At 70.5% G+C, this 56,064-nt stretch carries 52 protein-coding genes, 1 tRNA gene, 1 pseudogene and 1 riboswitch (1 of these 55 running past the window's edge); of the genes and pseudogenes, 26 read left to right on the top strand and 28 right to left on the bottom strand.

Annotated features, from left to right (window positions below; genetic code table 11):
• Together FV218_RS01800 and FV218_RS01805 are read right to left on the bottom strand one after the other, a co-directional pair.
• A protein-coding gene (locus tag FV218_RS01800; protein ID WP_147708491.1) for a sigma-54 dependent transcriptional regulator crosses the window boundary here: on the bottom strand, positions 1 to 433 show its start. The gene continues 938 nt to the left of window position 1, outside the view; only the first 433 of its 1,371 coding nucleotides appear in the window; its start codon is at positions 431 to 433; its stop codon lies off the left edge, out of view.
• On the bottom strand, positions 430 to 2,730 hold the full coding sequence (locus tag FV218_RS01805; RefSeq protein ID WP_147708492.1) for a PAS domain-containing sensor histidine kinase: 2,301 nt from the start codon (positions 2,728 to 2,730) through the stop codon (positions 430 to 432). Before FV218_RS01805 ends, FV218_RS01800 begins: the two co-directional genes overlap by 4 nt.
• 578 nt (positions 2,731 to 3,308) lie before the next feature.
• Here FV218_RS01805 and FV218_RS23480 point away from each other — a divergent pair.
• From FV218_RS23480 to oxlT, 4 genes are all read left to right on the top strand, one after another.
• Complete coding sequence (locus FV218_RS23480) at positions 3,309 to 3,503, top strand: hypothetical protein (protein ID WP_187272941.1); 195 nt, start codon at positions 3,309 to 3,311, stop codon at positions 3,501 to 3,503.
• Positions 3,504 to 3,687: 184 nt separating this feature from the next.
• Entirely contained in the window at positions 3,688 to 5,286 is a 1,599-nt protein-coding gene (locus FV218_RS01815; RefSeq protein ID WP_147708493.1) for a gamma-glutamyltransferase family protein, read from the top strand.
• A gap of 39 nt (positions 5,287 to 5,325) precedes the next feature.
• The gene (locus tag FV218_RS01820) at positions 5,326 to 6,198 is read left to right on the top strand and encodes a methyltransferase domain-containing protein (RefSeq protein WP_147708494.1); all 873 of its coding nucleotides are present in this window, start codon (positions 5,326 to 5,328) and stop codon (positions 6,196 to 6,198) included.
• Positions 6,199 to 6,245: 47 nt separating this feature from the next.
• Positions 6,246 to 7,520 (top strand): oxalate/formate MFS antiporter, encoded by a 1,275-nt coding sequence (oxlT, locus tag FV218_RS01825; protein ID WP_147708495.1) that lies wholly within the window; start codon positions 6,246 to 6,248, stop codon positions 7,518 to 7,520.
• A gap of 100 nt (positions 7,521 to 7,620) precedes the next feature.
• Here oxlT and FV218_RS23365 read toward each other — a convergent pair whose 3' ends face one another.
• The 3 genes from FV218_RS23365 to FV218_RS01835 all read right to left on the bottom strand — a co-directional run bounded on the left by FV218_RS23365 (position 7,621) and on the right by FV218_RS01835 (position 9,483).
• A complete protein-coding gene (locus tag FV218_RS23365) occupies positions 7,621 to 7,749 on the bottom strand; it encodes a hypothetical protein (RefSeq protein WP_274533130.1) in 129 nt (42 codons plus the stop codon).
• Positions 7,743 to 8,000, bottom strand: coding sequence for a hypothetical protein (locus FV218_RS01830; protein WP_147708496.1), 258 nt, complete (start codon positions 7,998 to 8,000; stop codon positions 7,743 to 7,745). Before FV218_RS01830 ends, FV218_RS23365 begins: the two co-directional genes overlap by 7 nt.
• A 130-nt stretch (positions 8,001 to 8,130) precedes the next feature.
• The gene (locus FV218_RS01835) at positions 8,131 to 9,483 is read right to left on the bottom strand and encodes an adenylate/guanylate cyclase domain-containing protein (protein ID WP_147708497.1); all 1,353 of its coding nucleotides are present in this window, start codon (positions 9,481 to 9,483) and stop codon (positions 8,131 to 8,133) included.
• A 296-nt stretch (positions 9,484 to 9,779) separates the two neighbouring features.
• Here FV218_RS01835 and FV218_RS01840 point away from each other — a divergent pair, with 296 nt between their 5' ends.
• Together FV218_RS01840 and FV218_RS01845 are read left to right on the top strand one after the other, a co-directional pair.
• Positions 9,780 to 10,052, top strand: coding sequence for a type II toxin-antitoxin system ParD family antitoxin (locus FV218_RS01840; protein WP_056094670.1), 273 nt, complete (start codon positions 9,780 to 9,782; stop codon positions 10,050 to 10,052).
• Positions 10,042 to 10,350: a type II toxin-antitoxin system RelE/ParE family toxin gene (locus FV218_RS01845; RefSeq protein ID WP_056094672.1), complete on the top strand. Its 309-nt coding sequence runs from the start codon at positions 10,042 to 10,044 to the stop codon at positions 10,348 to 10,350. The genes FV218_RS01840 and FV218_RS01845 overlap by 11 nt, the downstream gene beginning before the upstream one ends.
• Before the next feature lie 63 nt (positions 10,351 to 10,413).
• Here the strand turns inward: FV218_RS01845 and ntrC are convergent, their stop codons facing one another.
• From ntrC to dusB, 3 genes are read right to left on the bottom strand one after another with little or no spacing between them, the layout of a single operon-like run.
• Positions 10,414 to 11,874, bottom strand: a complete 1,461-nt coding sequence (gene ntrC, locus FV218_RS01850; RefSeq protein WP_056094677.1) for a nitrogen regulation protein NR(I) — start codon at positions 11,872 to 11,874, stop codon at positions 10,414 to 10,416.
• 9 nt (positions 11,875 to 11,883) lie between these two features.
• Positions 11,884 to 13,023 (bottom strand): ATP-binding protein, encoded by a 1,140-nt coding sequence (locus FV218_RS01855; RefSeq protein ID WP_056094680.1) that lies wholly within the window; start codon positions 13,021 to 13,023, stop codon positions 11,884 to 11,886.
• The gene (gene dusB / locus FV218_RS01860; protein ID WP_147708498.1) at positions 13,020 to 14,054 is read right to left on the bottom strand and encodes a tRNA dihydrouridine synthase DusB; all 1,035 of its coding nucleotides are present in this window, start codon (positions 14,052 to 14,054) and stop codon (positions 13,020 to 13,022) included. Before dusB ends, FV218_RS01855 begins: the two co-directional genes overlap by 4 nt.
• A 124-nt stretch (positions 14,055 to 14,178) precedes the next feature.
• Here dusB and FV218_RS23060 point away from each other — a divergent pair.
• From FV218_RS23060 to FV218_RS01880, 3 genes and pseudogenes are all read left to right on the top strand, one after another.
• A pseudogene (locus FV218_RS23060) lies at positions 14,179 to 15,500 on the top strand (bifunctional 2-C-methyl-D-erythritol 4-phosphate cytidylyltransferase/2-C-methyl-D-erythritol 2,4-cyclodiphosphate synthase).
• Positions 15,497 to 16,006 (top strand): CinA family protein, encoded by a 510-nt coding sequence (locus FV218_RS01875; protein WP_056094693.1) that lies wholly within the window; start codon positions 15,497 to 15,499, stop codon positions 16,004 to 16,006. Before FV218_RS23060 ends, FV218_RS01875 begins: the two are co-directional and overlap by 4 nt.
• A 368-nt stretch (positions 16,007 to 16,374) precedes the next feature.
• The gene (locus FV218_RS01880; RefSeq protein ID WP_147708501.1) at positions 16,375 to 18,156 is read left to right on the top strand and encodes an ABC transporter ATP-binding protein; all 1,782 of its coding nucleotides are present in this window, start codon (positions 16,375 to 16,377) and stop codon (positions 18,154 to 18,156) included.
• 7 nt (positions 18,157 to 18,163) lie between these two features.
• On the opposite strand, the gene blaOXA is transcribed toward FV218_RS01880, so the two are convergent.
• The 4 genes from blaOXA to FV218_RS01900 all read right to left on the bottom strand — a co-directional run bounded on the left by blaOXA (position 18,164) and on the right by FV218_RS01900 (position 20,968).
• Positions 18,164 to 18,991, bottom strand: a complete 828-nt coding sequence (blaOXA, locus tag FV218_RS01885; protein WP_147708502.1) for a class D beta-lactamase — start codon at positions 18,989 to 18,991, stop codon at positions 18,164 to 18,166.
• Complete coding sequence (locus FV218_RS01890) at positions 18,988 to 19,263, bottom strand: hypothetical protein (protein ID WP_056094702.1); 276 nt, start codon at positions 19,261 to 19,263, stop codon at positions 18,988 to 18,990. Before FV218_RS01890 ends, blaOXA begins: the two co-directional genes overlap by 4 nt.
• A gap of 128 nt (positions 19,264 to 19,391) precedes the next feature.
• Positions 19,392 to 19,856 carry a response regulator gene (locus FV218_RS01895; RefSeq protein WP_147708503.1) on the bottom strand — a complete coding sequence of 155 codons (465 nt, stop codon included), beginning with the start codon at positions 19,854 to 19,856 and terminating at the stop codon, positions 19,392 to 19,394.
• Positions 19,853 to 20,968: an HWE histidine kinase domain-containing protein gene (locus FV218_RS01900; RefSeq protein ID WP_147708504.1), complete on the bottom strand. Its 1,116-nt coding sequence runs from the start codon at positions 20,966 to 20,968 to the stop codon at positions 19,853 to 19,855. Before FV218_RS01900 ends, FV218_RS01895 begins: the two co-directional genes overlap by 4 nt.
• 223 nt (positions 20,969 to 21,191) lie before the next feature.
• Between FV218_RS01900 and FV218_RS01905 the strand changes: the two genes are divergently transcribed.
• The 3 genes from FV218_RS01905 to FV218_RS01915 all read left to right on the top strand — a co-directional run bounded on the left by FV218_RS01905 (position 21,192) and on the right by FV218_RS01915 (position 22,395).
• Positions 21,192 to 21,599 (top strand): hypothetical protein, encoded by a 408-nt coding sequence (locus FV218_RS01905; RefSeq protein ID WP_147708505.1) that lies wholly within the window; start codon positions 21,192 to 21,194, stop codon positions 21,597 to 21,599.
• 156 nt (positions 21,600 to 21,755) lie between these two features.
• Complete coding sequence (locus tag FV218_RS01910; protein ID WP_147708506.1) at positions 21,756 to 22,115, top strand: hypothetical protein; 360 nt, start codon at positions 21,756 to 21,758, stop codon at positions 22,113 to 22,115.
• A gap of 97 nt (positions 22,116 to 22,212) precedes the next feature.
• On the top strand, positions 22,213 to 22,395 hold the full coding sequence (locus FV218_RS01915) for a DUF3606 domain-containing protein (RefSeq protein WP_056095126.1): 183 nt from the start codon (positions 22,213 to 22,215) through the stop codon (positions 22,393 to 22,395).
• Positions 22,396 to 22,554: 159 nt separating this feature from the next.
• Here FV218_RS01915 and FV218_RS01920 read toward each other — a convergent pair.
• The 3 genes from FV218_RS01920 to FV218_RS01930 form a co-directional block, all read right to left on the bottom strand.
• A tRNA-Leu gene (locus FV218_RS01920) sits at positions 22,555 to 22,641 on the bottom strand.
• Between the two features lie 52 nt (positions 22,642 to 22,693).
• The gene (locus FV218_RS01925) at positions 22,694 to 23,881 is read right to left on the bottom strand and encodes an FAD-dependent oxidoreductase (protein ID WP_147708507.1); all 1,188 of its coding nucleotides are present in this window, start codon (positions 23,879 to 23,881) and stop codon (positions 22,694 to 22,696) included.
• A gap of 5 nt (positions 23,882 to 23,886) precedes the next feature.
• Entirely contained in the window at positions 23,887 to 24,141 is a 255-nt protein-coding gene (locus FV218_RS01930) for a zinc-finger domain-containing protein (protein WP_056094715.1), read from the bottom strand.
• A 181-nt stretch (positions 24,142 to 24,322) separates the two neighbouring features.
• On the opposite strand from FV218_RS01930, the gene map reads away from it, so the two are divergent.
• The 6 genes from map to FV218_RS01960 all read left to right on the top strand — a co-directional run bounded on the left by map (position 24,323) and on the right by FV218_RS01960 (position 30,222).
• Complete coding sequence (gene map / locus FV218_RS01935) at positions 24,323 to 25,153, top strand: type I methionyl aminopeptidase (protein ID WP_147708508.1); 831 nt, start codon at positions 24,323 to 24,325, stop codon at positions 25,151 to 25,153.
• Between the two features lie 9 nt (positions 25,154 to 25,162).
• Positions 25,163 to 25,897, top strand: coding sequence for a DNA repair protein RadC (gene radC, locus FV218_RS01940; protein ID WP_147708509.1), 735 nt, complete (start codon positions 25,163 to 25,165; stop codon positions 25,895 to 25,897).
• A 124-nt stretch (positions 25,898 to 26,021) separates the two neighbouring features.
• A complete protein-coding gene (locus FV218_RS01945; RefSeq protein ID WP_056094724.1) occupies positions 26,022 to 27,488 on the top strand; it encodes a circularly permuted type 2 ATP-grasp protein in 1,467 nt (488 codons plus the stop codon).
• A 128-nt stretch (positions 27,489 to 27,616) separates the two neighbouring features.
• Positions 27,617 to 28,561, top strand: a complete 945-nt coding sequence (locus FV218_RS01950) for an alpha-E domain-containing protein (RefSeq protein WP_056094727.1) — start codon at positions 27,617 to 27,619, stop codon at positions 28,559 to 28,561.
• Between the two features lie 39 nt (positions 28,562 to 28,600).
• Entirely contained in the window at positions 28,601 to 29,428 is an 828-nt protein-coding gene (locus FV218_RS01955) for a transglutaminase family protein (RefSeq protein WP_056094730.1), read from the top strand.
• Positions 29,429 to 29,466: 38 nt separating this feature from the next.
• Entirely contained in the window at positions 29,467 to 30,222 is a 756-nt protein-coding gene (locus FV218_RS01960; RefSeq protein ID WP_056094732.1) for a hypothetical protein, read from the top strand.
• 213 nt (positions 30,223 to 30,435) lie between these two features.
• Here the strand turns inward: FV218_RS01960 and FV218_RS01965 are convergent, their stop codons facing one another.
• From FV218_RS01965 to FV218_RS02000, 8 genes are all read right to left on the bottom strand, one after another.
• Positions 30,436 to 31,047 (bottom strand): thiamine phosphate synthase, encoded by a 612-nt coding sequence (locus FV218_RS01965; protein WP_056095132.1) that lies wholly within the window; start codon positions 31,045 to 31,047, stop codon positions 30,436 to 30,438.
• 218 nt (positions 31,048 to 31,265) lie between these two features.
• On the bottom strand, positions 31,266 to 32,057 hold the full coding sequence (locus tag FV218_RS01970; protein WP_056094735.1) for a thiazole synthase: 792 nt from the start codon (positions 32,055 to 32,057) through the stop codon (positions 31,266 to 31,268).
• A 4-nt stretch (positions 32,058 to 32,061) separates the two neighbouring features.
• A complete protein-coding gene (gene thiS / locus FV218_RS01975; RefSeq protein ID WP_056094738.1) occupies positions 32,062 to 32,274 on the bottom strand; it encodes a sulfur carrier protein ThiS in 213 nt (70 codons plus the stop codon).
• On the bottom strand, positions 32,271 to 33,458 hold the full coding sequence (thiO, locus tag FV218_RS01980) for a glycine oxidase ThiO (RefSeq protein WP_246684954.1): 1,188 nt from the start codon (positions 33,456 to 33,458) through the stop codon (positions 32,271 to 32,273). Before thiO ends, thiS begins: the two co-directional genes overlap by 4 nt.
• A 93-nt stretch (positions 33,459 to 33,551) precedes the next feature.
• Positions 33,552 to 33,681: riboswitch (TPP riboswitch) on the bottom strand.
• Positions 33,682 to 33,728: 47 nt separating this feature from the next.
• Positions 33,729 to 34,979, bottom strand: coding sequence for an adenylate/guanylate cyclase domain-containing protein (locus FV218_RS01985; protein WP_147708511.1), 1,251 nt, complete (start codon positions 34,977 to 34,979; stop codon positions 33,729 to 33,731).
• A gap of 97 nt (positions 34,980 to 35,076) precedes the next feature.
• Entirely contained in the window at positions 35,077 to 37,077 is a 2,001-nt protein-coding gene (gene rpoD / locus FV218_RS01990) for an RNA polymerase sigma factor RpoD (protein WP_147708512.1), read from the bottom strand.
• A gap of 199 nt (positions 37,078 to 37,276) precedes the next feature.
• Complete coding sequence (gene dnaG, locus FV218_RS01995) at positions 37,277 to 39,199, bottom strand: DNA primase (RefSeq protein WP_147708513.1); 1,923 nt, start codon at positions 39,197 to 39,199, stop codon at positions 37,277 to 37,279.
• 93 nt (positions 39,200 to 39,292) lie between these two features.
• Positions 39,293 to 39,754: a GatB/YqeY domain-containing protein gene (locus FV218_RS02000; RefSeq protein WP_056094749.1), complete on the bottom strand. Its 462-nt coding sequence runs from the start codon at positions 39,752 to 39,754 to the stop codon at positions 39,293 to 39,295.
• A 203-nt stretch (positions 39,755 to 39,957) separates the two neighbouring features.
• On the opposite strand from FV218_RS02000, the gene carA reads away from it, so the two are divergent.
• Both carA and FV218_RS02010 read left to right on the top strand, forming a co-directional pair.
• Positions 39,958 to 41,208 (top strand): glutamine-hydrolyzing carbamoyl-phosphate synthase small subunit, encoded by a 1,251-nt coding sequence (carA, locus tag FV218_RS02005; protein WP_056094752.1) that lies wholly within the window; start codon positions 39,958 to 39,960, stop codon positions 41,206 to 41,208.
• A gap of 173 nt (positions 41,209 to 41,381) precedes the next feature.
• On the top strand, positions 41,382 to 41,759 hold the full coding sequence (locus tag FV218_RS02010) for a hypothetical protein (RefSeq protein WP_056094754.1): 378 nt from the start codon (positions 41,382 to 41,384) through the stop codon (positions 41,757 to 41,759).
• A 49-nt stretch (positions 41,760 to 41,808) separates the two neighbouring features.
• On the opposite strand, the gene FV218_RS02015 is transcribed toward FV218_RS02010, so the two are convergent.
• A complete protein-coding gene (locus FV218_RS02015; RefSeq protein WP_056094761.1) occupies positions 41,809 to 42,249 on the bottom strand; it encodes a pseudoazurin in 441 nt (146 codons plus the stop codon).
• A gap of 318 nt (positions 42,250 to 42,567) precedes the next feature.
• Between FV218_RS02015 and carB the strand changes: the two genes are divergently transcribed.
• The 6 genes from carB to FV218_RS02045 all read left to right on the top strand — a co-directional run bounded on the left by carB (position 42,568) and on the right by FV218_RS02045 (position 50,759).
• Positions 42,568 to 46,053: a carbamoyl-phosphate synthase large subunit gene (gene carB, locus FV218_RS02020; protein ID WP_056094763.1), complete on the top strand. Its 3,486-nt coding sequence runs from the start codon at positions 42,568 to 42,570 to the stop codon at positions 46,051 to 46,053.
• A gap of 126 nt (positions 46,054 to 46,179) precedes the next feature.
• Entirely contained in the window at positions 46,180 to 46,656 is a 477-nt protein-coding gene (greA, locus tag FV218_RS02025; RefSeq protein WP_187272944.1) for a transcription elongation factor GreA, read from the top strand.
• 8 nt (positions 46,657 to 46,664) lie between these two features.
• Positions 46,665 to 47,177, top strand: coding sequence for a hypothetical protein (locus tag FV218_RS02030; protein WP_147708514.1), 513 nt, complete (start codon positions 46,665 to 46,667; stop codon positions 47,175 to 47,177).
• 99 nt (positions 47,178 to 47,276) lie between these two features.
• A complete protein-coding gene (locus tag FV218_RS02035; protein ID WP_246684949.1) occupies positions 47,277 to 48,308 on the top strand; it encodes a mitochondrial fission ELM1 family protein in 1,032 nt (343 codons plus the stop codon).
• A gap of 125 nt (positions 48,309 to 48,433) precedes the next feature.
• Positions 48,434 to 49,438: a thioredoxin-disulfide reductase gene (gene trxB / locus FV218_RS02040; protein WP_056094774.1), complete on the top strand. Its 1,005-nt coding sequence runs from the start codon at positions 48,434 to 48,436 to the stop codon at positions 49,436 to 49,438.
• Positions 49,439 to 49,868: 430 nt separating this feature from the next.
• Positions 49,869 to 50,759 carry a LysR family transcriptional regulator gene (locus tag FV218_RS02045; RefSeq protein ID WP_056094777.1) on the top strand — a complete coding sequence of 297 codons (891 nt, stop codon included), beginning with the start codon at positions 49,869 to 49,871 and terminating at the stop codon, positions 50,757 to 50,759.
• 64 nt (positions 50,760 to 50,823) lie between these two features.
• Here FV218_RS02045 and msrP read toward each other — a convergent pair whose 3' ends face one another.
• The 4 genes from msrP to FV218_RS02065 all read right to left on the bottom strand — a co-directional run bounded on the left by msrP (position 50,824) and on the right by FV218_RS02065 (position 55,866).
• The gene (msrP, locus tag FV218_RS02050; protein ID WP_147708516.1) at positions 50,824 to 51,774 is read right to left on the bottom strand and encodes a protein-methionine-sulfoxide reductase catalytic subunit MsrP; all 951 of its coding nucleotides are present in this window, start codon (positions 51,772 to 51,774) and stop codon (positions 50,824 to 50,826) included.
• Positions 51,775 to 51,875: 101 nt separating this feature from the next.
• Positions 51,876 to 53,573: an AMP-binding protein gene (locus tag FV218_RS02055; protein WP_147708517.1), complete on the bottom strand. Its 1,698-nt coding sequence runs from the start codon at positions 53,571 to 53,573 to the stop codon at positions 51,876 to 51,878.
• 86 nt (positions 53,574 to 53,659) lie between these two features.
• Complete coding sequence (locus FV218_RS02060) at positions 53,660 to 54,376, bottom strand: hypothetical protein (protein ID WP_147708518.1); 717 nt, start codon at positions 54,374 to 54,376, stop codon at positions 53,660 to 53,662.
• Positions 54,373 to 55,866 carry a leucyl aminopeptidase gene (locus tag FV218_RS02065; protein ID WP_147708519.1) on the bottom strand — a complete coding sequence of 498 codons (1,494 nt, stop codon included), beginning with the start codon at positions 55,864 to 55,866 and terminating at the stop codon, positions 54,373 to 54,375. The genes FV218_RS02060 and FV218_RS02065 overlap by 4 nt, the downstream gene beginning before the upstream one ends.
• Positions 55,867 to 56,064: the final 198 nt, after the last annotated feature.

Raw genomic sequence — 56,064 nt, forward strand, 5'->3', positions numbered from 1 at the left:
CGCCGACGAGGCGGCTCGCCTGCCCCGAGCGGGTCTTGAGGTCGCGGACCTCGCGCTTGAGGCGGGAGGCCTCCAGGGCGCGCTCGGCCACGAGGATGAGCCGGTCGGCCTTGAACGGCTTCTCGATGAAGTCGTAGGCGCCCGCCTTGATGGCCGCCACCGCCGTCTCGATGTTGCCGTGGCCCGAAATCATCACCACGGGCAGGTCCGGGTGGCCGGCCTTGATCTGGTCCAGCACCTGCAGCCCGTCGAGGCGCGAGCCCTGGAGCCAGATGTCGAGGAAGACGAGGTGGGGCCGGCGCGACTCGATGGCGGCCAGGGCCTCGTCGGAGCCGCCGGCCGTGCGGGTGCGGTGGCCCTCGTCGTCGAGGATGCCGGCGACGAGGTCGCGGATGTCGGCCTCGTCGTCGACGATCAGGATATCGGCGCTCATGACTGCATCTCCGCGATTGGGGGGGCCGTCCGCGCGGCGCCCTTCTCATCCTGCGCGGAGGGTTTGCCCTCCGGCGTCGTGTGCCCCGGGGGGGCTTTCTCCTGTGGAACTTGCGGCACGCGCATCCGCACGCGTCCGCCCCGTCCCTCGGGGTTGTCGTTCAGCTCGATCCCGCCACCGTGCTCTTCGAGCACCTTGCTGACGATGGCGAGGCCGAGACCCGTCCCGCCCTCGCGGGTGGTCATATAGGGCTCGAGCAGGCGCTGGCGCCCCTCGGCGGGAAATCCCTTGCCGTTGTCCGTGACTTCGATGACGGCGAAGCCCTCCTCCAGGACGAGACGCACGTCGACCCTACCCTTTCCGAGCTCGGCTTCCGGCACCGCCTGCACCGCCTCGACGGCGTTCTTGAGGATGTTGGTGATGGCCTGGGACAGCAGGCGGATGTCGAAGGCGGCAAACACCTTGTCCTCGCCGGCCTCCGCAAAGGTGAAGTCCATGTCCGGGTGCGCCACCCGCATCATGAACAGGTTCTGCCGCGTGATCTCGCTGAGATCGTTCTGGGCGATGGCGGGTTTCGGCATCCGGGCGAAGGACGAGAACTCGTCGACCATGCGCTTGATCTCGTCGACCTGGCGGATGATCGTCGCCGTGCACTGGTCGAACACGTCCTTGTCCGCGACGATCACTTTTCCGTATTTGCGCCGGATGCGCTCGGCCGAGAGCTGGATCGGCGTGAGCGGGTTCTTGATCTCGTGGGCGATGCGGCGGGCGACATCGGCCCAGGCCGAGGTGCGCTGCGCCGAGACGAGGTCGGTGATGTCGTCGAGGGTCACCACGAAGCCGCGGGCGCCGCCTTGGGCCTGCTCGCTCGTGACCCGGACCGTGACCGTGCGCTCGCGGCCGTCGCGGGTGAGCTGGATCTGCTGCTGCAGGGCGCGCTGGCGCCCCTCGCCGCCCTCGGGGAACAGGGGTGCCAGCTCGGGCACCGCCTGGATCAGGGGCTGGCCGACGATGGCGTCCGCCGTCAGCCCGAGGGTGCGCTCCACGGACGGGTTGGCGATGGTGACGCGCCCGCCCGCATCGACCCCGATGACGCCGGGCGAGACGCCCGACAGCACCGCCTCGGTGAAGCGCCGGCGCCGGTCGATGAGGTCGCTCGCCGCCGTCAGGCCGTCGTGCTGGCGCCGCAGCTCCTGGGTCATCTTGTTGAAGCTCTCGGACAGGTGCGCGAGGTCGCCGTCGCTCTTCCGGGCCGGAACCTGGGCGTAGAAATTGCCCGACGCGACCTGATCGGCGGCGTTGATGAGCCGGCGGATGGGGGCCACGAAGCGGTTGGCGAAGTTCAGCCCGAACCACACCGCCGAGAGCAGGGCGATGAGGGCGATGAGCACGAAGACCGAGGCGAAGCTGATCTGGATCGAGCGCTTGAGGGAATCGTAGGTGAGGTACTCGGCCGCCGCCGCCCGCGACACGCCGGGGAACTCGATGGCGAGCTGGCTCACCTCGCGCTGGACCAGGAGCACGGCGCCGTCATAGGCGGTCATCCGGAACAGGGCGGCGAAGATCCGGCCCTCGCTCGGCACGAGGCAGATGGGATCGGTGGATTTGGCCGCGTCCTCGAAGGCGGCGGCCGAGGGCAGGCGCCGGTCCTTCAGGGCCTCGATCTGGGCACGGGCCACCACGGTGTCGGGGCCGCGCATGATCTCGGCGACGGGCAGGCCCAGGGCCGTGGCCCGGGTGGTGAGGAAGCTCTCGAACCATTGCCGGTTCACGTCGAAGTTCGGCCGCGCCCGGGTGAGGTCGTCGGCGAGGATCCGGATCTCGCGGGCGAGGCTCTGGCACTGGTTCTCCTGATAGGCGTCGGCGACCTCGACGGATTTCAGCACCACGTCGCGGACCCGGTCGGTGAAGCCGAGCGACAGGCCCCGGTCGATGGTCACCGCCGCCACCACGGCGAGCAGCACGGTGGGCAGGATGGCGATGAGGGAGAACAGGCCGACGATGCGGGTGTGGAGCCGGGCCACCGCCGCGTTGGTGCGCCGCGCGTGCAGGAAGACCCGCGCCTCCCAGGCGATGATGACGATGAGGCCGAGGACGAGGACGACGTTGATGCCGAGCAGGGTCAGCCCGACGGTGGGCGTCGGCGTCACCCGGATCACACCGGCCAGGATCAGGAAGGTGGCGATGGCCGAGACCAGGGCGGTGATCACCACCAGGGCCCCGACCCAGCCCGGCCCGCGCGGCGAAGGCTTCAGCGGGCCTGCCTCTGCGTCCGCTTCCGACGACGCTCCGGCCATGCCGGACGCCTCCCTGGAACCCCTCGATGCCTTGAAACGCCGCAGCCACACCATGCCTGATGCATCGCCACAACAGTGTGGCGAAATTAATACGGATTGGGTCGGGGCGGACGCGGAAACAGGGAAGCGGGACATTCGACACCGGCCTCGGAGGCACGTCCCCGCGAGGGCGATGCAGCTTCCCCATCTGCGTGCCGTCGGTTCTCGAATGCCACGATGTATCGGTGCAGAGCGCGACCGGCCGCATCTCCTGTTTGGGCTACGGTATTCACACATCTCGCGGGCAGCGCGGGTCCCCTCTCCTTCCAGGCAGGGCGATCGCAGATGGCGTTCGGGACCTCGAGAACGCCCGCAACGTTTCGTCATCCCGGGGCCGCGCAGCGGAACCCGGGACCCAGAAACACTGGTCTGGCAAGGCTTTGCGCTGTCGGCGGCTCTGGATTCCGGGTTCGCCTAAGGCGCCCCGGAATGACACCGGCGGTGCCTAGAAGGACAGGGGAGCCGTGCTTCCGGCGCGATAGGTGACGAACGAGAGCCTGCGAAGGGAACTCCGTCCCGTTTCACAAAAACCGCGGAGGATGGCGTACCGGCTCTCGCGCCGGTATTCCCCAATCGACGCCCCCCAGGGCCACGAACCGGGCTCGGATGCGCTCGTAGGGATTGCCGGGTTGGCGTTCGCCCGGCTCGTCGAGGGCGTCCTGCAGGATGCGGCGGGCTTCCGCCTGCATGGACTGACCGTTTCGGACGGCGCGCACGCGCAACCGTTGCTCTAACCCCGATCGCGGTTGCGGATCGTGAGGCTGTCCTGAGTGGTGCGCGGCGGCATTGGCGCAGTCTCGACGACGGTGGCGGATCGAGCAAGGGGGATCGGGCGAGGCACGAACCCTGCCTTCCGTCCGGCCATCGACCCGCGACGAAAATACATTATCCTCGCACCATCCCATCCCAGAGACCCCCATGCCCGACACACCCGTCTTCGCGACCGCCGCCGTAGCCGCGCCCCACCAGCTTGCGGCGCGCGCCGGCCAGCACGTCCTCGCGCAGGGCGGCAACGCCATCGAGGCCATGGCGGCCATGGCGGCGACCATCGCGGTGGTCTACCCGCACATGAACGGCATCGGCGGCGACGGGTTCTGGCTCGTGCGCGAGCGCGGGGGCCGTGTGCGCGGCATCGAGGCGTGCGGCCCGGCCGGGTCCCTCGCCACGATTCCGCGCTACCGGAGCAAGGGCTACGACGTGCTGCCGTCGCGGGGCGCCGACGCGGCGCTGACGGTCGCCGGCGCCATCGGCGGCTGGGCGCTGGCCCTCGACCTTGCCAAGGCCCTCGGCGGGCGCCTGCCCCTGGAGACCCTGCTGGCCGATGCGATCCGACACGCCCGCGACGGCGTCGCGGTCTCGCCCTCGGAGGCGCGCTACGTGCCGAAGGAGATCGACACCCTCCACGATCAGCCGAATTTTTCGGCGACGTTCCTCGATGACGGAAAACCCTACGCGGCGGGGGCCATCCGCCGCCTGCCGGCCCTGGCCGACACCCTGGCCCAGCTCGCCCATGCCGGCCTCGACGACTTCTACCGGGGCGACCTCGGCCGCGAGATCGCCGCCGACCTCGCCGACCTCGGGTCGCCGGTGACCCGGGCCGATCTCGAGGCCTACGCCCCGCGCGAGCGCAAGCCCCTGACCCTGCGCCGGCGCGATGCCACGCTCTACAATTTCCCGCCGCCGACTCAAGGCATCGCCGCCCTGCTGATCCTCGGGATCTTCGACCGGCTCAAGATCACCCGGCCCGAGACCACGGCGCATTATCACGGGCTCATCGAGGCGACGAAGCGCGCCTTCGCCATCCGCGATTCCATCGTCACCGACTTCGACCGGCTCACCGTCGATCCCGACAGTTTCCTCGACGCAGCCCGCCTCGACCGCGAGGCCGCCGCCATCGACCTGCGCCGGGCCGCCACCCTGCCCCTGCGCAATCCCGGCGAGGGCGACACCGTGTGGATGGGGGCCATCGACAAGGACGGACTCGCCGTCTCCTACATCCAGTCGATCTACTGGGAGTACGGCTCCGGCGTGGTGCTGCCGAAGACCGGCATCCACTGGCAGAACCGCGGCACCTCGTTCTCCCTCGACACGGATGCGGTGAACCCCCTCGAGCCCGGCCGGCGCCCGTTCCACACCCTGATCCCGGCGCTGGCATGCTTCGACGACGGCCGGGTGATGGCCTACGGCTCCATGGGCGGCGACGGCCAGCCCCAGTTCCAGGCCCAGATCTTCGCCCGCTACGCCGATTACGGCATGGACCCGGCCGCCGCCGTCGATGCGCCGCGCCTGCTCTACGGCCGGACCTGGGGGGCGGAATCCCTCACCGTGAAGGTCGAGGACCGGTTCGATCCCGCCTGCATCGCCGCACTCCGCTCCATGGGCCACGCGGTGGAGGAACTCGGCGGCGCCTACATCGATTCGCTGGGCCACGCCGGCATGCTGGTGCGCCACCCCGGCAACGGCCGCATCGAGGCGGTGCACGATCCGCGCTCGGACGGCGGGTCGGAAGGGCTATAGAACCCGGCGCGACGTTTTTCGCGCCCGAAGGAAGAGCACATGGCGGCACCCGACCAGACCCAGGGCCAGTACTGGAACGGCGATGCGGGCGCGCGCTGGGCGCGCCATCAGGCGACCTTCGACCGGGTGTTCACGCCCCTGACCGAGCGCCTGTTCGCCCGGGCCGCCCTTCGTCCCGGCGACGCCGTCCTCGATGTCGGCTGCGGCGCCGGTGCCACGACCCTGCGCGCCGCCGACGCCGTCGGCCCGTCCGGCCGCGTCACCGCCGCCGACGTCTCGGCGCCCCTCCTCGCCGTCACCGCCCGGCGGGCGGCGGACCGTCCGCCGGGCGGCGCCCGCATCGACATCGTCGAGGCCGACGCGCAGACGCATGCCTTCCCGGACGGCGCGTTCGCGCATCTGATCTCGCGCTTCGGGATCATGTTCTTCGACGATTCCACCGCCGCCTTCGCCAACCTCCGCCGCGCCCTGCGGCCGGAGGGCCGGCTGACATGCCTGTGCTGGCGGCCCCTGACGGAGAACGCCTGGATCGCCGAACCCCTCGGCCTCATCCGCGCCCTCGTGCCGGAGCCCGAGCCGACCCCGCCCGACGCGCCCGGCCCGTTCCGCTTCGCGGACGCCGAACGCCTGCGCGCCATCCTCGCCGCCGCCGGTTTTCGCGAGATCGCCTTCGCCCCCGTGGACGAGGATCTGGTCCTCGGCCACGCCGAGACCGGAAGCGCCCGCGCGGCGGCCGAGGCGGCGGCGGGCTTCGCCCTCGATCTCGGGCCGGCCTCCCGCCTCGTGCGCGACCAGCCGCCCGCGATCCGCGAGCGCGCTTATGACCTCGTCCTGCGCGATTTCGAGACCCGTGCCGTGGACGGGCGCGTGCGCCTCGCCGCCGCCTGCTGGCTCGTCACCGCCACCCGCTGACATCTGGCACGGCGTATGCGTAGGGCACTCCGCTTCAGGAGTGTATTATGGATACGACCGTGTCTCGCCACCGCTGGCTGCAACTCGGCCTCGGCCTCGTCGCCATGATGGCGATCTCCAGTCCGCAATACGTGTGGACCCTCTTCACCAAGCCCCTGATGGCGACGACGGGCGCGACGCTCGCCGCCATCCAGGTGACCTTCACCCTCGTCATCGTCCTGCAGACGTTCTTCTCCCCGGTGCAGGGCTACCTCATCGAGCGGTTCAGCCCGAAGGTGATGATCGCGCTCGGCGCCGCCCTGTCGGGCCTCGGCTGGGTGCTGGCCGCCCGCGTCGACAGCCTGTGGGGCCTCTACGCCACCTACGGCCTGTTCTGCGGCCTCGGCACCGGCATCGTCTACGTGGGCATCGTCGGCCTGATGGTGAAGTGGTTCCCCGACCGGCGCGGCTTCGCCGTCGGCGTGGTCGCGGCCGGCTACGGGATGGGCGCCCTGCTCACCACCTTCCCGATCACCAACATGATGGCGGCCTCGGGCTACCGCGAGACCCTGACCACCTTCGGCATCATCCTTGGCATCGTCGGCGTGCTCGCCGCCCTCGGCCTGCGGGCGCCCCGCCCCGGCGAGGCCCTGCCGGCCCCGGCCCGCAACCTCTCCACCTGCGTCCACGACACGGCGCCGCGGGAGATGCTGCGCACGCCGCTGTTCTGGCTGATGTTCGTGATGATGACGATGATGTCCACGGGCGGCCTCATGGTGGTGGCGCAGTTCGCCTCCTTCGCCCGCGATTTCGGCGTCGCCGACGCCATCGTGTTCGGCTTCGCCGCCCTCCCCTTCGCGTTGACCTTCGACCGCATCACCAACGGCCTGACCCGCCCGTTCTTCGGCTGGGTCTCCGACCGCATCGGCCGCGAGAAGACCATGGCCATCGCGTTCGCGGCCGAGGCCGTCGCCATCGCGCTGATGCTGGTGTTCCGCGAGAACGCCTACGCCTTCGCCCTGCTGTCGGGCGTGGTGTTCTTCGCCTGGGGCGAGATCTTCTCCCTGTTCCCGTCGCTCCTCACCGACACCTTCGGCACCAAGCACGCGACGACGAATTACGGCTTCCTCTACATGGCCCAGGGCGTCGGGTCGCTGCTGGGCGGTCCCGTCGCGGCGATGATCTACGCCGCGCAGGGCTCGTGGATTCCCGTGTTCAGCATCGCCATCGGCCTCGACCTCGTCACGGCGGCCCTGGCCTGGTTCGTCCTGCGCCCCATGCGGCGCGAGTGGCTCGGCCTCGGCGGCGCGCCGGTGCCGGCGGGCAAGCCCGCCCTCGCCTGAGGCGCCGGCGGTCCCGAGCGCGGCGTTCGGGACGGGGAACGCGAGACGGCGGGGCGCCAGGCCCCGCCGTTCGTCGTTTCAGGTGCCGATGGCCTCGGGCTCAAAGTCCGAGCAGGGCCTGGGATGCACCGATGAGGGTGAAGATCAGCCCGCCCATGAAGGCGATGGCCATGGCGTAGGAGAACCCCCTCCAGATCAGGGAGACCGCTTTGAAGGACCGGCTCAGCAACGGTTGCCGCCCGCGGTCTGGCCGTACTGCTTGACCGGGAAGTTCTGCTGATTGGCATTGCCCTCGGCGGCCGAACTCATCGGACAGTTCAGGGGCGAGCGGCTGCGCGGGGCGGCGTAGACCGTGCCGGTGGTCTCGATGTCATTGGCGAACCCGGTGTAACGGGTCGGGCGGTCGAAGGCCATCGCGGACGGGATCGAAGCAGCGCCAAGGACAAGGGCGGCGGTGGCGGCGGCGATACGGGTCATCATAATGGTCTTTAAGCTCCTCTGCAGTACAGTCCGGCGATCCGGTCCGTCTCTCCTGCGTCTGATACTGATATAGGGAGCCCTCGGCCGGCAGGACGTGTCGCGCCGCACCTGGCAACGGGGATTAAGGGCGTCAGGCGACGGGCGCGAGGGCGGCTCCGGCCGGCGCGTCGGGCCAGCCCACGGCGTAGAGGGTCATGTCGCGGGTGTCGCGGCACGAAGAGGGCGGCATCGCCGCGAGGGTCAGGCTCGATCGGATCGCCGGGCCGAGACACCGCAGGAAGGCGTCCGAGGCCGTCAGGGTCAGGTCCTCCGACTTCGCACGGGCCTCGATCCGCGCCAGGGTGTTCATCGCTTCGCCCAGCACCGTGAACTCGGCCCGGTGGCCGTCGTCGAACACCCCGACCAGAACCTCCCCGCAATGGAGCGCCATGGTGATCCGCAGGGTCGGGCGGCCCTCCCGGGCGCGCTCGTCGTTGAGGAGGGCGAGGCGCTGCGCGATGGCGCGGCTGCAGGCCAGGGCGGCGTGGGCCTGGGCCTGCGGACGCCCGACCACGAACTGGGCCAGGATGCCGTCGCCGACATACTTGTCGAGGATGCCGCCGTGCTCCGTCACCGCCACGTGGGTCAGGGCCCGGACGTCGAGGAGCGCGCGCACCACCTCCTCCTGCGCGTGATCGCGGGTGAAGGCGGAGAACCCGCGCAGGTCGAGGGCGAACAGGCAGGCATGGCGCGTCCGGACCGCTTCCAGCCCCTCCCCCGCCCGGGCGAGTTCGCCGACCACGCGGCGCGGCACGAAGCGCGCCAGGGCGGAGCGCTCGCGCTCCATCCTGAGGGCGGTGGTCACGGCCGAGCGCAGGCGCCGCACGCCGTCGATGACCACGAGGCTCGCCGCCATGAAGGTGAGGAGGCCCGGCACCTCCTCGTCGAGGGTGACGTGGGGGCCGAGCAGCGCGCTGTCCGGATGCACCAAGGCGAGCACGATGGTGCCGCCCCAGGCGAGGCTGACGAGCCCGGCGAACACGGCCGTGTGCAGGACCCGCATGCTCAGCCCGGTTTGGAGCAGGAGCAGGAAGGCCGGGAGCCGGCTCACCGCCGTGGCGGTCTCTTCCGTCGTCACCGCACCGACGAGCATGTGCTCGACCACGAGGAACAGGGCGACGCCCGCGTTCAGGAGCGTCGCGGTCCAGGCGAGCCATTCGGTTTCGGCCGAGGTTTCGGGATCGGTGCCGCCGTATTCCCGGCGCCGGCCGCGATGGGCCTCGCGCCAGTCGACCAGCCCGAGGCAGACCGAACAGACGGCGTAGACGACGAGCACGACCCAGTGGTTGGCCGTGTGGCTCGAGCCGTCGAAGCCCTGGGCGGTGGCCAGCAGCACCAGCACGATGACGAGGTGGAGCACGAGGGAGCGACGCCCCGAGGCGGTCTGGATCAGCCGCATGACGGTGGGGTCGCCTGGGGTCGGGCGGCGGACGGGCAGGGGCATGGGGCTCCGGTCGAGGGGATGCGGGTCGGCCGGTCTTAGGCCACACGGGGCCTGCCGCGCCAACGCCGCACGGCGCCGCTGCCGAAGGCGGCGGTGTTGGCGGCCCTGTGGTGAACGCATACGGGCCGGTGGTCCATCCGCGACGGGCGCTTCGTCGCGCCCCGTCGTCGTTCAAGGATCTGTGACGTGTCGGCCGTCACGGTCCGATGCACGGTCCGATTGACGCTCCCGCCGGTGGCCTGCTGCGCCCGTCGGTGGCATGCTGGGCCGTCCGTCTTCGACGTGAAAGGATGAGGATGCCCGACGTCAATCTGGGGCCGCATTTCGAAGGGTTCGTGCAGGAGCAGATCGAGCGGGGGCGCTTCCGGAACGCCAGCGAAGTCGTTCGCGCCGGCCTTCGCCTCCTGGAGGACCGGGAGAGTTCCGTCGCCGAACGCCGATCCGTCCTGCGGCAGGAGATCAACGCGGCTTTCGATGACCCGCGACCCGGAAGCCTTGCGAGCGAGGTGTTCGCCCGCCTGCGTGCCCATCATGCGGAACGGGTGAAGGTGGACGAACGTGGCGATTGACGTCCGCTTCAGGCCATCGGCCGAGACGGACCTCTTCGAACTCTATCGCCATATCGCCGAAGAATCGGGGATCTCGCGTGCGGGTGCCTACATCGACCGGATCGAGGCGGCCTGTCTCGGGCTGGCGGATTTTCCCGAGCGCGGCACGCGGCGTGACGATCTTCGCCCCGGCCTCCGCACCCTGGGCTTCGAGCGGCGCGCGACGATCGTGTTTCAGATCGTCGGCGACAGGGTCGAGATCGGTCGCATCCTCTATGGCGGACGGGATCTCGACGCCCTGCTGTCGGAGGCGGAATAGTCTTTCGATTCGCACGACCGGCGAGCGGGGGGCACGCCTTCGACCCCCCCGCCCGTCCCACCCTCACCGCGCGTTGCGGAACACCTGCAGGTCCAGGTCCCGCACCTTCTTGCGCAGGGTGTTGCGGTTGACGCCCAGGAGCTCGGCCGCGCGGATCTGGTTGCCGCGCGTGGCGGCGAGGGCCGCGCCGATGAGCGGGCCTTCGATCTCGCGCAGGATGCGGTGGTACAGGCCCGGCGGCGGCAGGGTGTCGCGATAATTGCTGAAATAGTCGGCCAGGTGCCGCTCCACGGCGCCCGACAGGGTCTCGCCCTCAGCCCCGCCCTTGCGCGGCGCGCCGTTGGCGGGCGCGCTCTGGGCGAGGGGCAGGGTGTCGAGCTCGGCCTCGATCACCGGGCCCGTGATGGTCTCCTGCGGGTAGAGGGCGGCGAGGCGCCGGACGAGGTTCTCGAGCTCGCGGACGTTGCCGGGCCAGCGGTAGCGCTTGAGCCGGTCCATGGCCTCGCCGTCGAGCTGCTTGCGGCTCAGGCCCTCGCGCTCGACGAGGACGAAGAAGTGCCGGATGAGGTCGGGCACGTCCTCCGCCCGCTCCCGCAGGGCCGGAAGCCGGAGCGGCACGACGTTGAGGCGGAAGAACAGATCCTCGCGAAAGATGCCCTGCTGGATCGAGACCCGCAGGTCCTTGTTGGTCGCCGCGATGATGCGGACGTTGGTCTTGATCGGCACACGGCCGCCGACGGTGGTGTACTCGCCCTGCTGCAGCACGCGCAGGAGCCGGGTCTGGGCCTCCATCGGCATGTCGCCGATCTCGTCGAGGAACAGGGTGCCGCCCTCGGCCTGCTCGAACCGCCCGGCCGAGCGCGACAGGGCCCCGGTGAAGGCGCCCTTCTCGTGGCCGAACAGCTCGGATTCGATGAGGTCGCGCGGGATCGCCGCCATGTTGACGGGGACGAACGGCCCCGTGCGGCGGCGGCCGTAATCGTGCAGGGCGCGGGCGACCAGCTCCTTGCCGGTGCCGGATTCGCCGGTGATCATCACCGTGAGGTCGGTGGGCATGAGGCGGGCCAGCGCCCGGTAGATCTCCTGCATGGCGGGCGAGCGGCCCACCAGCGGGATGTCCTCGTTGCCCGGGTCCGCCCCGGGGGCGGGCGTGCCGCGCGGCCGCGACAGCGCCCGCCCGACGATGGCGATGAGCTCCTTCAGGTCGAAGGGTTTGGGCAGGTACTCGTAGGCCCCGCGCTCCGAGGCGCGGATCGCCGTCATGAAGGTGTTCTGCGCGCTCATGACGATGATCGGCAGTTCCGGCCGCACCCGCTTGATGCGGGGCAGCAGGTCGAACACGTTCTCGTCGGGCATCACCACGTCGGTGATGACGAGGTCGCCCTCCCCTTCGGCGACCCAGCGCCAGAGGGTGGCGCAGTTGCCGGTGGTGCGGACCTCGTAGCCGGCCCGCGACAGCGCCTGGTTCAGGACGGTGCGGATGGCGGCGTCGTCGTCCGCGACGATGATGTGGCCGTTGGGCATGCAGCGACTCTACAGCTCCGCGCTCGACTCGCGCCCGTCGCGGGCGCTCGACATGGGAAGAAGAAGGCGGAAGGTGGTGCGGCGCGGCGCGGGATCGCATTCGACGATGCCGCCGTGGTCGCCGACGATCTTGGCCACCAAAGCAAGTCCCAGGCCGGAGCCCTGCGCCTTCGTGGTCACGAACGGGTCGAACAGATCGGGCAGCAGGTCGGCGGTGACGCCGGGTCCGTTGTCGCGCACGGCGACCTCGATGGGCAGGCTGACGCGCTCGCGCGAGCCCGGGATCTGCAGGCGCAGGCCCGTGCGGAACGCCGTCGACAGGGTGATCTCGCCGTCCACCGTATCGGCGCCGATGGCCTCGGAGGCGTTCTTCACGAGGTTGAGGATCACCTGGATGAGCTGGTCGCGGTTGCCGAGGACCGGCGGCAGGGACGGGTCGTAGGTCTCGACGAAGCGGATGTGGCGGGCGAACCCGGACTGGGCCGAGCGCTTCACCTGATCGAGGACGCCGTGGACGTTGACGGCGGTGCGCTCCACCGGGCGCTCGTCGCCGAACAGCTCCATGCGCTCGACGATGCGGACGATCCGGTCGGACTCGTCGCAGATGAGCCGGGTGAGGAGGCGGTCCTCGTCGTTGGCGGATTGCTCGAGGAGCTGGGCGGCGCCCCGGATGCCGGCGAGGGGGTTCTTGATCTCGTGGGCCAGCATGGCGCCGAGCGCCACCATGGAGCGCGCGGCGCCCCGATGGGTGAGCTGGCGGTTCATCTTGTCGGCGATGGTGCGCTCCTGCAGCATGAGCACCACGGCCTCGCCGTCGTCGCCCAGCGGCGTCGCGAACACGTCGACGCTGCGCTCCTGCCCCGAGCGCGGATGCACGAGCTCGACCCCGTACTCGCTGACGCTGGCGCGCCGCCGGCGCACCTCCGTCACCAGGGCGGAGATGGGCGAGGCGAACGGGATGATGTCGGCCAGGCGCCGGCGCCGCATGAGCCGGGCGGAGTGGTCGAAGAACGATTCGCCGGCGTGGTTCACGTGCAGGATGCGATCGTCCACCCCGATGGTGAGCACCGGGAGCGGCAGGGCGTTGATCACCGCCTCGCTGGTGGGGGCCGCGACGGTCGGGCCGCCGGACGCGTCGGGGTCCGTCATGCCGCCTTCTCCATCGCTGCGTCCGGGGTCGCCCCGTCGAAGGCCGAAGCCAGGAGGGCGATCACCAGGGCCGGGTCCGTGGTGGTGAGGAGCCGCGTGCGCCGGTCCGCCGAGAGGCCGCCGCCGGCCTCCGCATAGGCGGCCAGGTGCTTGCGGGCGTGGCGCACGCCCATGCGGGCGCCGTAGAGGGCGAGCAGCCCCTCGTAGTGGGCGATGGCCAGGGCCGCCCTGTCGGCGCCCGTGAGCACCGGCGCCTCCCGGCCGGCGAGGCCGGCCGCGATGGCGCCGACGAGCCAGGGCCGGCCCACGGCGGCGCGCCCGATCATCACCCCGGCGGCCCCCGAGCGCGCGAGGCAGGTCCGGGCCTCGTCGAGGGTGGTGACGTCGCCGTTGGCGATGACGGGGATCGACACCGCCTCGACGACGCCGCGGATGGCGCTCCAATCGGCGCTGTCCTTGTAAAATTGCTGGCGGGTGCGGCCGTGGACGGTGACGGCACTGAGCCCGAGTCCCTCCGCGCGCCGGGCGAGGTCGGCGGCGTTGAGGCTGGCATGGTCCCAGCCGAGCCGCATCTTCACCGTGACGGGGATGGTCACGGCGTCGCGCACGGCGGCGAGGATGCGGGTGGCGCCGTCCAGGTCACGCATGAGGGCCGAGCCGGCTGCCCCCCCGGTCACGGCCTTGGCCGGGCAGCCCATGTTGATGTCGATGACGTCGGCGCCGTTCTCCTCGGCGAGACGGGCGGCCAGCCCCATGGGCTCCGGCGCGCAGCCGGCGAGCTGGACGACGTGGGGGGCGATGCCGCCGCCCTCGGCGCGCAGGGTCGCCTCGACGCTGCCGCGCGTGAACTCCGCCGCCGCCACCATCTCGGAGACGACGGCGCTGGCGCCGCAGGCCCGGGCGATCCGGCGCATGTGCACGTCGGTGACGCCCGAGAGCGGCGCCAGCAGGACGGGCACCGGCCGGCCCGTACCATCGGGCGCCGTGGGATCGGGCGAGCGCAGAACGCTCAAATAATCATCATGGATCATTGTGCTCAAGGAATAGACAAAACCGCGACGCGCGCAAGCGCTCCCGGCGATTTGATTTCAGGCCATGCCCCGCTTAAACGCAGGGCTCGTTCGAACCCTGCAACCCACGCGCGGGAGCGTTTTCATGTCCGGCACCGCGTTCGAGGCGGCGGCAGTGGTGGTCGCGGCCGGTCGCGGCATCCGCATCGGCGGCGACGTGCCCAAGCAGTACCGCCGGGTCGGCGGCCAGGCCGTGCTGACGCGGACCCTGGCGGCGCTCGCCGCCCACGACGCCATCACGTCCATCCAGCCGGTGATCGCGGCGGACGCGCAGGACTTCTACCACGAATGCGTCGCCGACCTGCCCGAATCCGCCCGGGCGAAACTCAGGGCGCCGGTGCCGGGCGGCGCCACCCGGCAGCTCTCCGTCCGCGCCGGCCTCGAGGCGCTGGCGACGGGTGAGACGCCGGGTCTCGTCCTCGTCCACGACGCGGCGCGCCCCCATGTCGACACCGCCCTCATCGACCGGGCCCTGGCCGCCGGGCGCGATTACGGCGCCGCCGTGCCGGGCCTTACCGTCACCGACACCATCAAGCGCGTCGAGACCATCGCGCCGGGCATCGGCCGCGTGGTCGAGACGCCGGCCCGCGAGCATCTGCGCGCGGTGCAGACGCCCCAGGCCTTCGCCTTCGGGCTGCTGCTCGACGCCCACCGGGCGGCGGGTGCCGAGGGGCTCGACGGCTTCACCGACGACGGGGCGCTCGCCGAATGGGCCGGGCTCCCCGTGGTGGTGTTCGCGGGCGACCCGCGCAACCGCAAGATCACCCAACCCTCCGACCTCATCGACGCCGACCGCGATTTTTCCGGCGCCGTCCCCGCCTGAGCGGGGTCGCCCCGGCCACGCCCACGACATCCGCTCAGCCTGGAGCCCCCATGACCACCTACCTCACCCGCCTCGGCACCGGCTTCGACGTGCACGCCTTCACGGAGGGCGACCACGTCTGGCTCGGCGGCATCAAGATCCCGGCCGACCGGGGCGTCCTCGCCCATTCCGACGGCGACGTGGCGCTCCACGCCCTCACCGACGCCCTGCTCGGCGCCATCGCGGACGGCGACATCGGCACCCACTTCCCGCCCTCCGACGAGCAATGGCGCGGCGCATCGTCCGACCGCTTCCTGGCGCATGCCTGCGACCTCGTGCGGGCGCGCGGCGGCAAGATCGACCACCTCGACATCACGGTGCTGGCCGAGGCCCCGCGCATCGGCGCCCACCGCGAGGCGATCCGCGCCCGCATCGCCGAGATCGCGAACGTGCCCCTCACCTCCGTCTCCATCAAGGCGACCACCACCGAGAAACTCGGCTTCGTCGGCCGGGCCGAGGGCCTCGCCGCCCAGGCCGCCGCCACCGTGCGCCTCCCGGAGATCGACCTCGCCACCGCCGACGAGACCGCCGAGCGCCGCTCGTGATCGACGACCCCGCCCTGCTCGCCCGGGCGGAGGCGCTGGTCGCCGCCTACGCGGCGGCGGGGCGAACGATCGCCACGGCGGAATCCTGCACCGGCGGCCTCGTCGCCGGCCTGCTCACCGCCGTGCCGGGCTCGTCGGCGGTGCTGGAGCGCGGCTTCGTCACCTACTCGAACGCGGCGAAATCCGAATCCCTCGGCGTGGCGGCCGCTCTCATCGACGCCCACGGCGCCGTCAGCAAGGCGACGGCCCGCGCCATGGCGGAGGGCGCCCTCGCCCATTCCCGCGCGGACGTGGCCGTGGCGATCACCGGCATCGCCGGCCCCGGCGGCGGAAGCGCGGCCAAGCCCGTGGGGCTGGTGCATTTCGGCCTCGCCGCGACGGGAGAGGCCACGCGGCACGTCGAGCGGCGCTACGGCGATCTCAGCCGGGGGGAGATCCGCCGCCTGGCCGTGGGGGATGCCCTGGGGTTGCTGGAAAGGTCTTCGGGGGCGCCGCCTTCGCGCTGACCCGATCCCGGGTGTCCTGGTTCGGCGCAATCCCGACGAGTTCGGCTGCCGCTCGCCGGACCCGGCCACCGGACCAAGGCGCTCACCGCCTTCGCCGCCCTCGGCTTGCGAATCACCGCGCACCGTGCTCACTACGCCTCCGGTTGCGCTTGAGCCGATGGGGAGGCCGCATGCAGATCGTATCGCTCCCCGGCCGGGCCGGCGCACGCCGCTTCGGCTGCCAGATCTGACGCAAGCCGCGCGCCCGAGGGCGTCCCGCTCCCGTCCATCGAACCCATCCTGCGAACCCATCCTGATCGATCGCGTCCGCTGCCGGTCCCGTGCCGCGGCCCCCCGGAACGGCGCGCGCCCCGCGTCGCGAGGTCCCCATGAGTCCCGTTCGTCCCCGGCGTGAAAACGCCTATCGCGGCGTCCTCGCCTTCGTGTTCCGGCAGTGGCGCGCCCGGCTCGGCCTCGTGGCCGGCCTCGTGGCGGCCATCACCTGCGCCACCCTCGCGGACGTCTTCCTGCCGCTCTACGCCGGCCGCCTCGTCGATGCCCTGGCGGAGGCCGACCGCGACGCGGCCCTGCGGGCGGCGCTGCCGGCCTTCGGCGCCATGGCGGTCCTCGGGGTCGCGCATATCGGCCTGCGCCACGTCGCCTGGTCGCTGGTGGTGCCCCTCACCCTCGGCACCATGGCGGACGTGGCGCGGGCCGGCTTCCACCGGGTGCAGCGCCTGTCCACGGACTGGCACGCCAACAGCTTCTCCGGCTCGACGGTGCGCAAGATCTCGCGCGGGATGTGGGCCCTCGACGGGCTCAACGACACCCTGCTCCTGGCCCTGCTGCCCTCCGTCGTCGTGCTCCTCGGCACCATGGTGCTGCTCGGTCTCCACTGGCCCGCCATGGGCGTGGTGATCGGGCTCGGCACGCTGGCCTATGTCGGCACCGCCATCGGCCTCGCCACGCGGGTGATCGCGCCGGCGGCCCAGCTCTCCAACGGCTGGGACACCAAGCTCGGCGGCACCCTGTCGGATGCCATCGGCAACAACGCCGTGGTCAAGGCCTTCGGCGCCGAGGGCTGCGAGGACGCCCGCCTGTCGGGGATTCTCGCCAAGTGGCACAAGCGCACCCGCCGCACCTGGATGCGGGTGACCTGGAGCGTGACCGGCCAGCTCGGCGTGCTGCTGGCGCTGCGCACCGCCATCGTCGGCGTCGCCCTGTGGCTGTGGTGGACGAAGGCCGCCACGCCCGGCGACGTCGCCTACGTGCTCACCACCTACTTCGTGGTCCACGGCTACCTCGGCGACATCGGCCAGCACATCAACCACCTCCAGCGGGCGGTGAACGAGATGGAGGAGCTCGTGGCCCTCGATGCCGAGCCCTACGGCGTCGCCGACCGGCCGGGGGCGACGGCCCTGGCGGTGACGGGCGGGGCGATTCGCTTCGAGGCGGTGACGTTCCACTATGCCGGGCACGCCACGCCGCTCTACCGCGACCTCTCGGTGACCATCCCGGCCGGGCAGCGGGTCGGGCTCGTCGGCCGCTCGGGCTCGGGCAAGACCACCTTCGTCAAGCTGGTGCAGCGGCTCTACGACGTCACCGGCGGGCATGTGCGCATCGACGGCACCGACGTCGCCGGCGTCACCCAGGCGTCCTTGCGCGAAAACATCGCCATCGTCCCGCAGGAGCCGGCGCTGTTCCACCGCTCGCTTGCGGAGAACATCGCCTATGCCCGGCCCGGTGCCTCCGCCGCCGCCATCGAGCGGGCGGCGCGGCTCGCCAACGCCCACGACTTCATCGCGCGTCTGCCCAAGGGCTACGGCACCCTGGTGGGCGAGCGCGGGGTCAAGCTGTCGGGCGGCGAGCGCCAGCGGGTGGCCCTGGCCCGCGCGTTCCTCGCCGACGCGCCGATCCTGATCCTCGACGAGGCGACCTCGAGCCTCGATTCGGAATCGGAGGCGCTGATCCAGCAGGCGATGGAGCGGCTCATGCGCGGGCGCACGGCCATCGTCATCGCGCACCGGCTCTCCACCGTGCGGTCGCTGGACCGCATCCTGGTGTTCGACCACGGCCGGATCGTCGAGGACGGCACCCACGCCGCCCTGATCCACCGGCCGTCGGGGCAGTACCGCGCCCTGTTCGAGATCCAGTCGGCGGTGAGCGCCTAGGCCGGCCCTACCGCCCGAGCCCGGCCGCGAGGGCCGGCCACCCGTCCAGAAACTCCGCGCGGGCGCGCAGGCCGCCGGACAGGCTCTGTTTGTCGTCGTCCTGGTTGAGCCGGGCGAAGACCAGGGTGCGGTCGGCCTTCGTCACCCAGCCGACGTACCAGCCGTAGGCGCGGGCCTCGTCGAAGCTGCCGTCGGCGTTGCGCGGGAACGCGGTGCCGGTCTTGCCGTGGGCGCTCCAGCCATCCCCGGCGGGGCTGACGGTGACGATCTTCCCCGTCTCGTCGAGGGTGTGGGCCGAGACGGGCAGCGTTCGGGTCGCGAGCTGCCGGAGGAAGGCGACCTGCTCCACGGGCGAGACCCGGAGGGACGACATGATCCAGGCCCGGTCGAGGCCGTTGTTTTTTTCCGGATCGCCGGAGAAATCGGCGTTGCCGAAGCCGAGCCGGGCGGTCTCCGCTTCGAGCTTCGCCCGGCCGAGCCGGTGGGCGATCACCTGCGAGTACCAGACCACCGAGTAGGTCATCCACCGGGTCGGATCGGTGGGTTCCTTCCAGGCCGGGCCGCCCCAATCCGGATAGCCCGGCTTGAAGGCGTGGACCGGTGTGTGGGCGTCGCCGAGCACGCCCGCCTCGAAACCGATCACCGCCAGCGGAATCTTGAAGGTCGAGGCCGGCGTCACCCGGGTGCGGCAATCGCCCTCCTCGCGCAGGACCGCGCCGTCGGCCGCGTCCGCCACGAGGGTGCAGAGGGTCCGGGCGGACGCGGGCGCGGCGCTCGCCAGGAGTGCCAGGACGGCGAGATGGAGCGGGCGCCGGGCGCGGATGGCGGCGATCATCGGGCGGGGCGCTCGCAGCGGAAGGCACGGCCGTCGGCCGAGGCGTGGAGCATCCGTCCCCCGGCCGCCCGGCACTCCGCCGCGCGGGCCTCCATGATCCATTTGTCGGCCAGCGCGAGGCTGAGGGGCACCAGGGTCACGAGCCCGAGAAACACCGCCACCGCCGCGACGGCCCATCCGGTCCCGCGTGGCGGATCGGGAAAGTTCGGCCGCTCCGCCGGGGCGGGGAAGAGGAAGGCCACGGTGGTGAGCCCGAGAAGGGTGGCACTCATGGGAAAGCCCGTGCTGTCAGGCGCGGGAGCATAGCCGCAGGCGCGACCGTGGGCAGGTGACCATGGGAAGCACCGGGCCCGTCCTTAAGCCCGCGCGCCGGACGGCGCGCCCGCAACTGCGAAAATCCTCACGTCACGACATCGGCGCGGAACGCTGGGGCCGCTGCCGGGACGGGGCCCTGGCAGGCGCAGGTGAGCCCCGCATGCGGGTCCGCTCCCTTCCGGACCGGTTCCTCGCAGGTGAGCAGACGCTGGAGCAGATGCTCCATCGGCGCCCGCTGGTAGGGCTTCTGCAGCACCGGAACGGCCCGATAGGCGGCCTCCACGCCCTCGGCGCCGTAGCCCGTGGCGAACAGGAACGGCAGGCAGCGCTCGAACAGCACGTCGGCGATCGGATAGCTGCGGGAATCCCCGAGATTCACATCGAGCACGGCCGCGTCGAAGTGGCCCGCACGCGCCTGCGCCAGGGCCTTGTCGAGGCGCATGGCGACGACGACCTCGCAGCCGAGTTCCATCAGCATGTCCTCGGCCAGCATGGCCACGAGACTCTCGTCCTCGACCAGCAGCACCCGGCGTCCCTGGAGCAGCGTCATAGGGCTGCCTGCCGTTCGATCACGTCCTGTCCCATCCATCCCAACGTGACCAAAGGAATTTTGAGCCCGCACACCACCCCTGCGCTGCGGTAATCGATCTTGGCGCTCCCGTCGAATTCCAGGGGCAGCTGCCGTTCGATCAGCCGCGACCCGAATCCCTTCCGGGTCGGCTCCGCAACTTCGGGGCCGCCCTGCTCCTCCCACACCAGATCGAGCTGCTGCCTGCCGTCCGCCAGGGCCGCGAGGGACCAGAGCACGGAGACGCGGCCCTCGGGCACGGAGAGGGCGCCGTACTTCGCCGCGTTGGTCATCAGCTCGTGGAGCGCCATGGAGAGGGTCACCGCCACCTTCGGATGCAGCCGCGCGTCCGGCCCCTCCATGCGAAAGCGGTTCACGTCGAGCTCGGCCAGGAGGTGCGGTGCCAGGGCGCGCTCGACGACGCTGCGCAGGCTGGCGCTCTCCCAATTGTCCGCGACGAGGACGTTGTGGGCCGTCGAGAGGGCGACCATCCGGGCGTCGAACACGCTCCGGGCGGCCTGATCGGCCTGACTCCGGAACGTCTGCGCGGCGATGGACTGCACCGTCGCGAGGGTGTTCTTCACCCGGTGGTTCAACTCGTTGAGGAGCAGGCGCTGACGTTCGGCGGCCGCCTTCTCCTCGCTGATGTCGCGCACCTCGATGATGGTGCCGATGATGTTGGTGGCATCGTCGCGGATCGGGCTCGCGGTGAAGCCGACCGGATAGAAGTGCCCATCGGCGTGGACGAAGACTTCCTCGCCGCGCTCGTGGTTGTTCTGCGGGAAGGCGCGGTCGATGGCGCATTCCGCCAGGGGGAACGGGCGGCCGTCGGGATAGGTGTGGTGCACGATGTCGTGAAGCGGACAGTCGCGCGCGAGCACCTCGGCGAGGGTGTAGCCGGTCAGCTGCTCGGCGGCGCGGTTCATGTAGATGCAGTGCTGGCGGTCATCCATCAGGAAGATCGACACCGACGCGTTGTTGAGCACCGCGTTGAGGCGGCGCTCGGTCTCGAAGAGCTGGTCGCCCCGGCGCAGGGTCGCGAGGGAGGCCGCCGCCAGGGCGGACGATTGCAGGGGCTGCCGGGACTGCGGCACGGCGTGATCCTTACACTGGGGCTGCGAAAGCCCGTGCACCGAACGGACGGCCCCCGTCAACGGTTTGCGGGGAGTGTGGTTCGCTCCCGCCGGCCGCGCACGGACTCCCGGCTGCGCGACGCCGGCGGCGCGGCGTGATCCATGTCTCGAAACCCGTTTTTTCGGAACGGTCCGGTCCCTGGGGGGTTGGTAGCCCAATCATCACAACAGCAGGAGATACCGAATGCGCACCCTCGCACTCGTCTCGACCGCCGTTCTCGGCCTCGGCATCCTCGCGTCGGCTCCGGCCGAGGCACGCGGCTACGGCTACGGCCACGGCGGCTACGGCCACGGTGGGTATGGTCGCGGTGGCTACGGCGGCGGTTTCGGCCGCTATGGCGGTGGCTACGGCCGGGGCTACGGCGGCTATGGACGCCGCGGGATCGGGACCGGCGCGGCCGTCGGTCTCGGCATTGCCGGGCTCGCCGCGGGCGCCATCGTGGCGAACTCGTATGGCGGCGGCTACGGCGGCGGTTATGGCTACCCGGCCTATGGGGGCTATTCCTACGGCGGTCCGCGCGCGGTCGGGTACGGCTACGCGCCGGCCTACGGCTACGGCGGCGGTGGCGGCTACTACGGCTACGGCTACTAGGACCTTCGGGTCACGGGATGAAAGGGGTTGCCGCGAGGCGGCCCTTTTTCGTTGTCACACGGATCGTCACCGACATCTGGGGGCCGGCGAGAAGCCCCGTCACCGAACCGTCACATCCGCCTCAGTGCCGCCGCGCTCGGCCCGCACACCGGCCCGATGACGCACGTTGTCCGGTTCCTCGCGTGGATTCTCCTGGCCGCCCTGATCTTCGCCACCCTGGTGCCCATCGGACTGCGCCCGGTCAGCGGTGCGCCCGTCGGCCTCGAGCGGTTCGGTGCGTTCGCGGCCCTCGGTTTCCTGTTCGCCTTCGGATACCCGCGTCGACGCTGGGAGGTCCTGGCGCTGGTCACCCTCGCGGGGGCCGGGCTCGAACTGCTTCAGGTGCTGGAGGCGACCCGGCACGGCCGGATCGGCGACGGCCTCGTGAAGATCGCCGGAGGGGGTTTCGGCGTCGCCGCCGCGATGGCGCTGAGGCGCGTGTCGGCCCGCGCCGGGGCCGCCGTCGGGCGACCCTGAACGTCGCGCCGTCCGCCCGGAGACCGGCTTCCCGGGCGCGAGGCTTGACCCGGAAACCCCGAGGTCCGACATGCGCTCCCTGGGCGGGGGATCGGACATGGCCGGGCTGAAGGACAAACGGGGCTTCATCGACAAGGACCGTCTCGACCTGTCGGAGCGCAAGGCCGTCGAGTTCTGGATGAAACGCTGGGGCGTCACCCAGGACCAGCTCACTACCGCGCACCGCAAGGCCGGCCGGATGGTCAAGGACATCGCGGCGGAACTCGGCAAGAAGCGCTAGGCGCCTCGTCCGATGGGCTGCCGCGCGCAACGTGCCGGATACGCCCGTCGAGAAGGCCGGGCGTCGCCGTCCGTGCCGGAGACGACCTCGATCCCGAGGCGATGGAAGCGGGCGGGGACGGGATCGGGGACCCGGCCTGCCGGCGCGTGGCCCAGGATATGGTGCGGACGGCGGGACTCGAACCCGCACAGCCTTGCGGCCGCAAGATTTTAAGTCTCGTGCGTCTACCGGTTTCGCCACGTCCGCATGCCGGTTCCTGCGGTAGCGGGGCAAACGTCCGAGATCAAGCTGTCCGCGATCACGGCGTCCAGCCGTAGAGCCAGCGGTAGCGGCGGGTCATGCCGGCGGGGCCGAGGCGGCGCATGACCACGTTCCGCACCCGGCCGACGAGGGCGCCGGCGTGGTAGCTGCGGCCGTTGGAACGGGCGGCGGCGCGGACTTTACGCACGCGGGCCGTGCGGGCCTTGGCGTAGGCGGCGAGGGCCTCGGGTACCGGCGCCGCCGCGAGGCAGGCGGCCAGGATGGCGGCGTCCTCCACGGCGAGGGCCGCGCCCTGCGCCAGGAACGGCAGGATCGGATGGCCGGCGTCGCCGAGGAGCGCGAGGCGGCCCCGCGCCAGGGGGCTGGCCGGCGGGCGATCGACCAGGGACCAGACCAGCCAGGAATCGGGCAGGTTGAGGAGGGCGGCCAGGGGCGGGGCCGCATCGGGGAAGCGCGCCCGCAGGACCGCCGGCTCGCCGAGCCGGCCCCAATCGTCGGTGCCGGTGCGCTCGGGCACCACGGCGACGATGTTGAGGTGGCTGCCGCCCTGGATCGGGTAATGTACCACGTGGCGGTCGCGGCCGAGCCACAGGCCGGTGGCCTCGCCGTCGAGGTCCGCCGGCACCGCCTCGCGCGGCACCAGCGCCCGCCAGGCCGCCGCGCGCCACGGGCGCAGGGGCGCGGTGTCGAGGTGGCCGCGCAGGCGCGAGCGCACCCCGTCGGCCCCGACCGCGAGGTCGGCCACGAAGGTCTCCGAGCGGGCGCCCTGGTGGCTCTCCAGGGTGAGGCTGATGGCGTCGGGGGTCTCGACGAGGCCGGTGACGTCGCGGCCCATGAGCAGCCGGATGCCGGCGCGGCCCCGCACGGCGTCGAGGAGCAGGGTCTGCAGGTCGGCCCGGTGGATCACGTAGTAGGGCGCGCCGAAGTTTTCGCGGTGCTCGGGCCCGAGGGGGATCTCGCCGAGGGTCCGGCCGGTGGCCAGCGCCCGCACCACCACGCCCGGCGGCTCGCTGGCGGCCCGGCGGAGGGCCGCGCCGAGGCCGAGGCCGATGAGGACGCGGCTGGCGTTGGGCGAGAGCTGGAGGCCGGCGCCGACCTCGCTGAAGCCGGTGCGGCGCTCGATGAGGGTGACGTCGTGGCCGGCCGCGTCGAGGGCGAGCGCCGCCGTGAGGCCGCCGATCCCGGCGCCGACGATGGCGATCCGACTCGGGGTGATGGGGGGCACGGGGTTCAGGCGGCGGCCGTGGTCCGGTCGTCCCACACGCAGGCCGCCGGATCGGCGGTCCCGGCCTTCAGGCTCGGGCGGTGCCGGTAGAGGGTCGAGCAGTACTGGCAGATGATCTCGTCCTCCGTGCCCATGTCGAGGAACACGTGCGGATGGTCGAAGGGCGGGCGCGCGCCGATGCACATGAACTCCCGCGACCCGACCTGGATCACCGCGACCCCGAGGTCGTTGTGGAAGTGCGGCACCGCCTTGTCAGCCATCGTCCCGTCCTGCCTGCCGGCCCGTCGAAACCCGTTCGGGCGCCCGTTCGTCGAGACACGGTGTCTAGCCCCTCCCCGGCCCGGCGCCTAGCCCGGCCGACCCCGCACCGGGTCAGGGTTGGCCTCGCTCGCGCGGGGTCGTACAGAGGAGCTTTCCCGGCCAGCCACGAAACGCCCGCCCATGACCCAGACCGATCAGGCCGTCTCCGACACCGGACGGCGCTCGCCCGAGCCGCCCATCCACGGGCCGGAGGGATTCGAGGGCATGCGCAAGGCCGGCCGCCTCACCGCCGAGGCCCTCGACGTGCTGATGGAGGCCGTGGCGCCGGGCGTGACCACGGAAGCCCTGGACAGCCTCGCCTACACCTTCGCCATGGACCACGGCGCCTACCCGGCGTCCCTGCTCTATCGCGGCTACCCCAAATCCATCTGCACTTCGATCAACCACGTGGTCTGCCACGGCATCCCCAACGACAAGCCCCTGCGCGAGGGCGACATCGTCAACCTCGACATCTGTCTCATCGTCGATGGCTGGCACGGTGATTCGAGCCGCATGGCCTATGTCGGCGAGGTGCCGCGCAAGGCCCAGCGCCTGTGCGAGATCACCCACGAGTGCCTCATGCGCGGCATCGCGGCGATCAAGCCCGGCGGCTCCACCACCGATATCGGCCGGGCGATCCAGGCCTATGCCGAGGCCGAGCGCTGCTCCGTGGTGCGCGACTTCTGCGGCCACGGCCTCGGGCGCCTGTACCACGACGCCCCGACCATCCTGCACTACGCCGAGCCGAGCTACGACGTGACGTTCAAGCCCGGCCAGTTCTTCACCGTGGAGCCGATGATCAACCTCGGCCGCCCCGCCGTGAAGGTGCTGTCCGACGGCTGGACGGCCGTGACGCGGGACCGCTCGCTGTCGGCCCAGTTCGAGCACACGGTGGCGGTGACGGAGACGGGCGCCGAGATCTTCACGTTCTCGCCGAAAGGCCTGCACCAGCCGGTCAATCCGGCGGCCTGAGCCCGTCCCATGACTCGCCGCCGACCTCCCGACGCTCCCCTGCCGTCCGGCGAGGCCGGGCCGGCGGAGGCCGAGCCGCACTACCTCGGCCACCGCGACCGCCTGCGCGCCCGGTTCGCGCAGGGCGGCGCCGATGCCCTGCCGGATTACGAACTCCTCGAACTTGCCTTGTTTCGCGCCATTCCCCGGCGCGACGTGAAGCCCCTCGCCAAGGCGCTGATCCGCCGTTTCGGCAGCTTCGCCGAGGTGATCTCTGCCGAGCCGGCCCGACTTGCCGAAATCGAAGGCATCGGCGCCGGGGTCATCGCCGACCTGAAGCTCATCGAAGCGGCAGGCCATCGCCTGGCCAGGGGCGCCATCGCGGCCCGCCCCCTGCTGTCGTCGTGGAGCGCCGTCCTGCAGTATTGCCGGGCCACCATGGCGTTCGCGGCGCGCGAGCAGTTCCGGGTGCTGTTCCTCGACCGGCGCAACCACCTCATCGCCGACGAGGTCCAGGGGCGCGGCACCGTCGATCACACCCCGGTCTATCCCCGCGAGGTGGCGCGCCGCGCCCTCGAACTGTCGGCCACCGCCATCATCCTGGCCCACAACCACCCGTCCGGCGACCCGACCCCGTCGGCGGCGGACATCCGCATGACCCGCGAGATCGTCGGCGTCCTCGACCCCCTGGGCATCCTCGTTCACGACCATGTCATCCTCGGACGCGACGGCCATGCGAGCTTCAAGGGTTTGAAGCTCATCTGACCGTGTCGGCTCGCGCCCGGCGTGTTAGCGTCCGCCGCAAGGGGTCCGCCGAGACCTCGAACGGCCGGCCGGCCCGCCCCTGGCGCGCCTCTTGCCTGGAACCTGGCGTTTAAGGGAGGCGTATATGGCGCTCGCTGCGTTCGACGAGATGACCGGGTTTCCCGATGGGGTCCTGCAGGGGGCCTCCCAAGGCGGGACCCTCGACGATGCGGCCGTGCGCGAAGCGTACACCAGCCTGAAATCGTGGCTCGACACCACGCCGCCGGAGCATTTCAACACCCGCCGCAGCCAGGCGGAGATGCTGTTCCGCCGCATCGGCATCACCTTCGCGGTCTACGGCGCCAATGAATCCACCGAGCGGCTGATCCCGTTCGACATCATTCCCCGGGTGATCACCAAGCCGGAGTGGAGCTTTCTGGAGCGCGGCCTCAAGCAGCGCGTCACCGCCATCAACGCCTTCCTGAAGGACATCTACGGCGCCCAGGACTGCATCAAGGCCGGCATCATCCCGGCCGACCTGGTCTATCGCAATCCGCACTACCGCATGGAGATGCGCGCCTTCCGGGTGCCGCACGACCTCTACGTCCACATCGCCGGCATCGACATCGTGCGGACCGGCGAGAACGACTTCTTCGTGCTGGAGGACAACGCCCGCACCCCGTCCGGCGTGTCCTACATGCTGGAGAACCGCGAGGTGATGCTGCGGCTGTTCCCGGAGCTGTTCTCCCGCCACCGCGTGGCGCCCGTCGAGAACTACCCCGACGCCCTGCTCGCCACCCTGCGGTCGCTGGCCCCCTCGACGGCGACCCGCGACCCCACCGTCGCCCTGCTGACGCCGGGGCGCTACAACTCGGCGTTCTACGAGCACTCGTTCCTGGCCGACAAGCTCGGCGTCGATCTGGTGGAGGCCTCCGACCTCTTCACCAAGGACGACGTGGTCTACATGCGCACCACGGAAGGGCCGCGCCGGGTCGACGTGCTCTACCGCCGCCTCGACGACGACTTCCTCGACCCCCTGGTGTTCCGGCCCGACTCGGTCCTCGGCGTGCCCGGCCTCATGAACGCCTACGAGCGCGGGACCGTGACCCTCGCCAACGCCGTCGGCACCGGCATCGCCGACGACAAGGCGGTCTACAGCTACATGCCCGAGATCGTGCGGTTCTTTACGGGCGAGGAGCCGATCCTGCACAACGTGCCGACCTATCGCTGCCGCGAGAAGGAGGCGTTCGCCTACGTCATGGACAACCTCAAGGACCTCGTGGTCAAGGAGGTCAACGGCTCGGGCGGCTACGGCATGCTCGTCGGCCCGCACGCGACGAAGCGCGAGATCGAGGAGTTCGGGCGGAAGCTCCGCCACGCGCCGGACGGCTTCATCGCCCAGCCGACCCTGGCGCTCTCCACCTGCCCGACCTTCGTGGCCTCGGGGGTGGCGCCGCGCCACGTCGATCTGAGGCCCTTCGTCCTGTGCGGCTCCGACGAGATCCGCATCGTGCCGGGCGGCCTCACCCGCGTCGCCCTCAAGGAGGGGTCGCTGGTGGTCAATTCGAGCCAGGGCGGCGGCACCAAGGACACCTGGGTCCTCGACGCCTGACAATCGCGCGCCCATTGACGGCGGGCCGGGCCGGGCACGCTTCCCAACCCGTCGCCGCCTCCGCATAGTCCCCCTCAGCCCAACGGCCGCCGTGCGAAGCGCGGTGTCCGGCGTCTCAACGGAAGCCCATGCTGTCCCGGACCGCAGACAACCTGTACTGGCTCTCGCGTTACGTCGAGCGGGCCGAATTCGTCGCCCGCATCCTCGACGCGGCGCACCGCCTCGCGGCCCTGCCGTCGAGCTACGGCGGCGGCGAGACCAACGAATGGGCCTCGGCGCTGGCGTCCGCCGGCGATCCGGAGGTGTTCAAGCCGCTCTACGACGGCATCACCGAGGCGACCGTCTGCAACTTCCTGGCGTTCAGCCCGCACAACCCGTCCTCGATCCGCTCCTGCATCGAGACGGCGCGCGAGAACGCCCGCAGCGTGCGCACGGCGCTGACCACGGAGATGTGGGACGCCATCAACGGCGCGTGGCTGGAGTTGCGCAACTACGAGGGGCGCGAGCTCAACCGCGACGAGTTCTCCCGCTTCCTCGAATGGGTGAAGGGCGTGTCCCTCGCCTTCGACGGCTCGGCCTACCGCACCATGCTGCGCAACGACGCCTACTGGTTCACCCGGCTCGGCACCGCCATCGAGCGGGCCGACAACACCGCCCGCATCCTCGACGTGAAGTACCGCATCCTCCTGCCCGCCACCGAGCGGGTCGGCGGCAGCCTCGACTACTTCCAGTGGACCACGATCCTGCGCGAGGTCTCGGCCTTCAACGCCTATCACTGGGTCTACCGCGAGAGCGTGAAGCCCCTGCTGGTGGCCGATCTGCTCATCCTCAACCGGCAGATGCCGCGCTCCCTCCACAACTGCTACGGCATGCTGGTGGAGCATCTCGACCTCATCGCCGACGCCTACGGCCGGCGCGGCGCCAGCCAGCGGCTGGCCAGCAACACCCTGGCGCACCTGGAGGGCGAGAACATCGACCGGATCTTCACCTCCGGCCTGCACGAGTTCGTCACGGCGTTCATCGCCGAGAACAACCGCCTCGGCGCAGCGGTCATCGAGCAATATCTGGTGTAGTGGTTCCGACCCGGTCGGCACCCGCGAAAAGGTCGCCTCATGCGAATCCGCGTCTTTCATGAGACCAACTACACCTACGAGCATCCCGCCCGGAACCTGATCCAGGTCCTGCGCCTGCGTCCGCGCGACCATGACGGCCAGTACGTCCGGCGCTGGCGCATCGAGCCGTCCATCGACGGCCGGATCAGCGAGCGCGAGGACGGCTTCGGCAACGTGGTGCACTGGTTCACCGCCGACGAGCCGGCGGAATCCCTGACCATCCGCGTCACCGGCGAGGTCGACACCAACGAGATGCACGGGGTGGTGCGCGGCACCGTCGAGCGCCTGCCCGACGAGTTCTACCTGCGCGATTCCGACCTCGCCCTCGCGAGCGAGCCGATCCAGGCCTTCGCCCGGGAGGTCCGGGCCGCCGGCGACACCTCGCCCCTGCCCTGCCTGCACCGGCTGCTCGCCGCCGTGCACGATCGCGTCACCTTCGAGCCGGGACCGACGAGCGCCAGCACCACGGCGGCGCAGTCGTTCGAGCAGGAGAAGGGCGTCTGCCAGGACCTCACCCACATCTTCATCGCCGCCGCGCGCCACCTCGAGATCCCGACCCGCTACGTCTCGGGCTACTTCCACCGCGACGACGGGATGGTCGATCAGGAGGCGGGCCATTCCTGGGTCGAATCCCTGGTGCCCAACCTCGGCTGGGTCGGCTTCGACCCCGCCCACGGCATCGCCACCACGGAAGCGCATATCCGCGTCGCCATCGGCCTCGACTACCTCGGCGCGGCCCCGATCCGCGGCAGCCGCATGGGTGGCGGCACGGAAACCCTCGACGTGAAGCTCCGCGTCGAGCAAGCACAGGCGACGGTCCAGGCCTGAGTTCCACCGGCCACTGGACGCGAAGAAAGCTCGAGACGATGACCTACTGCGTTGGTGTGCTGGTCGAGGAGGGCCTGGTGATGATCGCCGATACCCGCACCAATGCGGGCCTCGACGACATCTCCACCTACCGCAAGCTCCACCACTTCAACGTGCCGGGCGAGCGGGTGATGATGCTGGCATCCGCCGGCAACCTCTCCATCACCCAGTCGGTCCTGAGCCTGCTCTCGGAGGGCGTCGAGGGCGATGCGGGCGAGCCGAAGATGAAGCTCCTCGAGGCGCCGACCATGTTCCAGGCGGCCCAGCTCGTCGGCCGGGCCATCCGCCGGGTGCGCGAGATCGAGAAGGTCGCCTTCGAGGCGGCGAACCTGCGCTTCTCCGTCTCGCTCCTGTTCGGCGGCCAGATCGGCACCGACCCGATGAAGCTGTACCTCATCTATTCCGCCGGGAATTTCATCGAGTGCAGCGGCGATGCGCCGTTCCTGCAGATCGGCGAGCACAAGTACGGCAAGCCGATCCTCGACCGGGCGGTGAAGTACGAGACCGATCTCTACGACGCCCTCAAGGTCGGCCTCGTCTCCATGGACTCGACCATGCGGTCCAACCTCGGCGTCGGCCTGCCCATCGACATCGCGCTTGTGCGCCGCGACGCCCTCACCCTCGAGGTCAACCACCGCATCGAAGCGGGCGAAGGCTATTTTCACGACCTGCGCGAGCGCTGGTCGGCGGCCCTGCGCGCCGCCCACCGGGCGATCCCGCGCCCGCCCTACGGCCCGGCGGCCGACCCGAAGTAGTTTTTCGGCGTTTCGCAGCGCGTTCAGCCCTCTCCCGAGGGGGCTACGGCCTTCACACATCCCGCGGGCAGCGCAGGTCCCCTCTCCTTCCAGGAGAGGGAGCCCCGGTGCGCCTCCCGCCCGCATGCGGATGCCTGCCGCTGCACGGGATCGGTTCATTCGCAGTTGTGTGAATCCTACAGCCCGAGGGGGGAGTTGGTTTCCAGCGCCGCTTTACGTCCTCCAGGCGTCGAGAAGCGTGCGCACGTCGCCGGCGGGGTCGCCGCCGCGCATCAGGCCGCCCATGACGGCGATCCCGGCGGCCCCCGCCACCCGGCATGGCCGGACCCCCTCGCGTGTGATGCCCCCCAGGGCGATGACCGGCAGGCCGTGGCGACTCGCCGCCCGCAAGGCCTCCGGCCCCAGGGCGGGGCCGTAGCCGGGCTTGCTCGGCGTCGCGAAGATCGGGCTCAGGGTGGCGTAGTCCGCGCCGTGCCGGGCGGCCGCCTCGACGTCTCCGATGGTGTGTGCGGAAACTCCGATCAGACCCGCGGGCAGGCGGCGGCGCGCCTCCGTCATGTCGGCCGGTGTCGCCCCACCGGGCAGGTGGACGCCGTCCGCGCCGAGTGCGGCGGCGAGTGCCGCGTCGCCTCCGAGACTGAGGACGCCCCCCCGGGCGCGTACCCGCGCCAACACCGCACGGGCCAGTGTCTCGCGCGGGCCCGGCGCCAGATCGCGCTCGCGGAACCACACCCAGCGCGCCCCGCCCGCGAGAAGGGCATCGACGCGGGCGGCGAGGGCAAGTCCGGACGGGCCACAGGGGTCCCTTGTCGGCGGCCCCTCCATCGGGTGACCGGCCGGACGTTCGGTGTCGGTCGCGACCGGCCCCCTCTCCTGGAAGGAGAGGGCTGGGGTGAGGTGTGGGACATCTCCGAAAAACTCACACACCTCACCCTGTCCCTCTCCTTTCAGGAGAGGGGACCCGCGCCCGAGACCGGCCGCATTGTCGAGCGACCCGAAGGATGCCCGGTCCGTCACCACCAGGAGCGGCGACGGCAGCGCCCTCACGAGCCGACGAGGCCGAGCTGCGGGCTCGACGGTTCCGCCCGGCCCCGCCGCGGGATGCGACCGGCCCGATGCGCGAGGCGGCCCGCTTCCACGGCGAGACCCATGGCGCGGGCCATGCGCACGGGGTCGTCGGCTTTGGCCACCGCCGTGTTGAGAAGGCAGCCCGCCGCTCCGAGCTCCATGGCGATGACGGCGTCGGACGCCGTGCCGATGCCGGCATCGACGATGACGGGCACGGGTGAGCGCCGGCAGATCAGTTCGAGGTTGGCGGGGTTCGCGACCCCCATGCCCGACCCGATGAGCGACCCCATGGGCATCACGGCGGCGCAGCCGATGTCGGCGAGGCGCTGGCAGACCACCGGATCGTCGTTGCAGTAGGGCAGCACCGTGAACCCGTCGTCCACGAGGTGGCGGCAGGCCTCGAGCAGCTCGGCGACGTCCGGGTACAGGGTCTCGCGGTCGCCGATGACCTCGACCTTGACCCAGGTGGTGTCGAGGGCCTCGCGGGCGAGTTCGGCCGTCATGATCGCGTCGCGGGCCGTCTCGCAGCCGGCGGTGTTGGGCAGGAAGCGGTAGCCCTTCAGCTTGCTGACCGTGTCCGAGCCGTGGCCCTGCAGCGAGACCCGGCGGATGGAGGCGGTGACCACCTCGGCGCCCGACGCCGCCACGGATTCGGCCATGATCGTCTGCGTCGGGTAGCCGGCCGTGCCGATGAACAGGCGGGAGCCCAGGGTGATGCCGGCGATGATCAGGGGGTCGTGGTGCCGGTCGTCGTGGGGTTCGGTCATGGTGTCAGCCTCCCTGCATGGCGCGGACGATCTCGACCCGGTCGCCCTCTGCCAGTTGCGTCGCTTCCCAGTCCCGGCGGCGGATCACCGCGCCGTTGAGGGCGATGGCGATGCCCTGCGGGCTCGCGATGCCGGTCTCCTCGGCCTCGATCCGGAACAGGGCGTCGAGAGTTTCGGCCGCGCTCTCGTGGGGCTGGCCGTTGAGGGTGAGCTTCATGCGGTCGCCCTCTTTGACACCGGGGCGAAGCGGGCGCGGCCGAAGGCGCGGGCGTAGTCCGGCAAGGCGCCCTCCGTCAGCAGGGCCGCCACGGCGTCGGCGGTGGCGGGTGCCAGGAGGTAGCCGTTGCGGTGGTGGCCCGTCGCCACGACGAGGCCGGGGGCCAGGGTGTCGATGATCGGGGCATCGTCGTCGGAGGTCGGGCGGTAGCCGCTCCACACGGCCTCCACCGCCATCTCCTCGATGCCGGGCAGGACGCGCCGGGCGCCCTCCAGCAGGGCGTAGAGCCCGCCCGCCGTGACGCCGGGGGTGAAGCCGCAATCCTCCACCGTCGCCCCGACGATGAGGTGGCCGTCGCTTTTGGGCGCCATGTGGACCTGCTCGGTCCAGACCATGTGGCTGAGCGTGCCGGTGCGGGCCGTGGTGCGCAGGGCCAGGGACTGGCCTTTCAGGGGCCGAACCGGCAGGGCGAGGGCCTCGGGCAGGAGGCCCGCCTGCCCGCTCCAGGCCCCGGCGGCGAGGATGACGGTCCCGGCCGCGATCCGGCCCTGTCCGGTGGAGAGTCCGGTGACCCGGCCGTCTTCCCAGTCCAGGGCCTCGACGGGGCAGGCCTCGACGATGGTGACGCCCGCCGCCACGCAGGCCCGGATCAGGGCGGCCATGACCCGGCTCGGATCGACCTGATGGTCGCGGGGGCAGAACAGGCCGGCGGTGACGGCTGGGCGCAGGGCCGGCTCGCGGGCGCGCACCTGCGGGCCGCTGAGCCAGGTGGCGTCCAGCCCCGAGCGGATCTGCAGGTCGTGGCGAAACCGCAGGCGGTCGACCTCGTCGCGGCCGATGGCGAGGACCAGGGTGCCCTCCTGCCGGTAGTCGATGTCGACGCCGGACGCCGCCTGGAGGTCGTCGCGGAATCCCGGCCAGCGCGACAGGCTCTCGAGCGCCAGGGGCAGCAGGGGATCGGAACCGGGCTCGTGCTCGGCGGCCGGGGCCAGCATGCCGGTGGCGGCGAGACTCGCCCCCGCGCCCACGGTCTCGCGCTCGACGACGGTGACGGACCGGCCGCCTTGCGCGAGGCGCCAGGCCATGGACAGGCCGATGAGGCCGCCGCCGACGATGGCGACATCGCTCCGTGCCGGCAGGGCCGACGGCGCCCGCGGCGTGGCGGGCGAACGCCTGAGATCGATGGGTCGGGTGGGGTTCGGCTCCAAGACAACCTCCGCGACGCGACGCAGAGACAGTGGGCCTGTGCGCCTCGCGAGGCGCGTGCCGGGCTTTGAAAAAACACGGCGGTCCAATCCCTACGCCGGTATGAACCGGTTCAGGTTCGAAGGATTTCCGCGCCGCCGCCCGCCAAGGGACGACTCATCGGTTTCTCAGCCCCTTGCCGGGGATCTCCCTGGAACACCCCCGATGTGGGCCGGGACGGCGCTCCGGTCAACACCCCGTCGGCCTTGTCAGACCGTCGCGGGGGCGCGTCCGGGGCGGAACACGCGCATGGGCTCGGCGAAGCCGTCGAGGGTGTGGGCGCCGAGGGGCACCGGATCGCCCCACAGGAAGTCGACGAAGGGCTTCGACATCAGCAGGGGTTCGCCCAGCGTCCGGTTGAGGCGGGCGAGGCGGCTGGCGAGGTTCACGTCGCGGCCGATGACCGTGAAGTCGAGGCGCGCACCGGAGCCGACGTTGCCGTAGGCGGCCTCGCCGTGGTGGAGCGCGATGCCCGCCGCCACGGGCTGGGCAAAGCGCCCGAGGCCGTTGGCCTCGTCGAGGGCCGCCAGCGCGCTCTGGGCCGCCGTGAGGGCCCCCTTGGCCGCGCCGCCGAGGTCGTCGCCGCGCTCGCGAAAGATCGCCAGCAGGCCGTCGCCGAGGTACTTCAGCACCTCGCCGCCCTCGCGCTCGATGGCCGGCACGAGGCAGTCGAAGAAGATGTTCAGGAGGTCCACCGCCTCCTCCGGGGTCATCTCGGCGGAGATGCGGGTGTAGTCGCGCATGTCGGCGAAGAAGATCGCCGAGCGGATGCGCTGGACGTGGCCGCGCCGGATCGAGCCGGCCAGGATCGCCTTGTGCGGCTCGTCGCCGACATAGATCCGGAGCACGTGGTCGAGCTGCTTGTTGATGCTGCGCATCTCCATCACGGCGGCCAGCGTCGGGATGACGAAGCGCAGGATCGCCACGTCCTCATCGCGAAAACCGTCCTCGCTCCGGGTGGCGAAGGTGATGCCGTTGCGGGTGCCGTTGGTGAAGAACAGGGGTGCCACGATGTAGTGGCGGTAGCCCCCGGCCTTGAGGTCGGGGATCACCGCGTAGGCGTCGGACTCCGTCTCGGCGAGATCGAGGATCAGCCATTCCCCGGTCTCGTGGACCGTCTGGAACGGGCTCTCGCGGTAGGCCTTGTCGGAGGCGTCGCCGTGCGGAAACAGCCGCACCGTCGAGCCCGATTCCCGGGTCCAGAACCGGCCGACGCCGGAATACTCGGAATGCAGGGCGTCGATGGCCGTGGTCGCCCGGTCCACCGGCACGCCGAGGTCGATGAGGCGCTCGGCCAGCCCCGCCAGCAGGTCCTCGGCGTTGGGCATCCGCGCGCCCTCGCTCAGCAGCCAGTCGCGCAGGGCCACGCATTGCTGCAGGGCGCCGAACGGCACGTCGTTCGCTTCCGACCCGTCGGCTTCGGCGGTGGGCGGCGACTGGGGTGGGCCTCGATCGAGCATGGCGCCTGGCTGGATTACGGGGCCGGATCGGGCAACCGGACTGTCGGCATCGCCCCCGAGCCGGCGGCGCCCTCGCGCCACCGGATCTTGTTCGCGCTCAGTTGTCGAGGAAGCTCCGGAGCTTGCGCGACCGGCTCGGGTGCTTGAGCTTGCGCAGGGCCTTCGCCTCGATCTGGCGGATGCGCTCGCGGGTCACCGAGAATTGCTGGCCGACCTCTTCGAGGGTGTGGTCGGTGTTCATGCCGATGCCGAAGCGCATGCGCAGCACGCGCTCTTCGCGAGGGGTCAGCGACGCGAGGACGCGCGTCGTGGTCTCGCGCAGGTTCGATTGGATCGCCGCGTCGATGGGCAGGACGACGTTCTTGTCCTCGATGAAGTCGCCGAGGTGCGAATCCTCCTCGTCGCCGATCGGGGTTTCGAGGGAGATCGGCTCCTTGGCGATCTTCAGGACCTTTCGGACCTTTTCGAGCGGCATGGCCAGCTTCTCGGCCAGCTCCTCCGGGGTCGGCTCGCGGCCGATCTCGTGCAGCATCTGGCGAGACGTCCGGACGATCTTGTTGATCGTCTCGATCATGTGCACCGGGATGCGGATGGTCCGCGCCTGATCCGCGATCGAGCGGGTGATGGCCTGACGGATCCACCACGTGGCGTAGGTCGAGAACTTGTAGCCGCGGCGGTACTCGAACTTGTCGACGGCCTTCATCAGGCCGATGTTGCCCTCCTGGATCAGGTCGAGGAACTGCAGGCCGCGGTTGGTGTACTTCTTGGCGATGGAGATCACGAGGCGGAGGTTCGCCTCAATCATCTCCTTCTTGGCCTGACGGGCTTCGCGCTCGCCCTTCTGGACCATGTTGACGATCTTGCGATATTCGCCGATTTCGAGGCCGGTTTCGGAGGCGAGCGTCAGGATCTGCTCGCGCAGGCGGACGACCTCCTTCTGGCCCTTCTCGACGAGGTTCTTCCAGCCGCGGCCGCCGAGGCTGCCGACGCGCTCCATCCAGTTCGGATCGAGCTCCCAGCCCTGGTAATGGCGCAGGAACTCGTCGCGGGCGACGCCGTGGGTCTCGGCGTAGCGCATCAGGCGGCCCTCATGCGAGATGAGGCGCTTGTTGATGTCGTAGAGCTGCTCGACCAGGGCCTCGATGCGGTTGGCATTGAGGGACAGCGACTTCACGTCGGTGACGACGATGTCCTTGAGCTCCTCGCGCTTGCGCGCCTGGGCGTCGGTCTGTGTGCCGCCCGAAGCCTTCAGCTCGGCATGCTCGCTCTGGAGCTTGCGCAGCTTCTTGTAGTTGTTGGCGATGTTGTCGAACGTCTCGAGGACGCGCGGCTTGATCTCGGTCTCCATGGCCGCCAGGGAGACGTTGTTCTCCATGTCGTCCTCGTCGTCGCCCTCGGGCGCCGCCGGGGTCTCGGCCTCGGCCTCCTCGGTCTCCTCGCCGCCCTCCGCGATCTGCATCGCGTTCTTGGCGTCGGGGCCGGCATAGGTGGCCTCGAGATCGATGATCTCGCGCAGGAGCACCCGTCCGTCGACGAGCTCGTCGCGCCAGATGATGATGGCCTGGAAGGTCAGCGGGCTCTCGCACAGGCCGGCGATCATCGCCTCGCGGCCCGCCTCGATGCGCTTGGCGATGGCGATCTCGCCCTCGCGCGACAGGAGCTCGACGGAGCCCATCTCGCGCAGGTACATGCGCACGGGATCGTCCGTGCGGTCGGTGGGCTCCTTGGTGGTGGTCTCGCGCACGGCCGGGGCCTTGGTCGGCGCGATCTCGGCGACCTCGGTCCCCTCCGCGCCGTCCTCGTCCTCGGACGCCTCGCCGTTGGGCTTGGCTTCGCCGGCGGTCTCCTCGGTCTCCTCCGCCTCGACGACGTTGATGCCCATCTCGGAGAGCTGGGACAGCACGTCCTCGATCTGGTCGGGGTCGGACTGGCCGTCGGGCAGGACCTCGTTGATCTCCTCGTAGGTGATGTAGCCGCGCTTCTTGGCGAGCTTCACCATCCGCTTGACGGAGGCATCCGTCAGATCGAGGAGCGGCCCGTCCGTCTGTGCCTCGGGGGCAGCATCGGTCTCGTCCCGTTCCGTTGCCTTCGTCGCCATGGTCCGCCTATGGTTGTCGTGGCAATGTCGCGCGGGAGCGTGTGTCTCACTCCGCGTCGCCGACGCTGCAATGCATATGGTGTGCGGGACGCCGAAAAGCGCCCGCGTCGATCTCAGATCCCGGTATGCAAGCGAGACGCTTGACCGATTGTTAACCATGCGCCGCCTTCGGCGCGTGAATTCCGTTCCTTCGAAGGGCCTAGCCCGCCGCCGCGTCGGCGTCGGGCCCGCCCTCCTCCGCCTCCGCTCCGGCGACAACGGCCATACGTTGCTTCACGTCACACAGCCAAGCGAAGTTCGCCTCCGTGAAGTCCTCGGCCAGAGCATGTTCGGCAAGGCGGAGTTCGCTATTTAGCGCGCCGGACTTGCGGTGCAAGATCACGGCCTGACGCAATGCGTCTTCGAGACGCACGGGATCGGCATGCGCGTCAAGGGTCCATCGATCGCCCGGACGCACATGCGTGGCGAGCCGCGTCGCCGCCTCCGCGAGTCCGGCCCGGCGCAGGCGGGCCTCCAGAACCTCGACATCGGGCTGTCCGGCATCGGCATGGCTGTCGAGCAGAAGGGAGCGCAGGGCCTGCGCGTCGAGATCGCCGAGTTCGAGTTCGGCCAGATCCTCGGCCTCGATCCCCAGCAATTCCGGGTGGACGAGGAGGCTCGACACGATCATCGCCTCGCGGTCGCGAAACGCCACGGGACCGGCGGCGTTGGTCTCGCCGGCGTAGAGCGGATTGAACTTCGTCGTGATGCGCGGCGACGGCGGCGGATCGCCCGGGCGCGGGGCGCGCTGGTACGCCGGCCGGCTCGCCCCGCCCTGGCGGGGTTCCCACGGACCGCGCCGGCCCTGATTCGCCTGGGGCGAGAGCGCGCGCAGGCGGCCCTCGATCTCGTCGCGGTAGAAACCGCGCACGGTCTCGTCGCGGATGCCGGCCACCATCTCCCGCAGGGTCTTGGCGAGACCCGCCCGGCGCTCGGGCGTGTCGAGGGGGGCGCCCTCCGTGGCCCGCGACCACAGCACCTCCACCAGCGGCCGAGCGCCCTCCAGCACCCGGTCGATGGCGGCCTTGCCCTCGGAGCGCAGGAGGTCGTCGGGGTCCTGCCCCTCGGGCAGCATGGCGAAACGCAGGGATTTTCCCGGTGTCAGGCCCGGCAGGGCGACGTCGAGGGCCCGGAAGGCGGCGCGCTGGCCGGCGCCGTCGCCGTCGAAGCACAGGATCGGCTCGTCGCCGTGGCGCCACAGGAGCGCGACCTGCTCCTCGGTGAGCGCCGTGCCCAGCGGCGCCACGGCGTTGGGGTGGCCGGCCAGCGTCATGGCGATGACGTCGACGTAGCCCTCCACCGCGATGATCGTGCCGCGATCGTGCGCGGCCTTGCGGGCGCCGTGGAGGTTGTAGAGGATCTGGCCCTTGTGGAAGAGCGGCGTTTCCGGCGAGTTCATGTACTTCGCCTTGGCGTCGGCCTGCATCGCCCGGCCGCCGAAGGCCACGACCCGGCCGCGGCTGTCGGTGATGGGAAACATCACCCGGTCGCGGAACTTGTCGAACGGCACCTTGATGTCGTCGCCGGTGACCAGCAGGCCGAGCTCGGCCATCATCTCCTTCGCGACGTCCTTGGCGGCGAGGTGATCGCGCAGGGCGTAGCGGTCGGACGGGGCGTAGCCGAGGCGGAAGCGGGCGCGGGTGTCGAGGCCGAGCTGGCGCCGGTCGAGGTAGGCCCTGGCCTCGATCCCGGCGCGCCCCGCCAGCTGCGCCTCGTAGAACGCGGCCGCCATCTCCATCACGTCGAGGGCGCCGGCGCGCTTCGTCTCCATCTCGCGGGTGTCGGCGCTGGGGGTCGGCAGGCTGACGCCGGCTTCGGAGGCCAGCCGCTCGACGGCCTCGGGAAAGCTCAGGCCCTCCGTCTCCATGAGGAAGGTGAACACGTCGCCGTGCTTGCCCGACGAGAAGCAGTGATAGAACTGCTTCTGGTCGTTGACGTAGAAGGACGGCGACTTTTCCGCATTGAACGGCGACAGGCCGCGCCACTCGCGGCCCGCCTTCTTCAGGCGGACGCGGCGCCCGACCACGTCGGAGGCGGGCAGGCGCGCACGGATCTCTTCGAGGATGTGGGGCGGATAGCGCATGGGACCTCTGCGGCCGCCGGAGTCTAGCGCACGAGGCTTAAGGAGTCGCGAATGTCCGCTGTCGCGGCTCGCCCTCGGCGATCCGGGCGAGTCTCACGCCTTGGCGTTCAGCACCTCTTTCACCAGCCCGCTCGCCTTGCCGAAATCCATGCGGCCGGCATAGGCCGCCTTCAGGGACGCGATGACCTTGCCCATGTCCTTCGGACCGGCGGCGCCCGTTTCGGCGACGGCGCCCTCGATGGCGGCGCGGGTCTCGGCCTCGTCCATCTGCTGGGGCAGGTAGCCGGCGATGATCGCGGCCTCGGCGCGCTCGTTCTCGGCGAGCTCGGGGCGGCCGCCCTGGTCGTAGACGCCGGCCGATTCGTTGCGCTGCTTGATCATCTTCTGCAGGAGGGCGAGGATCTCCTCGTCGGTGGGCTGCTCCTTGCCGAGACCCCGTGCCTCGATGTCCTTGTCCTTCAGGGCGGCCTGGATCATCCGGACGGTGGCGAGCTTCGCCTTGTCGCCGGCCTTCATGGCCTCCTTCATCTCGGTGGTGAGGCGGGCGCGCAGCATGGGGATCTCCTGATCGGGCTGGTCTGTGAATTGCTGAGTGGAGCGTGCGTCTTGAGCCGGGGGATGCGCGGGGCCACATTGACCCCATCGCCGCCCGCTCGGTATGAGCGCCGCACGACAAGCCACCCGCGTGCGCCGTGTCGCACGGCAAGCGCCGTGTCGCACGGCGCCGGGATCGGCCGGACATAAGCGAGATCACGCCGATGCTGCAAGATGAAGGCGCCCGCGCGCACCCCGCCGCACACCCGGCTCCACACCCCGCCCCCTGGGCCGAGCCCGTCGCCACCGCCCTCCTCGTCCTCGCCGACGGCACAATCCTCGAAGGCTTCGGCATCGGCCAGACCGGCGCGGCCGACGGCGAGGTCTGCTTCAACACGGCGATGACGGGCTACCAGGAGATCCTGACCGACCCGTCCTATGCCGGGCAGATCGTCACCTTCACCTTCCCGCACATCGGCAACACCGGCACCAACGACGAGGATCTGGAGAGCCTCGACGCCGCCCCGGCTTCGGGCGTGCGCGGCGCCGTCATCGCCTCGGCGGTGACCAATCCGTCGAGCTGGCGCTCGTCGAGCCACCTCGACGCCTGGCTCAAGGCGCGCGGCATCGTGGGCATCACCGGGGTGGACACCCGGGCGCTCACCGCCCTGATCCGCGACCACGGCATGCCCAACGCCGTCATCGCCAACAGTTCCGACGGCACCTTCGACCGTGACGCCCTGAAAGCCCGCGCCGCCGCCCTCGCCCCCATGGAGGGCCTCGACCTCGTGCCGCCGGTGACCAGCCGTGCCACCTCCGCCTGGTCGCAGACCACCTGGGGCGTGAAGACCGGCTACGGCGACCGCCCGGCCGGCCAGGGCCTGAAGGTCGTGGCCATCGATTACGGCGTGAAGCGCAACATCCTGCGCCTGCTGGCGGAAGCCGGCTGCGACGTCACCGTGGTGCCGGCGACCACGAGTGCGGCCGAGATCATGGCCATGAAGCCCGACGGCGTGTTCCTGTCGAACGGCCCCGGCGACCCGGCGGCGACGGGCGAATACGCTGTCCCGGTGATCCGCGAGCTCCTGTCCGAAAAGGTGCCGACCTTCGGCATCTGCCTCGGACACCAGCTCATGGGCCTGGCGCTCGGCGGCCGCACGGTGAAGATGGCCCAGGGTCACCACGGTGCGAACCACCCGGTGAAGGACAAGACCACCGGCAAGGTCGAGATCGTGTCCATGAACCACGGCTTCGCCGTCGATCCGGGGAGCCTGCCCGCGACGGCGGTGGAGACCCACGTCTCCCTGTTCGACGGGTCGAATTGCGGCCTCTCGCTCACCGACCGTCCGGCCTTCTCGGTGCAGCACCACCCCGAGGCCTCGCCGGGGCCGCGCGACAGCCACTACCTGTTCGAGCGTTTCGTCGCCCTCATGCGGGCGGGCAAGCCCGAGACGATCCACGCCGTGGCGGAGTGAGGCGCACCCCTCGCGCCGCGCCGTGCCTCGATGGCCTGCCCCGATATGGACCGGGGCGCGTCACAAAATGCCCGGCATTGCCGGGCATCCTCGCCCCATTAACGGCCCGTTAACGACGATGTCCGAGGATTCGTCGAGCGGGCCTGATCCGGAATGACGGCGGGGATCTCCACATGACATTCGACGACGCGCGCGACGACTTTTCGCGGTTGCATCGCCTCTTCACCTTCCACCTCGGGGTCGGTGTCGGCCTGTCCTGGATGACGACCCTGTACGCCGCCTGCTACGCGCCGTGGGTGCGCAACATCCGCGCCCTCATCGACCCCGCCGCCGGCCTCGACCGCGTCGAGAGCACGTGGTCGTTCCTGTTCGTCCTCCCGGCGATCCTCACCATCGCCTGGCTGAGCCTGTTCTTCGGCCGCGAACTCCTGCGCCGCAGCCAGACCCTGTCCAGCGCCGCCCTCGAATTCGCCGCCGCCGCCCTCGTGGCCTTCGGGGTGTTCACCCTGTCCATCGACCGGGCCGTGGCCGCCCTCTACGCCGGGCTGTAATTCGCTCGACCGGCCGGAGGCGGACGGACCCCTCCGGCCCGCTGGGCCCCTACTGGACCTGCGCGAACAGGGGCTCGAACCGCTTCGTCGCGATCTTGCCGTGCGGGACCGCCTTGGCGGCCTCGAGATTCGCCGGCTTGTCGCCGACCACCACGAGGCCGATCATCCCCATGATGTAGTGGGGCGAGCACTTGATGCCGTAGACGCCCGGCTTGTCGAAGGTCACCACCTCCTCCTTGCCCACGACGGTCTTGAACGTGGCCGCGCCCTCGGGCGCCATGCCCTTGATCAGTTCGGCGTTGTGGCCCTTGTCCGTCGGGGCGAACTTGATGCTGTCGCCCGGCGCCAGCTTCACGAAGGCCGGCTCGAACACCATCATCCCGTCCGCGCCGCTGTTGAGGGTCTTGACCGTGACCTCGGCCGCCGTCGCGGTCGTGCCGATGACGGCGCACAGGGCGACCGTTCCGGCGAGCAAGCTCAGCTTCGTCATGCGTTTCCTCGAATGGTTCTGAACAGTATCGGCGATTATCGTCGACGATCCTCAAATAGAGCATCGATAATCCGTAGGCAAATTTTCCGATACTTGATAATTGGAACAAGTCTATTCATGAGGAGAGCTCGAGTTCCGCCGTCGGGCACGGTTCCTGCCTGTGGCCCCCGGCGGCGCCCGCTCCGCCCTTCCAAAACCGGGCGGCGGCGTGTAGACGCGACGCCTAACGACAATCCACGCCGCTCGCGCCCGCACACGGCAGTCCCCGATGGGGGCGCCGTGCGTGCCCGGGCGCGTGTCCGCAAGCCAGGGCCCCCGATGCCGAAACGCACCGATCTCTCCACGATCCTCATCATCGGTGCGGGTCCGATCGTCATCGGACAGGCGTGCGAGTTCGACTATTCCGGCACCCAGGCGTGCAAGGCCCTCCGTGAGGAGGGCTACCGGATCGTGCTGGTCAATTCGAACCCGGCCACGATCATGACCGACCCGGACATGGCCGACGCCACCTATGTCGAGCCGATCACCCCGGAGATCGTCGCCAAGATCATCGAGAAGGAGCGCCACGTGGTGCCGGGCGGCTTCGCCCTGCTGCCGACCATGGGTGGCCAGACGGCGCTGAACTGCGCCCTGTCCCTCAAGAAGATGGGCATCCTCGAAAAGTTCGACGTCCAGATGATCGGCGCCACGGCCGAGGCCATCGACAAGGCCGAGGACCGTCAGCTGTTTCGCGACGCCATGACCAAGATCGGCCTGGAGACGCCGAAATCGGCCGTCGCCAACGCCTCCGCCGCCAAGAAGGTCGACCGCGAAAAGTACCTCGCCGAAATCGCCCGGATCGAGGCCGCCACGGAGGGAGAAGCCCGCGCGGCGGCCCTGCGGGCCTTCGAGAAGAAGTGGCATTCGGGCGAGTCCGAGCGGCGCAAGCGCTACGGCGAGCACGCCATCGGGCAGGCGCTCATCGCGCTGGCCGATGTCGGCCTGCCGGCGATCATCCGCCCGTCCTTCACCATGGGCGGCACGGGTGGGGGCATCGCCTACAACCGGGAGGAATTCCTCGACATCGTCGAGCGCGGCATCGACGCCTCGCCCACCAACGAGGTCCTGATCGAGGAGAGCGTGCTCGGCTGGAAGGAGTACGAGATGGAGGTCGTTCGGGATCGGAACGACAACTGCATCATCGTCTGCTCCATCGAGAACATCGACCCGATGGGCGTCCACACCGGCGATTCCATCACGGTCGCCCCGGCGCTGACGTTGACCGACAAGGAATACCAGGTGATGCGCGACGCGTCGCTCGCGGTCCTGCGCGAGATCGGCGTCGAGACCGGCGGCTCCAACGTCCAGTTCGCCATCGACCCGGCCACGGGCCGGATGATCGTCATCGAGATGAACCCGCGCGTGTCGCGCTCGTCGGCCCTGGCGTCCAAGGCCACGGGCTTTCCCATCGCCAAGGTCGCGGCGAAGCTCGCGGTGGGCTACACCCTCGACGAGATCGCCAACGACATCACGGGCGGCGCGACCCCGGCCTCGTTCGAGCCGACCATCGACTACGTCGTCACCAAGATCCCCCGGTTCGCCTTCGAAAAATTCCCCGGCGCCGAGCCGACGCTCACCACCGCCATGAAATCCGTCGGCGAGGCCATGGCCATCGGCCGGTGCTTCGCCGAATCGCTTCAGAAGGCCCTGCGCTCCCTGGAGACGGGCCTCACCGGCCTCGACGAGATCGAGATCGAGGGCCTCGGCAAGGGCGACGACCACAACGCCATCAAGGCGGCCCTCGGGACCCCGACCCCGGACCGCCTCCTGAAGGTCGGCCAGGCCCTGCGCCTCGGCGTCAGCCACGAGGAGGTCCACGCCTCGTGCAAGATCGACCCGTGGTTCCTGGAGCAGCTCCAGGCGATCATCGACCTCGAGAACCGGGTGAAGGCCTACGGCATCCCGACGACGCCCGGGGCCCTGCGCCAGCTCAAGGCCGCCGGCTTCTCCGACGCGCGCCTCGCGGTGCTCGCCGGGACCGACGAGGATTCGGTGCGCAGGAACCGCCGGGCCCTCGGCGTCCGCCCGGTCTTCAAGCGCATCGACACCTGCGCGGCCGAGTTCAAGGCGCCCACCGCCTACATGTACTCGACCTACGTCGCCCCCTTCGCCGGGACGGTCGTGGACGAAGCGCAGCCGACAAATGCGAAAAAGGTCATCATCCTCGGCGGCGGACCGAACCGCATCGGCCAGGGCATCGAGTTCGACTATTGCTGCTGTCACGCCTGCTTCGCGCTCACGCAAGCCGGCTACGAGACCATCATGGTCAACTGCAACCCGGAGACAGTCTCCACGGACTACGACACCTCCGACCGGCTGTACTTCGAGCCCCTGACCGAGGAGGACGTCCTCGAGATCATCGAGACGGAGCGCCAGGCCGGCACGCTCCACGGCGTCATCGTCCAGTTCGGCGGCCAGACGCCCCTGAAGCTCGCCCGTGCCCTGGAGGCCGCCGGCGTGCCGATCCTCGGGACCTCGCCCGACGCCATCGATCTCGCCGAGGACCGCGACCAGTTCAAGCGCCTCCTCGACAAGCTCGGGATGAAGCAGCCCAAGAACGGCATCGCCTATTCCGTCGAGCAGAGCCGGCTGGTGGCCGCCGACCTCGGCCTGCCCTTCGTGGTGCGCCCGAGCTACGTGCTCGGCGGCCGCGCCATGGCGATCATCCGCGACGAGACCCAGTTCGCCGACTACCTCCTCGACACCCTGCCGAGCCTGATCCCCTCCGACGTCAAGGCGCGCTACCCCAACGACAAGACGGGGCAGATCAACACGGTGCTGGGCAAAAACCCGCTGCTGTTCGACCGCTACCTGTCCGACGCCACCGAGATCGACGTGGACGCGATCTGCGACGGCAAGGACGTGTTCATCGCCGGCATCATGGAGCACATCGAGGAGGCGGGCATTCACTCGGGCGATTCGGCCTGTTCCCTGCCCTCGCGCTCGCTCTCGCCCGAGACCATCGCCGAACTGGAGCGTCAGACCAGGGCCATGGCCCTGGCGCTGCAGGTCGGTGGCCTGATGAACGTGCAGTACGCCATCAAGGACGGCGCCATCTACGTTCTGGAGGTGAACCCCCGCGCCTCGCGCACGGTGCCGTTCGTGGCGAAAGTCATCGGCGAGCCCATCGCCAAGATCGCCGCCCGCGTGATGGCCGGCGAGCCCCTGGCGAGCTTCGGCCTCAAGGCCAAGGTCCTCGATCACATCGCCGTCAAGGAGGCGGTGTTCCCGTTCGCGCGCTTCCCCGGCGTCGACGTGCTGCTCGGCCCCGAGATGCGCTCCACCGGCGAGGTCATCGGCCTCGATTCGAGCTTCGGCGTCGCCTTCGCCAAGAGCCAGCTCGGCTCCGGCACCCAGGTGCCGAGGGATGGCGCAGTGTTCGTCTCCGTGCGCGACGCCGACAAGGCGCGCATCCTGCCCGCCATCCGCGAACTCGCCGGCCTCGGCTTCACCATCGTGGCCACCAGCGGCACGCAGCGCTACCTCGTCGAGAACGGCGTGCCGACGGAGCGGGTCAACAAGGTCCTGGAGGGCCGCCCCCACGTGGTCGATTCCATCAAGAACGGCGACATCCAGCTCGTGTTCAACACCACCGAGGGGGCCGGCGCCCTGTCGGACTCGCGCTCGCTGCGCCGCGCGGCCCTCTTGCATAAAGTGCCGTACTACACCACTCTCGCTGGGGCGATGGCGGCGGCCGAGGGGATCAAGGCCTATCTGGAAGGCGATCTCCAAGTCCGCGCCTTGCAGGAATACTTCGCGGCCTGAATCATTGCGTTGCGGGTGACTTGCGTCACGGCTGCGGCGCATTAGGTTCTGGACGATCTTATTCTGGCCCGGGGGGAGCGGTATCGCTTCCTTCGGGCCTCTTCATTGTGGCGCGAGACGATGACGATAGACAAGGTTCCGATGACGGTGCGCGGCTACGCGGCGCTGGAGCAGGAGTTGAAGCACCGCCAGCAGGTGGAGCGTCAGCGTATCATCCAGGCAATCTCCGAGGCGCGTGCCCTCGGCGACCTGTCGGAGAACGCCGAGTACCATGCCGCCAAGGAGGCGCAGTCCCACAACGAGGGCCGCGTCATGGAACTCGAGAGCATGATCGCGCGCGCCGAGGTGATCGACGTGACGAAGCTCTCGGGCACCAAGATCAAGTTCGGCGCCACGGTGAAACTCGTCGACGAGGACACTGAGGAGGAGAAGACCTACCAGCTCGTCGGCGAGCCGGAGGCGGACGTGCGCTCGGGCCTCGTATCCATCACCTCCCCCATCGCCCGCGCCCTCATCGGCAAGGGCGTCGGCGACACCGTCGAGGTGACGACACCGGGCGGCGGCAAGTCCTACGAGGTCGTCGCCGTCCAGTACGGCGCCTGAGCGGCCCCATGCGCAGCCTGACGCGTTGGGCCGGACTGGGAGGTCTGCTCGGCCTCCTTGCCCTCGCCGCTCCGGCGTCGGCCGAAGGCTTGCCGAGCCTGGGGGCCGAGCGCCTGTCCGGCATCCGCGTCGATGTCGGCCCCCTCCTCGCCCGGGGCGACGGCCCCCGGGCCCAGGCGCTTCAGGCCGACCTGACCGAAGCCCTGCGCAGCGAGTTCGCCGACGTCTCGGGCGGGCGCGGCCCCACCCTCGTGGTGCGCCTGCGCGCCCTGTCGATGAACCCCTATGTCGGCAATCAGGGCCGCAGCGGGTTCGGCGGCAGCATGGATTCCGATTATCTCGACGGCGAGGCCCTGCTCGTCGGGCGTCGCGGCGAGGTTCTGGCCCGGCACCCCCAGCTGTCCGTCGTGCCGGCGAGTTCGGGCGGCGCCTGGTACGATCCCGAGTCCGAGCGCCGCCGCGTGACCGCCATCGCGGCCCATTACGCCGGCTGGCTGCGCCGGGCGCTGCCGTCGAACTGACCGGTGGCCGACGTGGCGGTCGGAGACGGCGAGACCGGATGTGGAATGACCGGGATTGACGCGGCGCCGCCGATGGCGAAAGCGTCCCGGATGCATGCCATGCCCGACCCTTCGGCGCCGACCCCCTCCCCCCCGTCCGACATCGCCCGCGCCCGCGCCTGGATCGTCACCGACGGCAAGGCCGGCGACGAGAACCAGTGCCTCGGCATCGCCGAGACCCTCGGCCTGGCGTTCGAGACCCGGCGCATCGCCCCGCGGCCGCCCTTCGGATGGATGGCGCCGTGGGGGCCGGTGGACCCGGGCGACCGGCCGGGCCGGGCCCGCGGCGCCCTGTCGGGCCCCCTGCCCGACATCCTCATCGCCTCCGGCCGTCGCGCGGTACCGTATCTCCGGGCCGTGCGCGAAGCCTCCGGCGGCCGCACCTTCACGGCCTTCCTCAAGGACCCGCGCACGGGACCGCAGACCGCCAACTTCGTCTGGGTGCCGGATTACGACGACCTGCGGGCCGAGAACGTCTTCACCACCCTCACGGCCCCGCATCAGGTCTCGGCGGCGCGCCTCGCCGCCGCGCGGGCCCGGCCCGATCCGCGCCTCGCCCCCCTGCCGTGGCCGCGCATCGCCGTACTCATCGGCGGCGACAGCCGGCACCTGACCTACCGCAACGCCGACATGCGCCGCCTCGTGCGCGATCTCACCAAGCTGTCCGAGGGCGGCTGCTCGCTGATGCTGACGGTCTCGCGCCGCACGCCCCCGGCCCTGCGCGACGCCCTCCAGGCCCTGGTCGCGGCCAGGGGCGGGTTCTTCTGGGACGGCACGGGGGAGAACCCCTACATCGCCATGCTGGCGCTGGCCGAGGCCATCGTGGTCACGTCGGACTCGGCCAACATGGTCGGCGAGGCCGTGAGCACCGGCGCGCCGGTCCTCCTATTCGACCTGCCGAAGACCTATATCCGTCACAGGCGGCTGTTCGCGGGCCTCGCCATGGCGGGGGCCCTCAAGCCCTTCATCGGGCGTCTGGAGACCCTGCGCTACGGCCCCCTCGACGCGACGCCGGCCATCGCGCAGGCGATGGCCCTCGCCTACGACGCGCATGTCGCGCGCCTGGCCGCCGGCCGTCCCGAGCGGCTCTGAACCAGGGGGGCAGGTGCATGTCGTCAAACCAATCCGTCGCGCGCGATGATCGCCCGCGGCTCGGCGCCGCAGCCGCGGCTTAGCGGACATTCGAAGTCGGCCCCTCCGTCTCAGCAAGGCTCGCCATGACCACCCATCGCACGAAAGTCCTCATCATCGGGGCCGGGCCGGCCGGCTACACCGCCGGCATCTACGCCGCGCGCGCCAACATGAAGCCCATCCTCGTGACCGGCATCCAGCCGGGCGGCCAGCTGACGATCACGACCGATGTCGAGAACTATCCGGGCTTCGCCCGCGCCGTTCAGGGACCGGACCTGATGGAGCAGATGCGCGAGCAGGCCGAGCATGTCGGGACGCAGATCGTCTACGACACGATCGTTTCCGTCGACCTGTCGAAGCGGCCGTTCGTAGCGGTCGGCGACGGCGGCGACACCTACGTGGCCGACACCCTGATCGCGGCGACGGGTGCCCAGGCCCGCTGGCTCGGGCTGCCGTCCGAAATGGACTTCAACGGAGCCGGCGTATCCGCCTGCGCGACCTGCGACGGGTTCTTTTACCGGGGCAAGGAGGTCGTCGTCGTCGGCGGCGGCAACACGGCGGTGGAGGAGGCGCTCTACCTCGCCAACCTGGCGTCCAAGGTGACCGTCGTGCATCGCCGGGACAGGTTTCGGGCGGAGCCGATCCTTCAGGACCGCCTCTTCGCCCATCCGAAGATCGAGGTGGTCTGGAACCACGCGGTCGACGAGATTCTGGGGCGACGCGTCCCGGTCAAGGCCGTGACGGGCGTCCGCCTCCGCCATGCCGTCACGGGGGAAGCGAAGGAGATTTCCACGGACGGACTGTTCGTCGCCATCGGACACGATCCGGCGACGAAACTGTTCGCCGGTCAGCTCCACCTGCTTGAAGGCGGCTACATCGAGATCGTCCCGGGGACCACGCGCACCACCGTCGAGGGCGTCTACGCCGCCGGCGACTGTGCCGAGTTCGTCTACCGGCAGGCCGTCGTCGCGGCCGGAATGGGCTGCATGGCCGCCCTGGAGGCCGAGAAGTTCCTCGCCGAGCATTCCCCCGATCCCGAGACCCGTCGGGCGGAAGTCGGGGAATCCGAGATGATCGGCGCCTACGACTAGGCGACCTTCATCCGACGCGAGTCGACCGGGCGGCGACCCTTGCGGCCGGATCGGGATATCCCGTCGAAAGCCAAGGCTTGGTCTGCGGCGGAGGCTCGCGGGTTGCCGTCGCTTCTGCGTTACGGCGCCCGGCATGGGCTGCATGGCGGCCTCGGGCCCTCGAAAACTTGAGCGTCGCGTTCGAAACCGGCGGGACCCCACAGCAAGCTGCGGCCGAATCGCGATTTTCGCCCGACCCGGCTTGCGTCCGGCTTCAACACAATCGCAAGATCGAAGTCCTAACCTGAGCGCTGACGACATGGGTCGTCGGCGCTTCTCGCATGGAAGACCTGCGCGGCTTTCCGTGACGAGGGTGTTCCTGCGGCGCGGCGGCCCTCCGGTCGGCAATGGCCGGCGGGGCGGCGCCGGGGTACGTACGGGAGTGGACGCCGTGGACTGGGACAAGATCCGCATCTTCCTCAACGTCGCCGAGGCGGGCAGCTTCACGCGCGCCGGCGACGATATCGGCCTGAGCCAATCGGCCGTGAGCCGGCAGATCAGCGCCCTGGAGCGCGAGTTGAAGGCGCCCCTGTTCCACCGCCACGCCCGCGGCCTCATCCTCACCGAGCAGGGTGACCTGCTGTTCCGCGCCGCGCGCGACATGAAGCTTCGCCTGGAGAACACCCGGGCGCGGCTCGTGGAAACGAGCGAGCGGCCGTCCGGCGACCTCAAGGTGACGACGACGGTGGGCCTGGGTACCTCGTGGCTCGCCCAGCGGGTGGCCGAGTTCCTCGACCTCTACCCGGATGTCCGCGTCGAGATGATCCTGACCAACGAGGAACTCGACCTCGCCATGCGCGAGGCCGACGTCGCCATCCGCATGCGGCGCCCGGCCCAGCCCGACCTCATCCAGCGCCGGCTGTTCACGGTGCATTACCACGCCTACGCTTCGGCCGATTACGTCAAGCGCTTCGGCGAGCCGAAAAGCATCGCCGACCTCGACAACCACCGCCTGATCTCGTTCGGCGGCAACGAGCCGTCCTACCTGCTCGCCACCCACTGGCTCGCCACCGTGGGGCGCGAGGGCCTGGAGCGCCGGCCGATCCACTTCACGGTGAACAACATCACCGCCCTGCAGCAGGCGATGGAGACGGGCGCCGGCATCGGCATCCTGCCCGACTACGCCGTGGAGAGCGGCACCGGCCTCGTCCAGGTCATGCGCGACAGCGAGATGCCGCACATGGAGAGCTACCTCGTCTACGCCGAGGAGATGCGGACCGTGGCCCGCGTCCAGGCTTTTCGGGACTTCCTCGTCGCCAAGGCGCAGCGCTGGATCTACTGAGCGCCGCGCCCCGCCGAACAAGTTCGCGTTGGGACGCAACGCGAATGCGAAACCTGCTTGGGGCTCACACGAACAGCCGCTCTTTCTCCAGGCCCTTGTAGAGCCCGGCGACCTGCTCGCCGTAGCCGTTGTAGATGAGCGTCGGCACGCGCTGGTCGGTGCCGAGCACCCGCTCCGTTGCCTGGCTCCAGCGCGGGTGCGACACGGCCGGGTTGACGTTGGCCCAGAAGCCGTACTCGGCCGCCTGCAGGCCCTCCCAGAACGTCTTAGGCCGTTCGGCCACGAACGAGATCTTGGTGATCGATTTCACCGACTTGAAGCCGTACTTCCACGGCACCGCGAGGCGGATCGGCGCGCCGAACTGGTTCGGCAGCGCCTTGCCGTAGATGCCCGTGACCACGAAGGCGAGGTCGTTGGCCGCCTCCGCCATGGTGAGCCCTTCGACGTAGGGCCACGGATACAGGAACGAGCGCTGGCCCGGCGCCATGGCGGGATCGTTGAACGTCTCCATCCGGATGTACTTCGCCCCCGAGGCGGGCTTGGCCAACGCCACCAGCTTCGACAGGGGGAAGCCTGTCCACGGCACGGCCATGGACCACGCCTCGACGCAGCGGTGGCGGTAGAGCCGCTCTTCCAGGGTCACCTTGCGGACGAGGTCCTCGAAGCCGATCTCGAACGGCTTGTCGACGAGGCCGTCGATCTTGATGGTCCAGGGCTGGGTCTTCAGGGCGTTGGCCGCCGGCAGGACGCTCTTCGACATGCCGAATTCGTAGAAGTTGTTGTAGTCGCCGCTGAACTTCTCCGCCGTCACGGCGCGGTCGAGGGCGTAGGCCTCGTTGCGCGGGGCCGGATACAGGCCGGGCTCGGTGGCGGCAAAGGCGTCGCGTGAACCGAGAAGCGCCGTCGCCGCGAGGCCGGCACCGGCGCCGAGCAGGGCGCGACGGTCGAGGAAGACGCTCTCCGGGGTCGCGAGGTGTTCGGGGATTTCCCAGCCGCGCGGGCGCTTGATATGCATGAATGCCTCCACTGCCGGCCCTTGCGCGGCGCCGCGCCCGGATACCGACCCATGCCCCATCATACGGAGCGGCGGGCCGATTGGTTACAGGCCGGCGCGCGTCACGGAGCGGGCGGATCGTCGCGCAGGGCCCGGCGCAGGACCTTGCCGACATTGGTCTTCGGCAGGGCCTCGTGGAACACCACCCGGCGCGGCACCTTGTAGCCCGTGAGCTGGGTGCGGGCGAAGGCCCGCAGGGCGTCGGGCGTGGTCTCGCCCCCCGAACGCCTGACCACGTGGGCCACCACCATCTCGCCGGTCTCGTCGTGGCGCGCGCCCACCACGGCGCATTCGAGGACGCCGGGATGGCCGGCCAGCACCTCCTCGACCTCGTTGGGATAGACGTTGAACCCCGAGACCAGGATCATGTCCTTCATCCGGTCGACGATGCGGACCTGCCCGTCCGCCTCGAACACCGCGACGTCGCCCGTGCGGAAGTAGCCGTCCGGTGTGGTGGCGCGGGCGGTCTCGTCGGGACGATTCCAGTAGCCGGCCATCACCTGGGGGCCACGCACGCACAACTCGCCAGGCTCGCCAGCCTCCGCATCCCGCCCGTCCGCGGTGCGGATGACGACCGCCGTCGACGGCAGGGGAAACCCGATGGTGCCGGACCATTCGGCCAATCCCGGCGGATTCACGCAGACCACGGGCGAGGTCTCGGACAGGCCGTAGCCCTCGACGATGGTGGTGCCGGTGAGCGCCTTCCACTTCGCCGCCACCGGCGCCTGCACCGCCATGCCGCCGGCGATGACGAAATCGATGTGGCCGAAATCGACGGCCCCGATGCCCGGGTGGTTCACCAGCAGGTTGAACAGGGTGTTGACGCCCGACAGGTGGGTGAAGCGATTGGTCTTGAGCGTCTTCACGAAGCCGTCGGCGTCGCGCGGGTTCGGGATCAGCAGGCAGCAGCCGCCGAGCCGCACGAACAGGAAGAAGCAGCAGGTCAGGGCGAAGATGTGATAGAGCGGCAGCGCGGTGATCATCACCCGCTCGTGGCCGTCCTCGCCGTCGATGCAGAACCACGTCTGGCACTGGACGACGTTGGCGACGATGTTGCGGTGGGTCAGCATCGCCGCCTTGGCGACCCCCGTGGTGCCGCCGGTGTATTGCAGGAAGGCGAGGTCGTCGGGCGCGATGGAGACGGCCGGGCGCGGCAGGCTCCGGCCGAGGCGCTGGACGGTCTCGAACCGGATCGTGCGCTCCGCCGGCAGGGTATAGGCCGGCACGGCCTTCTTCACGTGCCGGCTCGCCCAGCCGATGGCCCGCCCCTTGAGGCCGAGGCCGTCGCCCGGTCCGGCGACGACAATGCGCTTGAGGCTCACGTCCGCCAGGGAGGCCGCCACCGTGTGGGCGAAGTTCTCGAGGACGAACAGGGCGCGCGCGCCGGAATCGATGAGCTGCGCCGTGAGTTCGCGCGGGGTGTAGAGCGGGTTGACGTTGACGACGGTGCAGCCGGCGAGCAGCACCCCGAAGATCGCCGTCGGGTAGGCCGGCACGTTGGGCATCATGATCGCGATGCGGTCGCCCTTGCCGAACCCTTGCGCGGCGAGCCAGGCCGCCACCGCCCGCGCGGATTCCCCGAGGGCCGCATAGGTGACGCGGGAGCCGAAGCACTGCACCGCCGGTCGGCCGGGGTGGCGCCGCAGGGTGTCCTCGAACAGATCGACCAGGGTGCCGAGGCCGGCGACATCGATCTCGACCGGGACCCCCGGCGGATAGGCCGATAGCCACGGGCGCTCGGCGCCCCGAACATGAGCCATTGCGGAACCTCCCTGTGATGCGGCGCAGCGGCTTGGTGCCGCTTTCGTTCACATCTAAACCATCTTTCCGGATTCGCCCCGGCGGATCAACCCGTCGCCGCCGATGGTGACCGATGGCGGTGACCGCTGTCGAGCCAGACGAGGCCGGCATGGGGCAGGAAGGCGAGGAGAACCAGGGCGCCGGCGAGCCCCGCCTCGCCGTCCGTGAGGGGACGGCGCGGCCAGGCGCCGAGCCCGGCGGCATGGGCGAGGCCGAGCAGGAGAAGAGCGAACCACAGGGCCAGGGTTCGCATCAGGACCCGGCCCGCACCGGCGAGGAACCATCGGCCCCATCCGCCATCCTCTCGAAGGCGGCCGGCCGTCAGGAGCCCGCCGAGGCCGAGGATGAGTCCGAACAGGATGGCGGCCGAGGCGGTGCCGAGGCCGTAGGCCACCGGCATCGCCTGCCCGCTGAGGAAAGCCATGCCGCCCGTGGCGAATCCTGCGCGCAGGACCACGCCGCCGAAGGTCGGGTAGAGGCATGCGGCCAGCAGCAGCGCCACCGCGACCGCACCTCCGGCGAGGCGCCGGACCGGTCCGCCCGGCGCCGGCCGCGCCATCGTGAGAAGCAGGCGGGCGAGGCCGTACGCGATGGCGCCGGAGAACAGCGGATAGCGATCGAGGAAGAAACCGTAGAACCACGCCTCGATCCCGCCCGGCAGGACCGTGCGCTGGCTGAAGCCCGTCAGCCAGGCGAATCCGACGGCCAGTACGGCGACCGCCACCGGGCCGAGGGCCCAGGCGGCGGCGGTCACGCGGCTCACGCCTCGCAGTTGTCGCGCACGAGGCGGTCGAGGAGGCGCACGCCCCAGCCGGCGCCCCAGCTGCGGTTGATCTCGGAGGACGAGGACGACATCGCCACCCCGGCGATGTCGAGATGCGCCCACGGCACGTCGTTGGTGTAGCGCTTGATGAAGGAGGCGGCCGTGGCCGCGCCCCCGTGGCGCCCGCCGGTGTTCTTCATGTCGGCGAACTTCGAGTCGATGGCCTTGTCGTAGGCCGGGATCAGCGGCATTCGCCACACGGCCTCGCCCGTCGCCTCACCGGCGGCGGTGAGCTTGGCGGCGAGGGCGTCGTCGTTGGAGAACAGGCCGGCGATGTCCTGCCCGAGGGCCACGATGATCGCGCCCGTGAGGGTGGCGAGATCGACCATGAACTTCGGCTTGTAGGCGCTCTGGATGTGCCAGACCACGTCGGCGAGGACGAGGCGGCCTTCCGCGTCGGTGTTGATGATCTCGATGGTCTGGCCCGACATGGAGGTGACGATGTCGCCGGGGCGGTAGGCGTCGCCGTCGGGCATGTTCTCGACGATGCCGATGGCGCCGACGACGTTGACCTTGGCCTTGCGTGCGGCCAGCGCATGCAGGGTGCCGACGACACAGGCGGCGCCGCCCATGTCGCCCTTCATGTCCTCCATGCCGGCCGCGCCCTTGATGGAGATGCCGCCGGAATCGAAGCACACGCCCTTGCCGATGAAGGCGATGGGCGCCTCACCCGCCTCGCCGCCGTTCCAGCGCATGATCACGACGCGGGGCTCCTTCACCGAGCCACGGGCCACGGCGAGCAGGGCGCCCATGCCGAGCGCTTCGAGCTTGCCCGGACCGAGCACCTCGACCTCGACGCCGAGCTTCGTCAGTTCCTCGGCGCGGCGGGCGAACTCCTCCGGGTACAGGACGTTCGGCGGCTCGTTGACGAGTTCGCGGGCCAGGATCACGCCCTCGGCCACGGCGTCGGCGGCCTTCGCGGCGGCCTCGGCGGCGGCCGGATCGGACACCAGCAGGGTAAGGGCAGTGCCGCGCGTCTCCTCGCCCTCGGGCTTCTTCTTGGTCTTGTAGCGGTCGAAGCTGTAGTGGCGCAGGCGGGCGCCGAGGGCGAAATCGGCGGCGTTCTCGGGCGTCACCGACACGCCCGGCAGGGCCAGGGCGAGGCTGGCGTTGCGGCCCGTGACCTTGCTGGCGGTGAATCCGCCCAGTGCCGGCCAGTCGATCTTGGCCCGGTCCTTCTCGGAGCCGATCCCGACGACGACGAGGCGGTCCACATCGAGGCCGGCGGGGGCCGGCAGGGAGAGGGCCGAGAGGGATTTGCCCTTGAAGCGCTCGCTGGCGGAGGCCCGCGCCACGAGGTCGGCGGCACCGCGCCCGATGGCCTGGGCCACCTCGGGCGGCAGCGCGAGGTCGTCGCCGACGAAGACGACGAGGTCGCCCCGGCCCACCGGTCCGAGGGGGCCGAATGCGATCGTGATACCGTCCGCCATGCCTGCAGCTTTCCAAGGTCGCGCCACGGTCGCGCGGTGGGTTGTGTGCGGCGCGGCACGCCGTGACGGGCGGCGCCGGATCGGTTTCCTGTGTACCCGTTGAGCCGCAGAACGCAACGCGATGGCGCGGTGCCGGAAAGTGCCGTCAAACGGCCCGGTTTGGCGCGCTCTCAGCAGGCTCGACGCCGCCGCGGCGCC

It is taken from the genome of Methylobacterium sp. WL69, assembly GCF_008039485.1.
Taxonomy (GTDB): domain Bacteria; phylum Pseudomonadota; class Alphaproteobacteria; order Rhizobiales; family Beijerinckiaceae; genus Methylobacterium.

Coding starts and splice junctions, on each gene's coding strand:
- FV218_RS01805 (WP_147708492.1), bottom strand. CDS start 2,730: ATGGCCGGAGCGTCGTCGGAAGCGGACGCAGAGGCAGGCCCGCTGAAG.
- FV218_RS23480 (WP_187272941.1), top strand. CDS start 3,309: ATGGCGTACCGGCTCTCGCGCCGGTATTCCCCAATCGACGCCCCCCAG.
- FV218_RS01815 (WP_147708493.1), top strand. CDS start 3,688: ATGCCCGACACACCCGTCTTCGCGACCGCCGCCGTAGCCGCGCCCCAC.
- FV218_RS01820 (WP_147708494.1), top strand. CDS start 5,326: ATGGCGGCACCCGACCAGACCCAGGGCCAGTACTGGAACGGCGATGCG.
- oxlT (WP_147708495.1), top strand. CDS start 6,246: ATGGATACGACCGTGTCTCGCCACCGCTGGCTGCAACTCGGCCTCGGC.
- FV218_RS01830 (WP_147708496.1), bottom strand. CDS start 8,000: ATGATGACCCGTATCGCCGCCGCCACCGCCGCCCTTGTCCTTGGCGCT.
- FV218_RS01835 (WP_147708497.1), bottom strand. CDS start 9,483: ATGCCCCTGCCCGTCCGCCGCCCGACCCCAGGCGACCCCACCGTCATG.
- FV218_RS01840 (WP_056094670.1), top strand. CDS start 9,780: ATGCCCGACGTCAATCTGGGGCCGCATTTCGAAGGGTTCGTGCAGGAG.
- ntrC (WP_056094677.1), bottom strand. CDS start 11,874: ATGCCCAACGGCCACATCATCGTCGCGGACGACGACGCCGCCATCCGC.
- FV218_RS01855 (WP_056094680.1), bottom strand. CDS start 13,023: ATGACGGACCCCGACGCGTCCGGCGGCCCGACCGTCGCGGCCCCCACC.
- dusB (WP_147708498.1), bottom strand. CDS start 14,054: ATGATCCATGATGATTATTTGAGCGTTCTGCGCTCGCCCGATCCCACG.
- FV218_RS01880 (WP_147708501.1), top strand. CDS start 16,375: ATGAGTCCCGTTCGTCCCCGGCGTGAAAACGCCTATCGCGGCGTCCTC.
- blaOXA (WP_147708502.1), bottom strand. CDS start 18,991: ATGATCGCCGCCATCCGCGCCCGGCGCCCGCTCCATCTCGCCGTCCTG.
- FV218_RS01890 (WP_056094702.1), bottom strand. CDS start 19,263: ATGAGTGCCACCCTTCTCGGGCTCACCACCGTGGCCTTCCTCTTCCCC.
- FV218_RS01895 (WP_147708503.1), bottom strand. CDS start 19,856: ATGACGCTGCTCCAGGGACGCCGGGTGCTGCTGGTCGAGGACGAGAGT.
- FV218_RS01905 (WP_147708505.1), top strand. CDS start 21,192: ATGCGCACCCTCGCACTCGTCTCGACCGCCGTTCTCGGCCTCGGCATC.
- FV218_RS01910 (WP_147708506.1), top strand. CDS start 21,756: ATGACGCACGTTGTCCGGTTCCTCGCGTGGATTCTCCTGGCCGCCCTG.
- FV218_RS01915 (WP_056095126.1), top strand. CDS start 22,213: ATGGCCGGGCTGAAGGACAAACGGGGCTTCATCGACAAGGACCGTCTC.
- FV218_RS01930 (WP_056094715.1), bottom strand. CDS start 24,141: ATGGCTGACAAGGCGGTGCCGCACTTCCACAACGACCTCGGGGTCGCG.
- map (WP_147708508.1), top strand. CDS start 24,323: ATGACCCAGACCGATCAGGCCGTCTCCGACACCGGACGGCGCTCGCCC.
- radC (WP_147708509.1), top strand. CDS start 25,163: ATGACTCGCCGCCGACCTCCCGACGCTCCCCTGCCGTCCGGCGAGGCC.
- FV218_RS01945 (WP_056094724.1), top strand. CDS start 26,022: ATGGCGCTCGCTGCGTTCGACGAGATGACCGGGTTTCCCGATGGGGTC.
- FV218_RS01950 (WP_056094727.1), top strand. CDS start 27,617: ATGCTGTCCCGGACCGCAGACAACCTGTACTGGCTCTCGCGTTACGTC.
- FV218_RS01955 (WP_056094730.1), top strand. CDS start 28,601: ATGCGAATCCGCGTCTTTCATGAGACCAACTACACCTACGAGCATCCC.
- FV218_RS01960 (WP_056094732.1), top strand. CDS start 29,467: ATGACCTACTGCGTTGGTGTGCTGGTCGAGGAGGGCCTGGTGATGATC.
- FV218_RS01965 (WP_056095132.1), bottom strand. CDS start 31,047: ATGGAGGGGCCGCCGACAAGGGACCCCTGTGGCCCGTCCGGACTTGCC.
- FV218_RS01970 (WP_056094735.1), bottom strand. CDS start 32,057: ATGACCGAACCCCACGACGACCGGCACCACGACCCCCTGATCATCGCC.
- thiS (WP_056094738.1), bottom strand. CDS start 32,274: ATGAAGCTCACCCTCAACGGCCAGCCCCACGAGAGCGCGGCCGAAACT.
- FV218_RS01985 (WP_147708511.1), bottom strand. CDS start 34,979: ATGCTCGATCGAGGCCCACCCCAGTCGCCGCCCACCGCCGAAGCCGAC.
- rpoD (WP_147708512.1), bottom strand. CDS start 37,077: ATGGCGACGAAGGCAACGGAACGGGACGAGACCGATGCTGCCCCCGAG.
- dnaG (WP_147708513.1), bottom strand. CDS start 39,199: ATGCGCTATCCGCCCCACATCCTCGAAGAGATCCGTGCGCGCCTGCCC.
- FV218_RS02000 (WP_056094749.1), bottom strand. CDS start 39,754: ATGCTGCGCGCCCGCCTCACCACCGAGATGAAGGAGGCCATGAAGGCC.
- carA (WP_056094752.1), top strand. CDS start 39,958: ATGCTGCAAGATGAAGGCGCCCGCGCGCACCCCGCCGCACACCCGGCT.
- FV218_RS02010 (WP_056094754.1), top strand. CDS start 41,382: ATGACATTCGACGACGCGCGCGACGACTTTTCGCGGTTGCATCGCCTC.
- FV218_RS02015 (WP_056094761.1), bottom strand. CDS start 42,249: ATGACGAAGCTGAGCTTGCTCGCCGGAACGGTCGCCCTGTGCGCCGTC.
- carB (WP_056094763.1), top strand. CDS start 42,568: ATGCCGAAACGCACCGATCTCTCCACGATCCTCATCATCGGTGCGGGT.
- FV218_RS02030 (WP_147708514.1), top strand. CDS start 46,665: ATGCGCAGCCTGACGCGTTGGGCCGGACTGGGAGGTCTGCTCGGCCTC.
- FV218_RS02035 (WP_246684949.1), top strand. CDS start 47,277: ATGCCCGACCCTTCGGCGCCGACCCCCTCCCCCCCGTCCGACATCGCC.
- trxB (WP_056094774.1), top strand. CDS start 48,434: ATGACCACCCATCGCACGAAAGTCCTCATCATCGGGGCCGGGCCGGCC.
- msrP (WP_147708516.1), bottom strand. CDS start 51,774: ATGCATATCAAGCGCCCGCGCGGCTGGGAAATCCCCGAACACCTCGCG.
- FV218_RS02055 (WP_147708517.1), bottom strand. CDS start 53,573: ATGGCTCATGTTCGGGGCGCCGAGCGCCCGTGGCTATCGGCCTATCCG.
- FV218_RS02065 (WP_147708519.1), bottom strand. CDS start 55,866: ATGGCGGACGGTATCACGATCGCATTCGGCCCCCTCGGACCGGTGGGC.